53 protein-coding genes and 3 other annotated features are annotated in these 57,515 nt (G+C 37.1%); of the genes, 52 read left to right on the top strand and 1 reads right to left on the bottom strand.

The genetic code is table 11. The features are described from left to right. The first annotated feature begins 131 nt into the window (after positions 1 to 131). The 11 genes from FYJ79_RS06475 to FYJ79_RS06525 all read left to right on the top strand — a co-directional run bounded on the left by FYJ79_RS06475 (position 132) and on the right by FYJ79_RS06525 (position 14,483). Positions 132 to 878 (top strand): pirin family protein, encoded by a 747-nt coding sequence (locus FYJ79_RS06475; RefSeq protein ID WP_268233738.1) that lies wholly within the window; start codon positions 132 to 134, stop codon positions 876 to 878. A gap of 117 nt (positions 879 to 995) precedes the next feature. Then, complete coding sequence (locus tag FYJ79_RS12755) at positions 996 to 1,562, top strand: DapH/DapD/GlmU-related protein (RefSeq protein ID WP_154515671.1); 567 nt, start codon at positions 996 to 998, stop codon at positions 1,560 to 1,562. A gap of 44 nt (positions 1,563 to 1,606) precedes the next feature. Next, the gene (locus FYJ79_RS06485; protein ID WP_154515674.1) at positions 1,607 to 2,125 is read left to right on the top strand and encodes a nitroreductase family protein; all 519 of its coding nucleotides are present in this window, start codon (positions 1,607 to 1,609) and stop codon (positions 2,123 to 2,125) included. A 481-nt stretch (positions 2,126 to 2,606) separates the two neighbouring features. Next, positions 2,607 to 7,418, top strand: a complete 4,812-nt coding sequence (locus FYJ79_RS06490; protein ID WP_154515677.1) for a discoidin domain-containing protein — start codon at positions 2,607 to 2,609, stop codon at positions 7,416 to 7,418. Positions 7,419 to 7,499: 81 nt separating this feature from the next. Continuing rightward, a complete protein-coding gene (locus FYJ79_RS06495; RefSeq protein WP_154515680.1) occupies positions 7,500 to 9,119 on the top strand; it encodes a glycoside hydrolase family 13 protein in 1,620 nt (539 codons plus the stop codon). A 395-nt stretch (positions 9,120 to 9,514) separates the two neighbouring features. Then, positions 9,515 to 10,252, top strand: coding sequence for a nuclear transport factor 2 family protein (locus FYJ79_RS06500; RefSeq protein ID WP_154515683.1), 738 nt, complete (start codon positions 9,515 to 9,517; stop codon positions 10,250 to 10,252). 9 nt (positions 10,253 to 10,261) lie between these two features. Further along, positions 10,262 to 10,876: a pyridoxamine 5'-phosphate oxidase family protein gene (locus FYJ79_RS06505; protein WP_154515686.1), complete on the top strand. Its 615-nt coding sequence runs from the start codon at positions 10,262 to 10,264 to the stop codon at positions 10,874 to 10,876. After that, the gene (locus FYJ79_RS06510) at positions 10,873 to 12,408 is read left to right on the top strand and encodes an ABC transporter permease/substrate-binding protein (protein WP_154515689.1); all 1,536 of its coding nucleotides are present in this window, start codon (positions 10,873 to 10,875) and stop codon (positions 12,406 to 12,408) included. The genes FYJ79_RS06505 and FYJ79_RS06510 overlap by 4 nt, the downstream gene beginning before the upstream one ends. 8 nt (positions 12,409 to 12,416) lie before the next feature. Further along, complete coding sequence (locus FYJ79_RS06515; protein WP_154515692.1) at positions 12,417 to 13,193, top strand: ATP-binding cassette domain-containing protein; 777 nt, start codon at positions 12,417 to 12,419, stop codon at positions 13,191 to 13,193. A 14-nt stretch (positions 13,194 to 13,207) separates the two neighbouring features. Next, positions 13,208 to 13,669, top strand: a complete 462-nt coding sequence (locus FYJ79_RS06520; protein ID WP_154515695.1) for an Rrf2 family transcriptional regulator — start codon at positions 13,208 to 13,210, stop codon at positions 13,667 to 13,669. After that, positions 13,659 to 14,483 (top strand): protein-ADP-ribose hydrolase, encoded by an 825-nt coding sequence (locus FYJ79_RS06525; protein ID WP_154515698.1) that lies wholly within the window; start codon positions 13,659 to 13,661, stop codon positions 14,481 to 14,483. The genes FYJ79_RS06520 and FYJ79_RS06525 overlap by 11 nt, the downstream gene beginning before the upstream one ends. A gap of 10 nt (positions 14,484 to 14,493) precedes the next feature. Here FYJ79_RS06525 and FYJ79_RS06530 read toward each other — a convergent pair whose 3' ends face one another. Beyond that, entirely contained in the window at positions 14,494 to 15,813 is a 1,320-nt protein-coding gene (locus tag FYJ79_RS06530) for an MATE family efflux transporter (RefSeq protein ID WP_154515701.1), read from the bottom strand. Positions 15,814 to 15,899: 86 nt separating this feature from the next. Here FYJ79_RS06530 and FYJ79_RS06535 point away from each other — a divergent pair, with 86 nt between their 5' ends. From FYJ79_RS06535 to tyrS, 41 genes are all read left to right on the top strand, one after another. After that, complete coding sequence (locus FYJ79_RS06535) at positions 15,900 to 16,658, top strand: MerR family transcriptional regulator (protein WP_154515704.1); 759 nt, start codon at positions 15,900 to 15,902, stop codon at positions 16,656 to 16,658. A 1-nt stretch (position 16,659) separates the two neighbouring features. Beyond that, positions 16,660 to 17,061 (top strand): arsenate reductase ArsC, encoded by a 402-nt coding sequence (locus FYJ79_RS06540; RefSeq protein ID WP_154515707.1) that lies wholly within the window; start codon positions 16,660 to 16,662, stop codon positions 17,059 to 17,061. Between the two features lie 81 nt (positions 17,062 to 17,142). Continuing rightward, positions 17,143 to 17,814, top strand: coding sequence for a response regulator transcription factor (locus FYJ79_RS06545; RefSeq protein WP_154515710.1), 672 nt, complete (start codon positions 17,143 to 17,145; stop codon positions 17,812 to 17,814). Beyond that, complete coding sequence (locus tag FYJ79_RS06550; protein ID WP_154515713.1) at positions 17,807 to 18,718, top strand: sensor histidine kinase; 912 nt, start codon at positions 17,807 to 17,809, stop codon at positions 18,716 to 18,718. The genes FYJ79_RS06545 and FYJ79_RS06550 overlap by 8 nt, the downstream gene beginning before the upstream one ends. A gap of 87 nt (positions 18,719 to 18,805) precedes the next feature. After that, entirely contained in the window at positions 18,806 to 19,561 is a 756-nt protein-coding gene (locus FYJ79_RS06555) for an ABC transporter ATP-binding protein (protein WP_154515716.1), read from the top strand. Beyond that, positions 19,561 to 21,513 carry an FtsX-like permease family protein gene (locus FYJ79_RS06560; protein ID WP_154515719.1) on the top strand — a complete coding sequence of 651 codons (1,953 nt, stop codon included), beginning with the start codon at positions 19,561 to 19,563 and terminating at the stop codon, positions 21,511 to 21,513. The genes FYJ79_RS06555 and FYJ79_RS06560 overlap by 1 nt, the downstream gene beginning before the upstream one ends. Positions 21,514 to 21,611: 98 nt before the next feature. Next, positions 21,612 to 23,069, top strand: coding sequence for an alanine/glycine:cation symporter family protein (locus tag FYJ79_RS06565; protein WP_154515722.1), 1,458 nt, complete (start codon positions 21,612 to 21,614; stop codon positions 23,067 to 23,069). A 142-nt stretch (positions 23,070 to 23,211) separates the two neighbouring features. Then, positions 23,212 to 24,369: a GGDEF domain-containing protein gene (locus FYJ79_RS06570; RefSeq protein WP_154515725.1), complete on the top strand. Its 1,158-nt coding sequence runs from the start codon at positions 23,212 to 23,214 to the stop codon at positions 24,367 to 24,369. A 101-nt stretch (positions 24,370 to 24,470) separates the two neighbouring features. Next, a complete protein-coding gene (locus tag FYJ79_RS06575) occupies positions 24,471 to 26,999 on the top strand; it encodes a putative bifunctional diguanylate cyclase/phosphodiesterase (protein WP_154515728.1) in 2,529 nt (842 codons plus the stop codon). Further along, a complete protein-coding gene (locus FYJ79_RS06580) occupies positions 26,989 to 27,351 on the top strand; it encodes a DUF2200 domain-containing protein (protein ID WP_326803492.1) in 363 nt (120 codons plus the stop codon). Before FYJ79_RS06575 ends, FYJ79_RS06580 begins: the two co-directional genes overlap by 11 nt. 108 nt (positions 27,352 to 27,459) lie before the next feature. Further along, positions 27,460 to 28,419 carry a 3-hydroxyacyl-CoA dehydrogenase gene (locus FYJ79_RS06585; protein ID WP_154515731.1) on the top strand — a complete coding sequence of 320 codons (960 nt, stop codon included), beginning with the start codon at positions 27,460 to 27,462 and terminating at the stop codon, positions 28,417 to 28,419. 144 nt (positions 28,420 to 28,563) lie between these two features. Continuing rightward, on the top strand, positions 28,564 to 29,571 hold the full coding sequence (gene bsh / locus FYJ79_RS06590; protein ID WP_154515734.1) for a choloylglycine hydrolase: 1,008 nt from the start codon (positions 28,564 to 28,566) through the stop codon (positions 29,569 to 29,571). Positions 29,572 to 29,632: 61 nt separating this feature from the next. Further along, positions 29,633 to 31,063 carry a hypothetical protein gene (locus FYJ79_RS06595; RefSeq protein WP_154515737.1) on the top strand — a complete coding sequence of 477 codons (1,431 nt, stop codon included), beginning with the start codon at positions 29,633 to 29,635 and terminating at the stop codon, positions 31,061 to 31,063. Between the two features lie 74 nt (positions 31,064 to 31,137). After that, entirely contained in the window at positions 31,138 to 31,494 is a 357-nt protein-coding gene (locus tag FYJ79_RS06600) for a DUF1304 domain-containing protein (RefSeq protein ID WP_154515740.1), read from the top strand. Between the two features lie 80 nt (positions 31,495 to 31,574). Beyond that, entirely contained in the window at positions 31,575 to 31,826 is a 252-nt protein-coding gene (locus FYJ79_RS06605) for an RDAC family protein (RefSeq protein ID WP_154515743.1), read from the top strand. Positions 31,827 to 31,904: 78 nt separating this feature from the next. Further along, positions 31,905 to 32,582, top strand: a complete 678-nt coding sequence (gene trhA, locus FYJ79_RS06610) for a PAQR family membrane homeostasis protein TrhA (RefSeq protein ID WP_154515746.1) — start codon at positions 31,905 to 31,907, stop codon at positions 32,580 to 32,582. 65 nt (positions 32,583 to 32,647) lie between these two features. Beyond that, the gene (gene lspA, locus FYJ79_RS06615; protein WP_154515749.1) at positions 32,648 to 33,151 is read left to right on the top strand and encodes a signal peptidase II; all 504 of its coding nucleotides are present in this window, start codon (positions 32,648 to 32,650) and stop codon (positions 33,149 to 33,151) included. Next, the gene (locus FYJ79_RS06620; protein ID WP_154515752.1) at positions 33,121 to 34,044 is read left to right on the top strand and encodes an RluA family pseudouridine synthase; all 924 of its coding nucleotides are present in this window, start codon (positions 33,121 to 33,123) and stop codon (positions 34,042 to 34,044) included. Before lspA ends, FYJ79_RS06620 begins: the two co-directional genes overlap by 31 nt. After that, complete coding sequence (locus FYJ79_RS06625; protein ID WP_154515755.1) at positions 34,037 to 34,510, top strand: deoxycytidylate deaminase; 474 nt, start codon at positions 34,037 to 34,039, stop codon at positions 34,508 to 34,510. The genes FYJ79_RS06620 and FYJ79_RS06625 overlap by 8 nt, the downstream gene beginning before the upstream one ends. Before the next feature lies 1 nt (position 34,511). Then, a complete protein-coding gene (locus FYJ79_RS06630) occupies positions 34,512 to 35,354 on the top strand; it encodes a PHP domain-containing protein (RefSeq protein ID WP_154515758.1) in 843 nt (280 codons plus the stop codon). A 74-nt stretch (positions 35,355 to 35,428) separates the two neighbouring features. Further along, complete coding sequence (locus FYJ79_RS06635) at positions 35,429 to 35,674, top strand: hypothetical protein (RefSeq protein WP_154515760.1); 246 nt, start codon at positions 35,429 to 35,431, stop codon at positions 35,672 to 35,674. Between the two features lie 17 nt (positions 35,675 to 35,691). Continuing rightward, positions 35,692 to 35,946, top strand: a complete 255-nt coding sequence (locus tag FYJ79_RS06640; RefSeq protein ID WP_154515763.1) for a hypothetical protein — start codon at positions 35,692 to 35,694, stop codon at positions 35,944 to 35,946. Positions 35,947 to 35,990: 44 nt separating this feature from the next. Further along, positions 35,991 to 36,193: a binding site (T-box leader), on the top strand. A gap of 54 nt (positions 36,194 to 36,247) precedes the next feature. Then, entirely contained in the window at positions 36,248 to 37,027 is a 780-nt protein-coding gene (locus FYJ79_RS06645) for a substrate-binding periplasmic protein (RefSeq protein ID WP_154515766.1), read from the top strand. 19 nt (positions 37,028 to 37,046) lie between these two features. Then, positions 37,047 to 37,730: an amino acid ABC transporter permease gene (locus FYJ79_RS06650; RefSeq protein WP_154515769.1), complete on the top strand. Its 684-nt coding sequence runs from the start codon at positions 37,047 to 37,049 to the stop codon at positions 37,728 to 37,730. Positions 37,731 to 37,737: 7 nt separating this feature from the next. Beyond that, entirely contained in the window at positions 37,738 to 38,469 is a 732-nt protein-coding gene (locus tag FYJ79_RS06655) for an amino acid ABC transporter ATP-binding protein (RefSeq protein WP_154515819.1), read from the top strand. Then, positions 38,469 to 39,581 (top strand): aminotransferase class I/II-fold pyridoxal phosphate-dependent enzyme, encoded by a 1,113-nt coding sequence (locus FYJ79_RS06660; protein ID WP_154515771.1) that lies wholly within the window; start codon positions 38,469 to 38,471, stop codon positions 39,579 to 39,581. The genes FYJ79_RS06655 and FYJ79_RS06660 overlap by 1 nt, the downstream gene beginning before the upstream one ends. 80 nt (positions 39,582 to 39,661) lie before the next feature. Then, on the top strand, positions 39,662 to 39,946 hold the full coding sequence (locus FYJ79_RS06665; protein ID WP_074731892.1) for a post-transcriptional regulator: 285 nt from the start codon (positions 39,662 to 39,664) through the stop codon (positions 39,944 to 39,946). 36 nt (positions 39,947 to 39,982) lie between these two features. After that, positions 39,983 to 41,617, top strand: a complete 1,635-nt coding sequence (gene recJ, locus FYJ79_RS06670; protein WP_154515774.1) for a single-stranded-DNA-specific exonuclease RecJ — start codon at positions 39,983 to 39,985, stop codon at positions 41,615 to 41,617. An 84-nt stretch (positions 41,618 to 41,701) separates the two neighbouring features. Further along, the gene (locus FYJ79_RS06675; protein WP_154515777.1) at positions 41,702 to 42,220 is read left to right on the top strand and encodes an adenine phosphoribosyltransferase; all 519 of its coding nucleotides are present in this window, start codon (positions 41,702 to 41,704) and stop codon (positions 42,218 to 42,220) included. Between the two features lie 47 nt (positions 42,221 to 42,267). Then, positions 42,268 to 44,487 (top strand): RelA/SpoT family protein, encoded by a 2,220-nt coding sequence (locus FYJ79_RS06680; RefSeq protein ID WP_154515780.1) that lies wholly within the window; start codon positions 42,268 to 42,270, stop codon positions 44,485 to 44,487. Between the two features lie 41 nt (positions 44,488 to 44,528). Further along, positions 44,529 to 44,715, top strand: a binding site (T-box leader). A gap of 39 nt (positions 44,716 to 44,754) precedes the next feature. Further along, a complete protein-coding gene (gene hisS / locus FYJ79_RS06685) occupies positions 44,755 to 46,020 on the top strand; it encodes a histidine--tRNA ligase (protein WP_154515783.1) in 1,266 nt (421 codons plus the stop codon). Between the two features lie 2 nt (positions 46,021 to 46,022). Beyond that, entirely contained in the window at positions 46,023 to 47,792 is a 1,770-nt protein-coding gene (gene aspS, locus FYJ79_RS06690; RefSeq protein ID WP_154515786.1) for an aspartate--tRNA ligase, read from the top strand. Then, the gene (locus tag FYJ79_RS06695; RefSeq protein WP_154515789.1) at positions 47,776 to 48,870 is read left to right on the top strand and encodes a M24 family metallopeptidase; all 1,095 of its coding nucleotides are present in this window, start codon (positions 47,776 to 47,778) and stop codon (positions 48,868 to 48,870) included. The genes aspS and FYJ79_RS06695 overlap by 17 nt, the downstream gene beginning before the upstream one ends. A gap of 103 nt (positions 48,871 to 48,973) precedes the next feature. Further along, positions 48,974 to 50,605, top strand: coding sequence for a DUF2207 family protein (locus tag FYJ79_RS06700; RefSeq protein WP_154515792.1), 1,632 nt, complete (start codon positions 48,974 to 48,976; stop codon positions 50,603 to 50,605). Positions 50,606 to 50,789: 184 nt separating this feature from the next. After that, positions 50,790 to 52,112, top strand: a complete 1,323-nt coding sequence (locus tag FYJ79_RS06705; RefSeq protein WP_154515795.1) for a UDP-N-acetylmuramate--L-alanine ligase — start codon at positions 50,790 to 50,792, stop codon at positions 52,110 to 52,112. A gap of 11 nt (positions 52,113 to 52,123) precedes the next feature. Beyond that, positions 52,124 to 52,414 carry a DUF948 domain-containing protein gene (locus tag FYJ79_RS06710; RefSeq protein ID WP_154515798.1) on the top strand — a complete coding sequence of 97 codons (291 nt, stop codon included), beginning with the start codon at positions 52,124 to 52,126 and terminating at the stop codon, positions 52,412 to 52,414. An 11-nt stretch (positions 52,415 to 52,425) separates the two neighbouring features. Continuing rightward, a complete protein-coding gene (locus FYJ79_RS06715) occupies positions 52,426 to 52,905 on the top strand; it encodes a YtxH domain-containing protein (protein ID WP_154515801.1) in 480 nt (159 codons plus the stop codon). A 2-nt stretch (positions 52,906 to 52,907) separates the two neighbouring features. Next, positions 52,908 to 53,921 carry a LacI family DNA-binding transcriptional regulator gene (locus FYJ79_RS06720; RefSeq protein ID WP_154515804.1) on the top strand — a complete coding sequence of 338 codons (1,014 nt, stop codon included), beginning with the start codon at positions 52,908 to 52,910 and terminating at the stop codon, positions 53,919 to 53,921. A gap of 80 nt (positions 53,922 to 54,001) precedes the next feature. Continuing rightward, positions 54,002 to 55,291 carry a chloride channel protein gene (locus FYJ79_RS06725; protein WP_154515807.1) on the top strand — a complete coding sequence of 430 codons (1,290 nt, stop codon included), beginning with the start codon at positions 54,002 to 54,004 and terminating at the stop codon, positions 55,289 to 55,291. After that, positions 55,288 to 55,677: a hypothetical protein gene (locus tag FYJ79_RS06730; protein WP_154515810.1), complete on the top strand. Its 390-nt coding sequence runs from the start codon at positions 55,288 to 55,290 to the stop codon at positions 55,675 to 55,677. The genes FYJ79_RS06725 and FYJ79_RS06730 overlap by 4 nt, the downstream gene beginning before the upstream one ends. 54 nt (positions 55,678 to 55,731) lie before the next feature. Continuing rightward, positions 55,732 to 55,929 (top strand) — a binding site (T-box leader). A gap of 35 nt (positions 55,930 to 55,964) precedes the next feature. After that, positions 55,965 to 57,191 (top strand): tyrosine--tRNA ligase, encoded by a 1,227-nt coding sequence (gene tyrS / locus FYJ79_RS06735; RefSeq protein ID WP_154515813.1) that lies wholly within the window; start codon positions 55,965 to 55,967, stop codon positions 57,189 to 57,191. Positions 57,192 to 57,515 lie beyond the last annotated feature (324 nt).

Raw genomic sequence — 57,515 nt, forward strand, 5'->3', positions numbered from 1 at the left:
GTTCAGAACCGATTATCAGATCAATGGTGAGAAGAATATGAAAAAAATTATAAAGAATACAAAGAGATAGAGATATTACTACATTTTTAAAGCAAAAAGCCCTTCAAAAAACGTTGAATTTATCAGTATTTTTGAAGGGTTTTTATATGCACAACTGTCAAAGGCAGGATTATATAGCTGGCTTCCCCATGCATCCCCATCGTGGTATTGAAACATTTACATTCTTATCAAAGGGAACAATGATTCATGAAGATCACTTAGGAACGAAGGCTGTTATACATGATGGTGAAGCCCAATGGCTTACAGCTGGATCAGGAGCTTTCCATTCTGAAATGCCTCAGCCATCAAAGCGCATGCTTGGCTTACAGCTATGGCTCAATATTCCTGCCAAAGATAAAATGAAAGCTGAACCTTTTTATCATGGTGTGGTAAATAGTGAAATTCAGGAATTTGATTTAGAAAACGGGAAATTGCGCTTGCTTGCGGGCAACTACGAAGGTCATCAAGGCATTCAAGGAAAATATTTGCCACTTGATTATTATGATATCCATCTTAATCCCAACAGCAAGATTGAGCTTGATGTGCCAGGTGAAAACAAATCAATCATGGTCTTTACCCTTGAAGGTGATGCCATTGTAAGTGGGACACATGTCGATGAAAAGACAGCAGCTAAACTTGGTGATGGTGATCAACTGATCATAGAATCAGGTAATCAACCTATTGAAATCATTTATATGGCTTCTGATAAACTCAATGAACCGGTTGCCTGGTATGGACCAATCGTCATGAATACAAGAGAAGAATTAATTGAAGCTTATACAGAACTTGATAGCGGTGATTTTATTAAACAACAAGCTACATATGAAAATAAAGAATAATGAGAGAGACATGTCATGCATGTCTTTCTATGCTTTTTAAGCATAGTATGAATATGTAATAAGTATTAGCATTATGTAGAATGATATACTATGATGAATGGGAAAGTGAGGTAGGATATGACAACTGAAGCATTTATTGCAATACTCAATACAGGTAAGCCTGTTCTTGCCGAATCAAAAGTTCATCAAAAAATGCATGAACTTTCCCAGGAAGCCCTTAAAATCACAACCCAAATCAACCAAGGGTATCATAATGAAAATGAAATCAGAGCATTAATGAGTGAGCTTGTAGGTTATCACGTAGATGAAACATTTTCTCTTTTTCCACCATTCTATACGGATTGTGGGAAGAATATTCATATTGGCAAGCATGTTTTTATTAATTCTGGTTGCTCATTTCAAGATCAAGGCGGTATTTATATAGATGACGGGGCACTGATTGGCCATCAGGTTATTATGGCCACATTAAATCATGATCTTGACTCCAATCATCGTGGAGATTTGGTGCCTGCTTCTATCCATATAGGAAAGAATGTTTGGATTGGTGCACATACAACAATCTTACCAGGTGTAACAATTGGAGAAGGAGCTGTCGTAGCTGCTGGAGCTGTCGTGACAAAGGATGTTCCTGACCACACTATCGTTGGCGGTGTTCCTGCAAAGGTCATCAAATATTTACAATAGATTATTCTTTTTGTGTAGTATAATGATAGCGGAGGTAAGAGAATATGGCAGAAACTTTAGATGTATTAAAACAAAGACGTAGCTGTCGCGCCTTCACAAATCAGCCTGTTGAAAAAGAAAAAATGGCAGCTATTCTTCAAGCAGGGACCTATGCCCCAACTGGCAGAGGGAAACAATCCCCAATTATCATTGTCATAAAAGATCAAGAAGTAAAAGAAAAACTAAGAAAGATGAATGCTGAGATCATGGGAACAAAGAGTGATCCATTCTATGGAGCACCTGAATTGGTCGTTGTCCTTGCAAACAAGCAAAGACCAACTTATATCTATGATGGAACACTTGTTTTAGGCAATATGATGAATGCAGCTGCTGACTTAGGTATAGGCAGTTGTTGGATTCATCGTGCTAAAGAGGAATTCGAAACAGAATATGGCAAATCATTGTTGAAGCGTTTGGGCGTTGAAGGTGATTATGAAGGAATTGGTCATTTGGTGCTTGGGTATCCGGCCAAAGAACCTGTTCAGCCAGCCAAGAGAAAAGATAATTATATTTATGAATTATAAGTTAATTCTGAGCAACTTAGGTTGCTCTTTTTTATGTCAAAAACTCTAGCAAGTCACTAGAATTTATCAAGGCCTATTATGTTGAGGGGTGAAAATAATAATCCTATCCTGATATTCTAAGTGTTTCTGTTATCTCGATCATTAGATTTTAGTATGAATGAAAGGAAACAGACGGACATCTCGTTTGAGCTATTCTCATTGGAGTAGGTTGTGAATGTTATATGTAGAATACATTGTATGACTATTTATAAATAATATAAAACGAAGATTAATAAGTGCAAAGGAATCAGAAAAAGTTTACGTTAATATATATTGGTAAGCGCATACAATATATTGGGGATAATAAGAAAGGAGGATATAGTTTTCTATTACGCAAATAGTAGGCAAAGCCAAATTATAAAATAGGAGTTGGCTATGACAGGGAAGGGTAGAAAGGAGAAGCCAATTCCACCCTATATGGGAAGACCTTGTCTTAAATCATATGAAAAACAAATGGATATATAAAGGGACTGCTGTTTTAGTAACCTTATCATTAGGTTGGGGTGTATTATTACCCTATCATTACCATGAAGTTCATGGTGAAGAAGTAAAGGCAACAGCAGGTGTGACCTTGGAGAAAAAAGATACTGATTTGATCTTTGGAAACCATTTTCTTAAACGCACTTTTACAATTACTAATGGAAAACTACAAACAAAAGAACTTACAAATAATCGCACAGGTTCGCAAAAGAAGCTTAGACCTGCATCAAGTGAAGAATTTATTATTCGTACACTTGAGAACGGATTAACTCAAAATGCATTTCAACCACCACATGACAAGCTCGCTACAAATCAATGGAAGATAACATCTGACAGTGAAGCAAAGAATGAAGGTCAGAATGGACCAGCAAGTAAAATGTTTGATGGTGATATAAACACATATTATCATTCACGTTATGGTCAAGGTGTCAATGAGACTGAACATCAGTATCCACATAATATTTATATTGATTTCCAAGAAGAACAAGCTTTTCAATCACTTCACTATAAACAAAGAATTCATAATGGTAAACCAACTGTTTCTGGTCATGTGAAGAATTTTAAAATATATATCGCAAGTAGCATTGATGAATTAAAGGGGCAAACCAATCCAGTCTTTACAGGTACTTTTGATGACAAGGAAGATACTTATCTGAATTTAGGAAAAGAAATCAAAACACGCTATGTAAGAATAGAATTCACTGATAGCTATGATCCTCATGACAGTCGTGTTGATCGTCAGGTGGCATGTTGCTCAGAATTTGAATTCTTTAAAGATAAAGCAGTTTTTCCAAAAAATGAAGTCAATGATATTTATGCAAGTGGGCTAATGATCAAGGGGGAACCAATTTTGAACCCTATTGAAAATGGCAAGTCATTGACATTTATCTTCCAACCTGTTGTTGCAAGAGGAGTCACTTACAATATTCAAGAAGTCTTCACCATGAAGACAAATGATCCATTTATGCGAAAACATCTTGTTATTCAAGTGGATGCAAAAGATGCATCCAAGGCTAAGATTGATTCTATTGATCTGGAAAATATGGATTTTCTAGAAGAGGATGCTTCTGTCCATGGTGAACTCGGGAATAAAACACAGAATTATTGGACAATTCCTGAACTAAAAAATAATCCAGATATGGCTAATATGAAAGGTGATTATCTTGAACTTGGACAACCTTACTACGTAGGAGCCATGTATTGGGGATGCGAATTCCCACAAACGGAAAATAAGATTCGTGTTAATACCAAAACAATGAAACAAAATGGGTTTATTCGTTATCACTATGGTAAAAATTTGGAGATTGATCACGACTTCAACAGCTACAATAATTATAATGGTGCCAATAATCAGTCAGGTGTCATGGTGACTTGGGATGCTGTTTGTGGCAGTGCTCGCAGCAGTGACTATAGTGTTGTGCAATCAGATTTCTATGACTATATTGAAACCATTGCTACTCCGACAACATTCCGCCAGCAATTCAATTCCTGGTATGATAATATGAAGAATATTAACTCGGAAAATATCAAAAACAGTTTTAGTGAAATCGAAAAAGGCTTTACGCAACATGGCCTAGAGCCACTTGATTCGTATGTTGTTGATGATGGCTGGGTCAATTATCAATCGTTTTGGGATTTCGATCGCAGTCAAAATAAGTTCCCTAATGAGCTCTATGATTCAAGTTTACAAGTTAAACGCATGGGATCTTCTTTTGGCTTATGGCTTGGTCCTCGTGGAGGTTATGGTACTGAAAGAACTATCGCAAACTGGATTCAAAGAAATGGATTAGGGTCAGTAAATGAACAATCAGGTGGGGATATTAATATTTCTGATGCACGTTATCTTAATAAATTAAGACAGGATATCTTCTTAAACTACCAGAAGAAATTCGATATTAATTATTGGAAGCTCGATGGCATGTTGTTAAATCCTTCTACACAGGCCAATGAACATCATGTTGTAGGAAATCCTTATTATACTATCAGTGAAACCTATGAGCGCTGGACAGATATTTATGAGGATATGCGAGCACAACGTACGCAAGAAGGAAAAGACCTATGGATCAATATGACATCCTATACAAATCCTAGCCCATGGCATTTACAGTGGGTCAATAGTGTCTGGATGCAGAATACGGGTGATAGTGGCTTCAATTATAAATTTAATGCTACGGACGAAGAAGCAATGCTGACATATCGTGATGGTGATTACTATGATTTCTTTAATGAAAATCAATGGCAATTACCAAATAAATATTTCTATAATCATGATCCAGTCTATGCGAAAACAGCACATTCTGCTCCTGGTGGACGTCATCTTATTCATTATACGACAGAAGAATTACGTCATCATCTTTATATGTTAGGAACACGTGGAACAGCATTCTGGGAATATTATTATAGTCCATCAATGTTTGATGAAGAGAAGTGGCAAGTAAATGCAGAAGCATCGAAATGGATAAAGGATAACTTTGATATTCTTCAAAGATCAAAGATGTTTGGGGGAGATCCAGAATATGGTCATGTTTATGGCTATTCTTGTTGGAAAGGGCAAGAAGGTATTGTTTCTTTGCGTAATCCTAAAAATGTTGAACAGAGTTATACCTTAACTTATGATCGCTTGATTGGGGTAAGTGAGGATTTAAAGAATGTAAGTGGTAAAGTTGTGATTGGGGATATCAATAAGTATCAAAACAATCAGACATTGTCCTATGGGGATCAGATAACATTCACATTAAAGCCACAAGAAATACTCATTATGCAATATGGACCAAAGGACAATAAACCGGCTGCAATCCAAACAGTTCATGGCGATAAGAAGGAAGTTGATGTAGTCTTTGATGAAAGAATTCGTACACCAAGCATCAATCAATTTAAGGTAGAGGGTTATGATGTTGATGCAGTCAAACTGTTGGCGGATTTAAGAACTGTTCGACTTTCACTCAATAAGCCGCTTAAAGACTTGGATACGCTTCATGTCTATGTCAATGGGGTGGAAGATGTTGTTGGTAATATCAGCAAGACTGACAAAACAGATGATTATTATGAAAATGGTATTGTGACAAGTATTGTCAATCGTACATTAGACGGAATGCATATCAATAAAGGTAATCAGTATACGGTTCAAGGTAATGATGGAATGAGTATTGTGGGAAAAATACAAACATCATCTAAGTCAGCAACAATTGTTCAGCAGCAAGATGTTTATAGCCTTTCTATAGATGAAAATGGGTATCTTGTTTTTTCTATGAATGGTGTAAGTGTAAATTCACAATATAATAGCAAGACAAGAGAAAGTGATGGTAGTGTTACAACACATGTTAAGGGAATGCTTTCTGATGGAAAAGAACATACATTTGCAGCCGTTAGGGAAATCAATGGTTCATTGAAACTTTATATTGATGGTGAACTTGTAAATTCAGTTTACAGTCCAACATTAGCACATTTTAATATGCCAAAAGGTGAAATCCATTTTGCTCAAGATCTTGTAGGAAAAGCTTCCTATGTCACTGTTCTTGATCGACCTTTAGCTTATGATGAAGTGACACGTTTTGTGGATGAAAAGGATGTTACAGGGAATATTTCTTTAAGAAAGAACAATAAAGATGTTAAAGTGAGTGCTTTTGATGTGACAAAGAATAAGGCTGTAAGTGAAAAAAGTGATCGTCCGTTTTCTCATATTAATGATGGTATAAAACAGTATCAAGCGAATTATCTTGAACTTAATGATACTGATGATGGTAAGAGACATTCACGTTATATCGAGTTGGATTTAGGCAATTTAACAACAATTGAAAAAATGCATATGATACGATATGCGGATGGAAGAACATATGGACCAACTGTTATAAGCGTAAGCAAGGATAAAGATTTTCAATCACCAGTCATCGTCTATAACTCAGATCAAACAGGAAAAGTGCACCAGTTGGGTCAAGGCAAAGATGCACTTTATCAAGAAAGAGCAGAAGGCAAAACTATTACCCTTGATCAACCAGTACAGGCACGTTATATCAGAATTTATGTCAATGGCAATGAAAATGGCAGTACATCGGATCATATTGTAGAATTTGAAGTCTATGGTACGAAGCAGGGGAAAGAGGGGCAGTCGCTTTATCGTATGGATTATTCCATCTTAGAACCACTCGTTAATGAAGATATGGGCACAAATTATACAAAGACATCATTACTTGCTTACAGTAAACAGGCTCAACCAGCATTAGATAAGGCAAAGAAGCTTCTTGATGAAAGAAATGCACAGTCAGATCAGGAAATTGATCATCTTGTTTTAGCTATCAAAAAGGCAAGAGAACTCTTAGTTGAGCATGCTGATACAAAGAAGGCCAAACACTTGCTTCAAGAAGCTGAAAAACTACAACAAAAAGACTATACGACGGATTCATGGAAAGCGTTTATCCAAGCTCAAAAGCGTTTGGACAATGCTGTCAATGATCCATCGGATATAATGCAAACAGAAATGGATGATCTCATTAAAGCATTCAATACTGCAAAAGATGGATTGGTCAAACAAAGCTTGCAAGAATCTGATCATATCACTAATAATGATGCAATCAAAGATCAAACACAAGAAACATCTGATCATATTACTAACAATGATGTAATCAAAGATCAAACACATGAAGAAAATAACATCTCTCAAGAAGTAAAAAGTCAACATAGTATTGAGACATCCGATCGAACAAATATCAGCTTAAGTCTCATTCTATGCTTATTTGCCATTATTGGTTTAAGAGCTCTAATGAAACGAAAAAATTAAAAGTTTCATATATTTCTCAAAATGTCATTCTATGAAAGAGTGACATTTTTTGTTAGAGTAGAAGGGAATGGAGGTTTTATCATGAAAAATGAACAATGGTGGAAGGATGCAGTGATATACCAGATTTATCCGAAGAGCTTCAAAGACAGCAATGGTGATGGCATTGGTGATATCAATGGCATTATTTCAAAGCTTGATTATTTAGAAAAGCTAGGCATTGATGCGATCTGGCTCTCGCCTGTCTATAAGTCACCACAGGATGATAATGGCTATGATATTGCTGATTATCAAGCTATTGATGCAATGTTTGGTACACTGGATGATATGGATCTATTAATCAGTGAAGCAAAGAAACATCATATTCGTATTATCATGGATTTAGTTCTTAATCATACAAGTGATGAGCATTACTGGTTCCAAGAAGCAAAGAAAAGCAGGGATAATCCCTATCATGATTACTATGTCTGGAGGGATAATGAAGAGGGTGAATTACCCAATGATATGCAATCCGTCTTTGGTGGACCGGCTTGGGAATATGTTGAAGAAGTGGACCAGTATTATTTTCATCAGTTCTCTGTCAAACAGCCAGATCTTAACTGGGATAATGATGCCGTAAGACATGAACTGTATGACATGATTAACTGGTGGATTGATCGTGGAGTAGGCGGTTTTAGGCTTGATGTTATTGACCAGATTGCGAAAGTGCCTGATTTGAAAATCACAAATAATGGACCAAAGCTTCATGATTATATTCGTGAGCTTAATGAAAATACATTTGGTAAAGGCGCTTTCATTACAGTGGGAGAAGCCTGGGGTGCCAATGTTGATAATGCGAAACTTTACAGCAATCCTGATGGTAGTGAATTTTCAATGGTGTTCCAGTTTGAACATATTGGCTTAGACCAACAAGAGGGCAAGGAGAAATGGGATTTAGCACCATTGCCATTTATTAAACTCAAACAAGTTCTTACAAAATGGCAAGAAGCGTTAGATGGAAGTGGCTGGAATAGTTTATTCTGGGATAATCATGATCTTCCTCGTATCGTATCACGCTGGGGCAATGATCAGCTCTATCGCAAAGAATCTGCCAAGATGCTTGCCGTTGTCCTTCATGGTATGCAGGGAACACCTTATATCTATCAGGGGGAAGAGCTAGGCATGACAAATGTACAATATCCAATTGAAGATTATGAGGATCTCGAAACCCTCAATATGTACCATGAACGTAAAAAGCAAGGCTATCAAGAAGAAGATATTATGCGTTCCATCCATGCAAAGAGCAGGGATAATGCAAGAACACCAATGCAATGGGATGCAAGCGATAATGCTGGTTTTACAACGGGCACACCTTGGCTAAAGGTCAATCCAAATTATATCGAGATCAATGCCAAAGACAATCTTGAAGATCCAAACTCAGTATTTGCTTGTTATCAAAAGCTGATTGCGTTAAGAAAGAACTATCCTGTCTTTGTTGATGGACATTTTAAGCTATTGCTTGAAGAAGATGAAAATTTCTTTGCCTATAGAAGAGAAGATGAAGATAGCGAGATGCTTGTAATTGCGAACTTCTTTGATCAGCAGGTCAACTTACCACTTGAACTCAACTTACAAGACTACGATATTCTCTATCAAAACTACAAAGATACTTCAGGAAATCTCTATCGACCTTATGAAGCAAGAATCTACTATAAGCAAAAATGAGAAAGTGATATTGAACTAAGAATTGTGATATAGTTAAAAATGTGAGAAAGCGTTATCATATGCATGTACATGAGAGGGTCTCATGTGATTGATAGAAGAAAAAGGCATAAGAAACGCTTGTCTACATTTTCTTTGAATAAATCATTTTCTAAACACAAATTCTTTAACAACAATAATATCTCTCGATTCATCAAAGCGTTTCTTATTCGACTATTCAAGACTGCTTCCCTTCAAATTCCTGTTACATGTTTGAATAATCTGCCTTTTCTTTTTCTTCGAGTATTTCTAGGAGCATGCATTTGTATGCTCTTTTTCTTTATATAAAAATGTAATAAAAATATTGATATATTATTTGTAATAATATATATTACATGTGTAAAACGGAGGACAAAGCAATGAGCAAGAAACTACAAAACGCAACAAATCTCTATTTACGTGGCATCAGAGATGGTGCAGTTGATGAAGTGCTGAATAATTATATGGGCAAGACATATCGCCAGCATAGCACAGGTGTATCTGATGGTAAGGAAGGTTTCAAGGCATTCTTTACAGATTTCTTTAAACGCAATCCAGAAAGAGATATCCAGGTTGTACGTGCTTTTGAAGATGGCGAATATATTTTCATGCATGTTTATCAGAATTTAAATCATGGTGGGGCAAAGTGGATCACTACGGATATATTCCATGCTGATGAAGAAGGACGCATTATTGAACATTGGGATGTCATTGATGCTTTTTATCAGGATGATGAAATCTTTGGAACATTTGAAATAAAGGATAAGGAATTAACAGAATCTAATAAAAGCGTTGTAAGAACATATCTCACAGAAGTTATGCAGAACCATAAGCTAGAAACTTTTAACCAATATGCTGCTGATGAAATGAAAGAACATCATCACTCAATCTCAAACTATGTATCTTGGATCAAAGAACATTATGTTAACTATGATTTTGTCTTTAAGGTAATGGGTGCAGGTAATTATGTTGTTGCTTATTCAAAAGTTGCTATTGATCATAAAGATTATGCTTTATTTGATATCTTCCGTCTTGATCAAGGTAAAATTGTGGAACATTGGATGAATAAGGAAATCATGCCAGCATACGCAGAACTGACAAATTCAGGAAAGTTCTAGGAGAAAATTATGGAAACAAATAACTATTTACAAATATTAAGAGATGTTAAGGATGTTGCATTCGCAACTGTTGATGCAAATGGAATGCCACATGTAAGAATTATTGATATCATGATTGTAGAAAATGAAAAAATCTATTTTTGTACAAGTAGAGGTAAAGATTTTCATCAACAGCTTCTACATAATAACCATGTAGCCATTACTGGCATGAATAAGAACTATCAAATGGTCAGAGTAAGTGGTCAAGCACAACGTTTAGAAAATAATGCATACTGGATTGATCGTATTTTTGAAGAGAATTCATCCATGAATGATGTCTATCCAGGCAAGAGCCGTTATATTCTTGATGCTTTTGTCATTGAAGAGGGAGAAGGAGAATTCTTTGACTTATCAGTTTCCCCAATCAATCGTTATAGCTTTTCTTTAAACAAGAAGCCTATTACTCTCAAAGGCTTTGTGATTAGTGATGCTTGTATTGGCTGTGGCAAATGTATGCGTAACTGCCCACAACAATGTATAGTTGAAGGTAAACCTTATGAAATCATCCAGGAACATTGTTTGCATTGTGGCTTATGTTATGAAAACTGCCCAGTTAAAGCTATTCAAAGGAGAAAAACAATATGATAAAAGAAATGCTGAATTTACTGATGACAAAGAAAGCTTTCTTTCTAGGACTCTTATTAGAACATATACAGATATCATTAATCTCTATTATTATTGCCATTGTTTTAGGGGGCATAACTGGTATTCTTATTAGTGAATATAAGAAAAGTGCTAAGCCAACTCTAGGTGTTATTAATTTCCTCTATACAATTCCTTCCATCTCAATGCTTGGCTTCCTGCTTCCTTTTACAGGTATTGGCAATGTCACAGCTATTATTGCTTTGACAATTTATGCCTTGCTGCCGATGGTGCGCAATACTTATACGGGTATGATGAATGTCGATGATGCGATATTAGAAGCAGCTAAAGGAATGGGTGCGACAAAAAGACAACTTCTTGTTGGTGTTCAGATTCCTTTGGCGATGCCTGTTATTCTTGCTGGCATTCGTAATATGGCAACAATGACTATTGCCTTAGCTGGTATTGCTTCATTTATTGGGGCTGGTGGTTTAGGTGTGGCTATCTATCGTGGAATCACTACAAATAATATGGCAATGAGTGTGGATGGCAGTTTATTGATTGCCCTGTTAGCTTTGATTGTTGATTTTGTTTTTGGAAGAATTGAAAAACATATTACGAATAAATCTCACAGCAAAAAGATTTCACGAATCACAAAAGGTGTTGTAGCCGTTATTGCAGCAGGACTCGTTATTTCCGCTATCATGCCTTCTGCAAAGAAAGATGTTATTCAGATTGCGACAAAGCCAATGACTGAACAATATATTATTGGGGAAATGCTGAAGCAGGCGATTGAGAATCAAAGTGATCTGAAAGTCAAGCTGACTCAGGGTGTTGGTGGTGGTACAAGCAATATTGAACCAGGCATGGAGAGTGGTAAGTTTGATCTCTATCCAGAATATACAGGAACAGGCTGGAATATGGTCTTAAAGCGTAAGGATTTCTATCAGGAAGATAAATTCACGATGCTGCAAAAGGAATATGAAGATAAGCTGCATCTTACTTGGCATACAATGCTTGGCTTTAATGACACATTTGGGATTGCTTTAAGAAAAGATATTGCTGATCAATATCAGATTAAGACCTATTCTGATTTACAGAAACTAAATGGTCAGTTGATTCTTGGTGCAGAATATGATTTCTTTGAAAGACAGGATGGTTATGATCAGCTGATCAAGACTTACAATCTTTCTTTCAAATCCACTAGTGATATGGATATGGGACTGAAGTATCAGGCATTAAATAGTGGCAAGGTTGATATCATGCCAGTCAATACAACTGATGGACAGCTTGCTTCATCACGGGCTGTCTTGTTGAAAGATGATTTACATATGTATCCATCTTATCAATGCGGTCTGGTTGTTAGAGAAGATACATTAAAGAAATATCCTGAATTGGGTAAGGTTTTAAAGAAGTTTGATCATATTCTTAGTGAAGAAAGCATGCAGAGTATGAACTATCAGGTAGAAACAGAAAAGAAAGAAGCAAGTGCTGTCGCAAAAGCATTTCTTAAAGAAAAACAACTCTTGAAGTGAGGACTATTATGAATACAATAATTAAGTATGAACACATCACAAAAAGCTACGGCGAACATGAAATCATTCATGACTTAGAGCTTGATATTGAAGCAGGGGATTTTGTGACCATCATTGGTTCTTCGGGCTCAGGAAAGACAACCGTCCTCAAGATGGTCAATGGTCTTATCAAGCCTACTTCGGGTCATCTCTATGTTGAGGGCAAGGATATCAATGATGTCGATTTGATTGACTTAAGACGTCATATTGGTTATGCCATTCAGGGCAGTGTGCTTTTCCCACATATGACAGTTGAAGAGAATATTGCCTATGTGCCTAGTCTGATCAATGCGAATGACAAAGAGAAGACACGTGTTGCTGTTGATCGTTGGATGAAGATGATGAATCTCGATGCTTCATTAAAAGAACGTTATCCATCCGAACTTTCAGGCGGCCAGCAACAGCGGGTCGGCATTGCCCGTGCATTGGCTGCATCACCACATATTCTTTTGATGGATGAGCCTTTTGGGGCTGTTGATGCCATTAACCGCACACAGCTACAGGATGAGCTTAAAGCCTTGCATAAGAAAACAGGCATTACCATACTCTTTGTCACCCATGACATTGAAGAAGCAATTAAGCTAGGTACAAAGGTTCTTGTGATTGATCAAGGTCGTATTGAACAGTATGATACGCCTGAAAAAGTACTCACACAGCCAGCTACACCATTTGTTGAAAAACTGGTGAAAAGACAGGTAAGATGTACGAATGTCCAGGCATCTCACTGTCCCTATAGTACATATTAATTAAGGAGATATTTATGCAAATTACAAGTCGTTTTACAATTGCTATTCATATCTTAGGAGCGATTGATTATTTTCATGGCAAAGTGCCTGTTAATAGTACGCTTTTAGCACAAAGCATTGGCGCTAATCCAGTTATTGTCAGAGGTGTCATGGCCAAGCTTTCTAAAGCTGGTTATATTCTTGCGAGCAAAGGGAAGAATGATATTACGCTCAAGACATCGCTCAATAAAATTACTTTCTATGATATCTATCAGCTCGTTGACGACAGTGCTCAAAAAGGTCTTTTCCATTTCCACGAGAACCCTAGTCCGGATTGTCCTGTTGGTCATAATATTCATCAGGCATTGGATGGCAAGCTTGATCAAGTACAGGAAGCCATGGAAAATGAAATGAAGATGATTACAGTAGGGGATGTTATGGATGATCTGATAATAGCAATCAAACAGAACTGTCAGGAGACCGCTTATGGATCATGATGCACAAAGAGCAACACTCTTAAAGGCATTACTTGATGAGAATCCACAATATCGTCATCTTGAAATACCAACAGACATAACAGAACAAAAACAACTCATTCGTGCTTTAATGAATATCAGAATGCCTGAGCCGATTAGTCAGAATATTCTTGAAATTCAGGATGCTTACTTACAAGAAGAACAAAAAGATGACATCACTTATATTGATGCATTCCTACCAACAGATAAAGATAAACGCTTATATCTCTGGCAGGGGGATATGACAACACTCAAGGTTGATGCCATTGTCAATCCTGCCAATAGTGCTATGCTTGGCTGTTTTAGACCTTTGCATAATTGTGTTGATAATATCATTCACTCTAAAGCAGGCATCGAGCTTAGACTTGCCTGTCATGACTATATGACACAACAAGCAAAGAAGTATGGGGAAGACTATGAGGAGCCAACTGGCCAGGCCATGATCACGAAAGGCTATAATTTACCCGCCCATTATGTCATTCATACAGTTGGTCCAATCATCTCAGGTAGGCTTACGAAAGAGGATGAGGACTTGCTGGCAAACTGTTATAAATCATGTTTGACTCTCGCTTCTAACAATAACCTTACTACAATTGCCTTTCCATGTATTTCAACAGGTGTCTTTCATTTTCCTCAGGACATAGCAGCCAAGGTTGTAGTCAAGGCTGTACAGGAATGGCTGGATGTCTTTAAGGATACATCTCTTCAAAAAGTCATTTTTAATGTCTTTAAAGATGAAGATCATCATTATTATGATCAACTTCTAAACAAACGCATTCCTTATAAGAAAAGCTAACCCCGTTGGGCTAGCTTTTTTGTAATGATGTATATTTTGTCAAAAAGAGAGCAACAAACATTGTGAGAAATTCTGTTACACAGATGCCATTAATGCCAAAAAGACGAGGAAGCAGAATTAAGAAGAAAAGTAGTAATGCAAACAATCTAAGACATGTTAGCATGCCAGCTAAATGCCCTTTACCATAAGTTATCAAGCGAATAGCTGAAAAGATATTGATGCCACTAAATAGAAAAACTAGACCATAAATACGCATACCTTTAACGCCAAGAGTATAGACAGGTGTTGCTTGATTGACAAAGCATCTTACGCCAATAGGAGCAAGGCTAAAACAAAGTCCATAAATGACTATTGGAGCAATCAGGAAGAAGCAATGGGCATAATGTTCAAGATGCTCGCAGATCTTGAGCTTGTGGTCGCCATAAGCATAGCTTAAAGGTGTCGCAAGACCCATTGAAAATCCAAAATAGATACCAATAAAAATGAATTGTAAGTACATAATAATACTGAGTGCAGCAACACCATCTTCTTGTGCAAATGTCAAAATAGAGCGATTAAAGACAATTGTAGTGATTGCGATTGCTAATTGATCGACAAATTCAGATAAGCCATTTGTCATACAACGCACAATCGTATGCATTGAGATCTCTTCAAAATGGAGAGAAAGGTAATGATGGTATTTGATAAAGTAGATGATTCCCATCGTAAATGAAGTCATTAAGCCAAGGATGGTCGCAAGCGCAGCTCCAGTAATGCCTAAATGCATGTTCTTGATAAAAATATAATCAAGAATAATATTGATAATCCCACCGGTTAAGGCACTTATTAAGGAATAAGTTGGGGAACCATCGACACGAATAAAATATGTCAATAATTCTTTGCCTATCACAACAGGTGTACCTAGTAACCAGAATAAGGCATAAATTCTGCAATCATTCTGTGTTTGCGACGTTGCACCTAATAGCAACAAAAGCTTCTTAAGAAAAAGAATGATCATTAATGCAATACCTATTCCTAAAGTCATAGATGCTATTATACTAGCGATAAAAGTTTGATTGGCCTTCTTATAACGCTTGCCACCAATATGCATTGCTGTTAGTGAACTGCCACCGGTCGCAAAAAGCAAAGCAATTGCGGTAAGGATGTTGACGATGGGATAAACAATATTGATAGAAGCTAGCGCATTTGAAGAAACAAAACTAGCGACGAAGATGCCATCAATAATCGTATAGACGGTATTGAAAAGAGATGTGAGATAGGTTGGAATAATAAAATGAAGTATTTTAGAAAAACGTATTTCATGATCATTTTGAAAAATCAAATTCTGCATGTTCTTTTACCTCCTTGTAAGCATCATAAAGCTTCAAGTTACTTGAAGGTCAATAAAGAAAATGATAGTGTAGAGAAGGGACATTTATGAGTAAACACTTTCAAATAGGCGAGATTGCCCAATTCTTTCAAATTCCAGCTTCAACGCTTCGTTATTGGGAAGAAAAGGGAATTCTCAAGCCTAATCAAGATCAAAATAATCATTATCGTTCATATTGTATAGAAGATTTTATGACCATCTCAGATATTATTTTCTATAAGAATCTTGGATTACCTTTAAAACATATTAAAGAAATGGAAGAAACAAGTGTTGATGAACATGCACTTCTTTTTGAAGATTTAATGACTTCGCTTAAAAATGAGCAAGCTGTACTTGAACAGCGCATGCAGAAATTAAGGCATCATATGCAGGCGATAGATATGCTTCATGAGCTTCAACAACATCCCTATCAAATCACAAATATCGATACAGATTGCATTGTTTCCTTTGAATTTCTTGAAGCAGATAAATTATATCAGTATATTAATAATCCCTATCTTTATTCACGGGTGCAATATAGTCATCATCTCTCTCAAGAACAGCGTGGTCTTACCATTGATAAAAATGACGCAGATCAATATAGTGAAGAAGAGATTATTTGGAAAAAGCAGGGAAAAAGATATATGACATTTCTCATGCGAGAAGAAATATCTGAGGGATTTCCTAATGACTTAAAAGAACATCTCGCTGTCATAGAAAAACAATATCATACGGGAGCTGTCATTAGTCGCTTTCTCTTATGTGCAAAAGAAAATGGGAAGGTCTATGATTTTTATAAAACATTTGTGGAAATAAAGGAGAAATAAGATGAATAAACCTAAAATTGCATTTATTTGCGTTCATAATTCATGTCGTTCACAGATTGCTGAAGCATTGGGTAAATATTATGCCAGTGATGTCTTTGAAAGCTATTCAGCAGGCAGTGAAACAAAACCACAAATCAATCAAGATGCTGTCCGTCTTGTCAAAGAGCGTTATGGCATTGATATGAATAAGACACAGTATTCTAAACTGGTTCATGATATCCCTAATCCAGATATCGCCATATCCATGGGCTGTAACGTTGGCTGTCCTTATATTGGAAGAGGCTTTGATGAAAACTGGGGACTTGATGATCCAACGGGGAAAAGTGATGAAGAGTTTTTCAAAATCATTGATGAGATAGAAAAGCACATTCTTCAATTAAAAGAACAACTTAAACAAGACTAACCGGAAAAATTCCGGTTTTCTTTTTACTTTAGGTAGTAATCTTTGAAAAATTCGTATAGTCTTAGTCATAGAGGTGTTATCATGAAAATACTAATTGTTGAAGATGATCAAACATTATTTCAATTACTAGCCAATGAATTGAACCAATGGGGTTATGAGACAAAGGGCGTAGAGAACTTCAATGAAGTTTATGAAGAAGTGCTGCACTTTCAGCCAGAACTCATTCTGATGGATGTAACATTGCCTTATTATAATGGTTTCTATTGGACAGAGAAAATCAGACAACATTCGAAAGTCCCTATTATCTTTATTTCATCTCACAGTGAATCCATGAATATTGTCCAAGCGATGCAATATGGTGCAGATGATTATATTGTCAAGCCAATCGATATTGCTGTAACACGGGCGAAGATCCAGGCGGTCTTAAGACGTGCTTATGATTATGTGGTTGAAAGTGACAAACTCACTTATAAGAATCTGTCTTTGAATTTGGCTGCCTGTAAGCTTGAAGGACAGGATATCAGCTTAGATTTAACACGCACGGAGCTGTTAATTCTTGAAAGTCTATTTATCGCTAAGGGAGATATTGCGAAAAGAGAAAGCATCATTGAACATTGCTGGCAAAGTGACCAGTTCATTGATGACAATACTCTTGCTGTTAATATGACCCGTTTGCGCAAGAAGCTTATGAAAGTAGGTTTGTCTGATTTCATTATGACGAAGAAAGGTGTGGGTTATTATCTTCATGAATAGATTAATAGGTTATTTGAAAAGCCAGTATCAGCTTTTTCTTTGTTTTGTTTTTGTCGCAGTGACAAATCTCTTGGTCTTTCTTGTTGCCAGTCTTTCTTTAGAATATTATGGGCTATTTATGGAAATTCTCATTTTTGGACTTGTTGTCTATCTTGTTGCAAGATTTCCATCTTATCAAAAAGAACGCACGCTAGCTGAACAGGTTGAAGAACTCAAAGAAGAAATCAAGAAGAATGAGAATGACTATATTGATAAAAGAAAAGAGCTTGAAGAATATTTTTTGCTCTGGACCCATCAGATTAAGACACCAATCACTGTCTCTAAGTTGCTTTTTAGAACCTATGAGAATGAACAAACAAAAGCCTTAGAAGAACAAATGTTCTATATTGAAGAATATACAAATATGGCCATGAACTACATTAAGCTTATTGACCGTAATGCGGACATGGATATTACTTATGTGGATCTTGATGAAATCATTAAGCTTGTCTTGAAAAAATATGCCATGCTTTTTATTGACAAGAAGATTTCATTAAACTATGAACCTATTCATCAACAGGTTATTGCCGATAGTAAATGGCTCTCCATCATCATAGAACAGCTCATTGCGAATGCTGTTAAATATACAAATGAAGGCTCCATCACTATTTCCTACGACAAAGAAACAAGACAGCTGTCTATCATTGATACAGGTATTGGAATACGTGAAGAAGACATTCCTAAGATCTTTGATCGTGGCTATTCTGGATTTAATGGACGCCTGAATGAGAAGTCAAGTGGCTTAGGACTCTATCTTGTCAAGAAGATTGCGGTATTGTTGAATATTGAGATTGATGTTGACTCAAAACTCAATGTAGGATCAACCTTTTCTTTAAAGTTTCCTGCCAATCTTACAAATTTGTAAGATTGAGCATGACATTGTTATTTTAAATAAATGCAGTACATTTTTATATCCGATACAATAAGCGTGTAAGAAACGGAGGAAGGTCTTATGGCATTATTAGAACTCAAAAATGTAAGACGTATTTATAAGACAAAAAATGTTACAACAACAGCATTAAAAGAAATTAACTTTACGGCAGAAGCAGGTGAATTCATATCCATCATGGGCGAATCAGGAGCTGGCAAGACAACACTCTTGAATATCATTGCCACACTTGATAAGCCAACAGTTGGCTCAGTCATTCTTAATGGCAAAGATATCAGCAGTCTCAAAGATAATGAAATTTCCCAGTTTAGAAGAAATGAACTTGGCTTTGTCTTCCAGGATTTTAATCTTCTTGATCAGTTCTCTAACCGCGACAATATTTACTTACCACTTGTTTTATCTAATGAAAATGAAGCAGTGATGAAGACAAGACTGGATCAGTTGAAAGATCAACTAGGTATTGCAGAACTCCTTGATAAATATCCTTTTGAAATATCAGGAGGTCAGAAACAGCGTATTGCGATTGCTAGAGCAGTCATTACCAAGCCATCACTATTGTTGGCAGATGAACCAACAGGTGCATTGGATTCAGCTTCATCAGAAATGATTTTAAATCTCTTTACATCAATCAATGAGGCAGGCCAGACAGTCTTGATGGTCACACATTCCTTAAGAGCTGCAAGCTTCGCCAAAAGAGTACTCTTTATCAAGGATGGTATTGTCTATCATGAAATCTATCGTGGTGATCATGAAAGTCAGCAGGATTTCATGGAACGCATTAATCAGGCTCAAATTGTATTAAGCAGAGGTAAACATTAATGAACTTTGCGATTGCGAAGAAGTTTGCGAAAAAGAATCTCAAGGCAAACCGTTCATTACTCATTCCTTTTGTGATTTCTAGTGGTATTATGTTGATGCTTTTTAATATCATGGCGAGCCTGCTTGATAATCAATATGTACGTACTAGACATGAAATGTTATTAACGTTTATGATTCTAGGATTAGCAGTTATTGCGATATTAGCAGTGATCTTTGTGCTCTATTCAACAAATTTCTTAATCAAAAGAAGAAATAAGGAATTTGCTCTCTATGGCATTCTTGGTTTGGAGAAGAAGCATATTAGAAAGATCATTTCTCTTGAATATCTTGTTCTCTTTGCACTTATTGGTTTGATGGCTGTTATTGGCGGCTATGTCTTTGGACAGCTGACATTCTTAGGTGTCAATAAGCTGATGAAGGATGTCTCTGGTGGACTCATGGACTTCCCTTTCAGTCTCAAGGCTTTTGTTATGACGATGGTGGCACTTGTTGTGCTTTATATCATCACTGTGGCAAGAAGTACGGTTGGCATTTATCTTTCCACACCTGCTACTTTGCTTAGAAAAGGCCATAGTGGTGAAGGTGAACCAAAATCACGCTATCTGCTTATGATAATAGGATTCGCATCATTAGCTGCTGGCTATATCATGGCCCTGACAATTAAAGGTGTTCTTTCTGCATTATCTTATTTCTTTATTGCTGTCGGCTTGGTCATGCTTGGTACATATCTTCTCTCTATTTCTTTTTCAATTATTGTCCTCAAGGCACTTAAGAAAAGAAAAAGCTATTATCAGCCTGTTCATTTTCTCAATGTCAGTGGCTTACTTTATCGTATGAAAAGCAATGCTGTTGCTTTGGCTAGTATTACTATCTTATCAACAGCAGTCATTGTCACGGTTTCAACAACAGCTGCCATCTATGGCAATATTCAGACTATGGCGACTAATGCCTATCCACGTGCCTATCAGGCGCGATATTATGGTAAAGTAAACAAGGAAAACTACAAGACTGTTGAAAAAAATATGGCTCAATATGTCTATGATACAGCTAAAGATCCACAACATATCAAAAATGTATATAAAACCTTCAATATGTCCATCTATTGTCAGGAGAATGGCAACAAGTTCACTTCCTATAAAGAAGGAGCTAAACCATGTTATCTTGAAGTTACTGAACTTAACGGCTATAATCAGCTCTTTCATAAAAAGGTAACACTTCAAGACAACGAAGTCCTCATGAATACCAATGTCAAAAAACAATTACCACAGACAATTGTCTTAAAAGACAAGACTTATAAAGTAAAGCCTGTCAGTGATAATTTGCTTGGTCAATATGGTGTTGATGCCTATGGTATAGTTGTGAAGGATGTTGATACCATGCTTACAATCAGCGATGATATTAAAATAAGACAAGGTGCTGACAAGATGGTTAATGCTAGAGTGGTGCCTGAAATGAACTGGGATCTTGAGGGAGAGAGTAATGAAGCCTTCTATACGAAACTAAAGAAAAATAATCATAACTTTTCTGTTTATACACGCCAGGAATATCTAAAGAGTGTTTATGAACTTAATGGGGGATTCCTTTTCCTCGGTATTATCATTGGCATTGTCTTCTTAACAGGTACTATCCTGATTACTTACTATAAACAGATGAGTGAAGGCTATGAAGACCGTGATAAATATCAGGTCATGAAAAAAGTTGGCCTTTCTGATCGTTTGATCAAGAAAACAAGTGCCTCACAGGTTGTCTGGATGTTCTTTGCCCCACTCATTGTTGCAAGCATACATTGTCTTGTGGCCTCAAAGATTATCTTTGAATTATTACAAATGTTTGCGATTACACGCTATATGCAGTATGGTATTTATTTCATAGCTGTACTCTTGGTCTTTATGGCTGTCTATTTCATTATCTTCAAACTCACATCTAGAGCTTACTATCGTATTGTTCAGTAAGAAGCGTCTATTACAGGCGCTTTTTCTTTTGATTTTTTGTTGATTATTGAAGCATTCTTGCGTAAGATGGACACAGTATGTGAAGGGAAGTCGAATTCATGTTTCAAACAATCGAAAAATTATTGATTCAAATAGATCATTTTGTCTGGGGGATTCCTCTTATTGCCTTAATTCTTTGTGGTGGTATCATGCTGACTGTAAGAATGGGCTTCTTGCAAATTCGGAAATTGCCACTCGCACTGAAGTGGATGGTGGCAAGTGAAGAGGATGGCGAAGGGGAAGTCAGCAGCTTTCAGGCTTTATGTACTGCCTTAAGTGCGACAATCGGTACAGGGAATATTGTTGGCGTGGCTACAGCTGTAACGACAGGTGGACCAGGGGCCATCTTTTGGCTCAATGTTGCTGCATTGTTTGGTATGGCAACAAAGTATTCTGAAGGCCTCTTAGCTATTAAATATCGTACCGTTGACAAGGACGGACATGCCCTCGGTGGGCCTTTCTATTATATTGAAAGAGGGATGGGGGCAAGATGGAAACCTCTCGCTAAGCTCTTTGCCTTCTTTGGTGTCTGTGTTGGGACATTTGGAACAGGGACATTTACTCAGGTCAATGGTATCAGTAGTGCAGTCGCAAATTTCTTTGATCCAAAAAATAGTCATCTTGTCTCTATTCCTCATCTTGGCACATATAATCTTGTTGTCGTTATTTCTGCAATACTTCTTACAATATCAGCAGCGCTTGTGCTTTTGGGTGGACTTAAACGTATTGCTCAGGTAACCGAAGTCATAGTGCCTTTCATGGCCGTTGCCTATATTGCCAGTGTCGTTGTGCTCATGGTCACAAATGCTTCAGCCATTCCTCAAGCTATCAAGATTATCATTGAAGGTGCCTTTAACCCACGTGCTGTTACAGGTGGCGCGATTGGCTCAATGATGATTGTTATGCAGACAGGGATTGCAAGAGGCGTATTTTCTAATGAAGCAGGACTTGGCTCAGCACCCATTGCGGCGGCAGCTGCTAAAACGAAAGAACCTGTTCGTCAGGGCTTAGTTTCGATGACGGGAACATTTATTGATACTATCCTTATTTGTACGATGACAGGCTTGAGTATTGTGATTACTGGAGCTTGGAAAATGCCAGGCTTAAAAGGTGTAACTGTGACATCCTATGCTTTTAGTCATGGTCTCCCATTCTCAAGTAACGTAGCTGCATTTATCTTGATGATGTGTCTGGTCTTCTTTGCCTTTACGACAATTCTAGGCTGGAATTATTATAGCGAAAGATGTCTTGAATACTTAACACCATCAAAGCAAGCCAACAAGATTTTTAAATATGTTTATATCTTTAATGTCTTTATTGGGTCATTTATTTCGTTGAGCACAGTATGGACAATCTCCGATATCTTTAATGGCTTGATGGCTATTCCTAATATGATCGCGATATTTGCCTTAAGTGGTGTTATTGTGGAAGAAACAAAGCGTTTCTTTAAAGAATCCCAAGAGTCACTTGAAATATCAGCACAACTTGATTCCTATTCGGACACATTGGAAAACTAAGATGTTAAGGCAGAAAAATCTGCCTTTTTTAATGTCATGAAAAAGTAAAATATTCGTCTAAGATTCATGGATATTGTTTGACTTCAAGAAATGATATTGTTATTATGTGACGGGAAAAAGACATCGGGAAGTCAGGATTAATATGAAAAAGCAGAAAGAAACGCTAGGCGAGCGTTTATATCGTCTTAATCATTTTTATTGTACAAAAGAACAAATACATCATATCTCAGCCATGAATCAAGCTAATGACTTTGCCCATTGTAAGAATATTTCAGGGGCTTTTATGTTATTTATGGTCATTTTTGTATTTATTCATTTATTTCTAACACATGATCGTGCTGAAGTCACCAAATATGGAAGTTTTGTCGTGGCAAGTTTAGCCATTTTTGTGCCTTGCCTTTTATTTAAAAAGCCAAGTGGCCTGTTTATACGTATAAACTGTATGATTCTTGAATGTATTTTATATGCTTTTGGAATTGTCGAATCAGTGAGTGATCCACGTTTTGTCGCAACGTCTCTCTTAGTGATTTTTTTGCTTTGTGCGATTTTGTTTTCTGATAATATGGTTATGGAAATTATGATTTCTAGTGTTGTTTTAATGATTTTTTTGTCAACTTCATACATGTTGAAATCTCCATTACGTTTTCATGGTGATGTTGTTAATGGTATAACGTTTTATTTTGTTTCACTTGTCATTCATTATATCTATTTACGTGTTAATATGAAAAATATGTTGGTTCGTTATGATTTGGCAGAAATGAAAAATGAGCTTTATATGAAAGCAAATTTTGATACACTTTCTCATTTGTTGAGCCGTGGACCATTCTGGCTGCTTACAGAAAAACTGCTTAAACAAGAACATCAGCTCATGGCAGCATGTATTTTTGATATTGATAACTTTAAGAAGATCAATGATACATATGGACATGAAAAAGGTGACGATGTCATACGTTATCTTGGCGAAATAACGCAAAAACTTCTTCAGACAGAAAATCTTCCACGTATAGATTATCTCAATCTCTTACAAAAAGAATCATATGACTATGCCTGTCGCTTTGGTGGGGATGAATTCTTTATTATTTTCCGTCACCCAGTAACAACTTCAGATGTTGAAAAATGCGTGCAGAAATTACTTGATGCTACGCATCAGTATCCATTAGGCAATGATCATTTACATATCTCTATTGGTGTTACGATGATTAATCCTGAGGAAACTCATTTCCAGCAGATTTATCAACGTGCTGATCAGCATCTCTATCATGCTAAGCATCTAGGGAAAGACTGTTATGTGATTGAATAGGGGTATTATTTTATGATATATTTTTTAAAAGCCTTAAATTATTTGATTTCTTGTCTATAATATAAGAAGGTGAATGAAGATTTAAGAAGGGAGCTTTTCGTATGGATATCATACAGTTTGATCAAGAAACAAGACGTTTTCTTGAATCGTTGCCAATAGCTATAGGTATTTATCAGTTTATTGATCAAAAAGTTCATACTGTTCTTTTATCACAAGGTTTTCTTGATATCTTTTGTCTTGATGATTTACAAGGTGCATTGGATTTAATGAATAGTGATATGTATCGTGATGCCCATCCTGATGATGTCGCTCGTATTGCCGATATTGCCTATCAGTTTGCGATACATGGTGGAACTTATGAAGCTGTCTACCGTAACAAGAATCCTTATCAGGATCATTATCATATTATTCATTCAAGTGGTAAACATATTTATTATCGAGGTGTACGTTTAGCCATTATCTGGTATATGGATGAAAGTAGGGCTCAACAAGAAGACAATGAATCAAGTCGCCTGCTTAAACAAATGCTGTTTGACAATCTCCAGCAAGAGATGGATCAGCGTCGTCGTCAATATGATGACTTAACAGGTTTACCTCATATGAATTACTTCCTTACACTAGCTAGTAAAGGGGTGAAACACCTTATCGATCAAAGTTATCAGCCAGCTATTCTCTATATTGATTATAGTAATTTTAAAACCTTTAATCAGCATTATGGCTTTGCAGCCGGGGATTACATGATCAGGGAGCTAGGTAGAATTGTCCGTAGTTTCTTTGGGGCAGAAAATGGCTCTCGCTTTGAGAGTGATCATTTTGCGGTTTATACAACCCTTGAAGGCCTTGAGTCCAAGCTGAACTTATTGTATGAAGAAATTGCTAAGCTCAATAATCACAAGAGCTTACCTGTGCGTGTTGGTATTTATGCTGAATCTTTCGACCTTCTTGATCTCAATAAAGCATGCGATTATGCTAAACAGGCATGTGATTATTTGTCAGGAAAGAATTATTCAACATCGATTTTCTTCAATAAAGATATTCAACATGCAGCTGAAGTTAAAGAATATGTCATTACACATTTTCAAGAAGCCATGGAAAAACACTGGATTCAGGTCTATTATCAACCTGTCATTCATGCGATTTCTGGAACAATGTGTGGTAGTGAAGCCTTGGCACGTTGGAATGACCCACACTATGGCATGATTATGCCTAATTCTTTTATTGGAGCATTGGAAGAAACAGGACAAATCTATGATTTGGATCTTTATATCTTTGAAGAAGTTTGTCATGATTATGACGCTTATAGACGTTTTGAAGATGATGTTGTGCCTGTCTCATTTAATCTTTCTCGCCGAGACTTTGATCATAGTGATCTTATCGAACGTATTGAAAATATCATACAACACTATCATGTCCCTCATGAACTGATTAATATTGAGATAACAGAAAGTGCTTTTGTCGAAGATGTCAGTCATATTGGAAAAGTCGTTGACCATTTTCATGCGCTTGGTTATCAGGTATGGATGGATGACTTTGGAACAGGTTATTCTTCACTTGGAATATTGAAGGATTTTGCTTTTGATGAAATTAAGATTGATATGAGCTTTATCTCTAATTTTACGGCTAAAGGCAAGAAGATTATTGAATCAACAGTCTCAATGGCTAAGAAAATAGGTGTCCAGACACTTGCTGAAGGCGTAGAAACAAGGGAACAGTTTGAATTCTTAAGACAAATAGGATGTGAAAAGATACAAGGCTATTATTTTGGTAAACCTATCCCAGGATATAAAATGAGTGAGCATTGTAAAACACATGATATTCCAATCGTATCATTAAATTGGAAAGATTATTATGATGCCATTGGAGCTATTAATTATTTAACAGATAGTTCTTTAGCTGTTGTCGAGGATGATGGCGAAAACTTCAAGATTCTTTATATGAATTCAGCTTTTAAAGAAGAACTCACTAAAGATAATATTGTTGATTACAAAGATTGGGAGAAACAGCTCAATATTAAGAATAGTCCGATCCATGTCTTCCATCGCCGCTTTGCGAATGAACAGTTACGAAAATGTGAAGGTGTACAAACAACAACATACCCGACATCGCATGGTTATATGGAATTAAAGGCCAGTGTTGTGACATATCATGAGCAATACTATATTTATAAAGCCCAGATCAATCATGTTCAGCTTAGTAGCAATGATGAATTGGAATATCATGATAACCTGCTCAAGAATCTCTATTATCTTTATAGTGATGTGGCTCTTATTGATTTAGAGCATGATACAATAGAAGGGGTTATTTCTTCACTTTCATCCCAGCCCATTGCCCAAGAGACAATAACCAATCTTCATGAATGCGTTCAAACTTGGGAAGAAAACTATGTGGTACCAGAAGAAAGAGAACGTTTTAGAAATTTCTGTAATCCTGATCAGCTCTATGATCGCTTTATGAAAGAAGACCAACCGATGTTAATTGACTTCTTTCATTCGCGAAGATCGGATGGTCATTATGAATGTTTGATGCATGTGGTTTTGCCGGTTGTCAATACAAAATTTAAGAAGCTGCTTTATGTCACTATTCCGACTGGGCAAAATAATGACGAAAGGAAGCAAATGAGTGAATCATAAAATATATCAGATGGATTTTAAGAAAGTGTATGATCTTCTTGTCAAGAAAGCTATGCAAAAAGGCCGTAGTAAGAAAGAAGTTGATGAACTGATTGAATGGTTAACAGGATATGATGAGGAAATGCTGAAGGTATGTAGTGCACAGTCTTTGACATATGCTGAGTTCTTTCAACAAGCACCAGCTTTCAATCCTTATAGCAAGAATATTAAAGGGAAGATATGTGGTGTGAGGATTGAAGATATTGAAGATGAGATAATGTGGAAGATTCGCTGTCTGGATAAGTTAGTAGATGAACTGGCGAAGGGCAAGAGTGTTAACACTATTATTCAAAAATATCAAGAGGAAGTGTAAGCTTCCTCTTTTTTTCTTTGAAGCAAATGATTAGTAATGGCTTACAGGACGTGTTATGATAGGTATATAGAAAATTTCTTAAAATAAGTAATAAAGGAGATGTAAGAAATGAAAAAAGTAGTTGTAGTCGGTGGTGGCGTTTTAGGTACTCAGATTGGCTTAATTGCTGCATACTGGGGTAATGACGTGACATTCTGGCTAAGATCAGAAGGTTCTATTGGTAGAACTGAACCAAAAATCAAGAGATATTCAGCACTCATGCTTGAAGATTTAAAGAAGGCTAAGGCATTGATTGGCAATCCAATGGGTGCTTATCTCTATCCTCATGGAATGATTAAGGATTGGGCTAGTATCACACCTGAGAAGATTGATGAACTGATTGCCCAGGGTGAAGCTAATCTTACGAATAATGTTCATATCTCATTAGATATGGCAGCTGTGATTCCAGGTGCTGATATTATTGTAGAATCAATGTCTGAAAATGTTGAAGCTAAGAAAGCTGTTTATGAAAAGATGAGAGATCTTATTGATGAACATACGATTCTTGTCACAAATTCTTCAACATTATTACCAAGTATGTTTGAAAAATATACAGGCTGTCCAGAAAGATATCTTGCTATGCATTTTGCAAATACAATCTGGAAGAATAATACAGCAGAAATTATGGGCCATCCAGGCACTTCTGAAGAAGCATACAACAAGATTGTTGAATTTGCAGGAGAAATTGGTATGGTACCATTATGCTTACATAAAGAGCAGCCAGGTTATATTTTGAATTCAATGCTTGTACCATTCTTGAATGCTGCTCAGGCACTTTGGGCTAATGAAGTTGCTGACCCAAAAACCATTGATAAAACATGGGAAATTGGTACTAGTGCACCTGCAGGTCCATTCAAGATTCTTGATATCGTTGGCTTAGAAACAGCTTATAATATCAATCTAATGAATCCAAAGACTAAAGAAGAAGGATCAGTTAATTACAAGATTGATAAGCTTCTTAAAGAGAAGATTGACAAAGGTGAAACTGGTGTCAATGCTGGCAAAGGTTTCTACGATTATAAGAAATAATAGAAGGGGCATGATGATTCATGCCTTTTTATGTAGAGAAAAAATATTTGTGTACGCTATATATGTTGTAATGTGATTGTAATGTTATATAATATAAATAGCAAAACTCTTTTTCAAGAAGAGTGTACATAAGGAGGCTTAAAAATGTGTACAGCAGCAACTTATAAAACAAAAGACTTTTATTTCGGGAGAAATCTTGACTTGGAATTCTCTTATCATGAAACGGTAACAGTAACACCAAGAAATAAGGTGTTTGCACTTCGTCATGCCGGTCAGCTTGACCATCACTTTGCCTTGATTGGTATGGCTTTTGTGGTAGGGGATTATCCACTTTACTATGATGCTACAAATGAAAAGGGCTTGAGCATGGCAGGCTTAAACTTCCCAGGCAATGCACATTATAATAAACCAGTTGAAGGAAAGGACAATGTCGCTTCATTTGAACTTGTGCCTTGGTTACTTGGACAGTGTGCTACTGTTGAGGAAGCTAAAGCTTTATTAGAGCGTATCAATATTACTGATGATGCTTTCAGTAAAGAACTTCAGCCATCACCATTACATTGGATGATTGCGGATAAGAATCAAACAATTGTCTTTGAACAGACAGTTGATGGGGGTAAAATCTATGATAATCCAGTTGGTGTAATGACAAATAATCCAACATTTGATTACCATCTCTTACACTTAGCTGATTATATGAATGCTTCTGCAGATGTTCCTGAAAACAAACTGGCAAAGGGCGTTCAATTCAATGCCTATTCTAGGGGTATGGGTGGTTTTGGCATTCCTGGTGACTTGTCATCAGCATCACGTTTTGTCAAGGTGGCCTTCACAAAGATGAATTCCATCTCTGGCGATAGTGAAAGTGCTAGTATTTCACAGTTCTTTAAGATTCTTGGCTCTGTAGAACAACAAAAAGGATGTTGCCGTTTAAGCTATGAAGATGATGGAACACCTGTTTGTGAATATACAATCTATTCTAGTTGCTGTAATACTGATAAAGGTATTTACTACTATACGACATATGAGAACAGTCAGATCAGTGCCGTTGATATGCATAATGAAGATCTTGATGGCACTTCAACAATCTCTTATGAACTTGTCAAAGACCAACAAATTAATTACCAAAACAAACCAAATACTGCAGAATAATCATGAAGTGGTCGTATGAGACCACTTTTTTGTTATAATGGTATGGGAGGATTCTTATGTAATGAAAGGCAAAAAATTATTTATCATTTATCAAATAGGTAGAATTGCGACAGTGATAATTCTTATTCTTTTTGTGATTCTATTATTCTTCAAAACACAAATACTTCATGCTATGAATATGTTTGGTTTATGTATTGTGATTTTCTCCTGCCTTATACTTGAAGTCTTCTGTATTTTAGCTTTAAATGCTTATGTCAGAAATAAAAGTATGACTCTAACCAATGAAGAGCACTTATCCTATGTGTCATTGTTGACTCATAAGGTCTATAAGAGAAATAAGAATCTCAAGGCCTATGGACTGCTCTTGATGGCGCGGGATGCACTTCTTTTGCGAAAAGAGAAAAAGGCACAAGAAATCTTGGAATCTATTGAGTTGGATCATTTAAATCCAGCCCAACAAAAATTATATTATCTCATACAAGTTGTTCTCAATGTGCTTTTTAATCAGGAAACCCATGATGATCTTATTCGCTATAGTGTGATAAAATCAAAAAATAAACAATATCCAGATGAGGATAGGGTTAATAAGGCTGTCGAAGAAAAACATCATGATGAACTCATCAAGATGATCCAAGAAACAAGAAAAATGCAACATATCCCATCTTATCTTTTTCTTCTATTAGGACTGATGATCTTTCATATTATCTTCTACATAGGCTTATCATCGCAATTAAAGACAGGATGGATATTAAGGCCAAGATATGCTTTATATGCCTCTTTGATTTCCTATTTACTCTATATTATATTGTCAGGATTTGTGCTTTATAAAGTTTATCAGCTTCGCAAAAAGCATCATGAGCTTTCGGCTTTGAATAAAGCCATCCATGTCATAATCAGTGGGTTCTTAATGCTTGTTGTCGTTGTCCTTTGCGGTTATTTTGGGATTGTTTCACTCTTTTTAAATGATGTTGATGAAAAACAAGTTGCTCATCATGCACCAAATAGTTATGCATCATGGCAGTATTATGAAGTCATAAATAGCAATGGCTATACTTCTACCAAAGATTACTACTATAGTCAAGATGGTCTCTTTTTCTTGCACGCAAGTCGTCCTGTTAGAAAAAATACACAAGCCAATCAAACAACGCCATCACCTCAAACATCCGCACAACCTGTTCAAAACTCGCAAAGCGGAGCACTTGAAAGCAATCAGGCAATTCTTGCAGTTTATCATCTAATTGAAAAAGAAAGTCTACTTGATCATATGCAACTGGAATATTTATATGATGCCAAAGGCAATATCTATGCAAAAATTGGGCAAAAAGAAGAAAATGGCAAAACTTATTCTTATACGCTTAATGACAATGGTATAAAGAGTGGACAGCGTGAAATTGTCTTAGAAAGACAAAGTGGAAATGAAGATGTACAACTCGTTGACTTCTATTTATTTGATGGTCAAAAGGTAACGGATGAACATAAAACAAGTTGGTAATATTTATATAAATTAAATTGTTTGCAATATATATTCTTTATGCTATACTGAAGGCACATAGAAGGAGATTATTTATGAGTATTATTACAGAAGTATTAGCCGTATTGGTTGCTTTAGAATTTTTCTATATTATGTATTTGGAAACATTTGCGACAACAAGCGATAATACAAGTCAGGTCTTTCAGATGACAAAGGAAGAATTATCAAGAGATTCCGTCAAGACATTATTTAAGAATCAGGGGATTTATAATGGGTTGATTGGTGTCTTGATCTTATTGGCATTATTTGTCTTCACAAGTAAGATAGCTATTATGATCTTGATGGGTTATATTATTCTTGTGGCTCTTTATGGCGCTATCACAAGCAACCCAAAGATTTTATTGATGCAAGGTGGTCTTGCGATTCTCACATTAATAAGTACATTATTCTAAGATGGAATCAATCATTCCATCTTTTCTTATGGTCATATTCAGGACATATTTCTTCGATAGATTGATTGCGAGGTGAGCGTATGTTTACAAGCCAGGTTGATATGAAAATGGTTCTTGAAATCAACAAGAGCCTTAGAGACCACCACTTACAAAGTGAAGTCCATACCTATTCCGGCTGTGCCACATGTGGTTTAAGGCTAGAAAGAAAAAATGGTGAAGATATCAATTATATTCTTAATATCATCCAAGCCTATCTTGATAGAAAATGGATGAAAGTTACATTGAATGCCTATGATGAAGAGATGTTGTATATTAATTCTAAGTTTGAATAATCTATCATCTAGTATTGAATACAAGATGTATTGACATTAAATATCAAAAGTGTTATCCTACATCCAGGAGGCGATAGTATGGAACGAACAAAACTAAAAGACCGAGTCTTGCCAAGTTATACAAAAGGTGAAGAAATCTTCAATATGGTGACACATATTATCGGTGGGGCAATGGGCGTTGTTGCATTAGTGCTCTGTATTATCTTTTCAGCACTTCATCATGATGGCTATGCCTTAGCCGGCAGTATTGTCTATGGCTTAAGTATGATTATTCTTTTCACGATGTCATCGATTTATCATGGTATTAGTCCTAAACATCAAATTGCGAAGAAAGTCTTCCAGATTATGGATCATGATACAATCTTTGTCTTAATTGCAGGGACATATACACCTATTTTACTTGTGACGATTCGTGAAGCTGATCCGTTCTGGGCGTGGATGCTTTTAGCGATTGTCTGGGGTATATCTATTTTAGGTATTGTTTTAAATTCTATCGATATTGAACGCTTTAAAGTATTCTCTATGATTTGTTATTTGGGATTAGGATGGTGTATTGTCTTCAAATTTAATTTGCTGCTTTCCCATATGGCACTTAATGGTATTATTTTGCTTGTTGCTGGTGGGATTGCTTATACGGTTGGATGTATTTTCTATAAGCTTGGTGATACAAAGAAATATATGCATTCAATTTGGCATATTTGGATTCTTATTGGGGCATTATACCATTTCTTGACAATTTTACTCTATGTCATCTAACTCAATTCTATATTGAATTGAGTTTTTTTCATGAACCCTCTATAATAGTCACGAAGGAGCTTACTATGAAAATATCTAATCGTAATAAAATATTGTATTTATTAACTATTGTTGTTGTTCTTGGGGGTGACCTTCTTACCAAGACAATCATCAATCACCAAATGAAACTAGGAGCAAGTTATGAACTTATTCCCAACTTCTTCTATTTTACGAATATTCATAATACAGGTGCTGCCTGGGGTATATTTGCTGGACATATAGAATTCTTTTATGTCATTACAGCTATTGCGGCAATAGCAATTGTCTATTATTTTTTACATTCAAGTGAAGATCAGGTAATTTTTCGCTATGGGCTTGTTCTGGTCTTTGCTGGTTTATTAGGAAATCTTTATGATCGTATTGTTTTTCAATATGTTCGTGATTTTCTTGATTTTATTATTTTTGGTTATGATTTCCCAATCTTTAATGTAGCGGATATGGGCGTGGTGATTGGGATGTTTTTAATCATTATTGATTTATTAATAGGAGAGTATAAACAATGGAAATTCAATCAATCACACCCACAATAGAAGAGAAGGGAATGCGTATTGACAAACTTCTGCAAAAGCATTTTGTTGATGAAAGTCGTACAACCCTGCAGAACTGGATTAAAGAAGGGTGCGTTTCTATCAACAATCAACCAGTTAAGGCAAGTCGCAAGGTGGAAGTCAATGAAGTGATTGCTGTCACTATTCCTGAGCCAGTGGATACTACAATTGCTCCAGAAAATATTCCTCTTGATGTTGTCTATGAGGATCATGATGTGATTGTTGTTAATAAGCCATCAGGAATGATTGTTCATCCAAGTGCAGGAATCTATTCGGGGACCCTTGTCAATGCCTTGCTTTATCACTGTGATGATTTATCGAGTATTAATGGCGTTAATCGCCCTGGTATTGTTCATCGTATTGACAAGGAAACAAGTGGCTTGTTAATGGTTGCTAAAAACGATAAGGCGCACCGTTCATTGTCAGCACAGCTAGAAGAACATAGCGTGATTAGACGTTATGTGGCGCTTGTACATGGTGTTATTCCCCATAACAAGGGACGTATTGTTGCACCGATAGGCCGTGATCCAGAAGATCGCCAGAAAATGACGGTGACGGATAAGAATGCTAAAGAAGCCATTACAAACTTCACTGTGCTTGAGCGTTTTGATGATATGACATTGATTGAATGTCGTCTTGAGACAGGAAGAACACACCAGATTCGTGTTCATATGCAGTATATTGGCTATCCTGTTTATGGCGATCCTAAATATGGAAGACGTTCAGATGATACCAGTCATGGCCAGTATTTACATGCCAAGATTCTTGGTTTCAAGCATCCAACAACAGGCCAGCAAATGCTTTTTGAAGCAGACTTACCGGATTACTTTGAAGAAAAGATTGAAGAATTAAGACAGGTGAAGAAGAATGGCTAATACAGTATTATCGTGGGATGAGTACTTTATGGGAGTTGCCAAGCTCTCAGCTTTACGTTCGAAAGATCCTAATACACAAGTAGGCTGCTGCATTGTCAATGCCAATAACCGCATTGTCGGAGTGGGTTATAATGGCATGCCATGGGGTTCAGAAGATAGTCATATGCCATGGAATGTTCGTACTGGCTCATTAGAAGAGACAAAATATGCTTATGTTGTTCATGCGGAATTGAATGCTATTTTGAATTCAACGGCTGATTTACATGGCTGTCGCCTTTATGTCTCCTTATTTCCATGTAACGAATGTGCGAAGGCTATCGTTCAGGCTGGGATTAAGGAAATTATCTTTGAAGATGAAAAATATAAGAATACACCGGGGGATATTGCCTCAAAGCGCATTCTTAAAGCAGCAGGTGTGAAATGTCGCAAAGTCCCTCATCTTGATGTTCAGGTGACAAGAGGCTAATATGCAGTATTCACATATCGACTTACATATGCATTCATCATGCAGTGATGGCAGTGATGATCCATTATTGTTGCTGAAGAAGGTTGAAGAAGCTCATATCCATACATTTGCCTTGACAGATCATGATACAATCAAGGGGAATGCGCTGATCAGAAGCCATGTGCCTTCTTCGATGACCTTTATCAATGGCATAGAGTTTTCTACAATCACACCTATCCGTCAAGCCCATATTCTTGGCTATGGCTTTGATGAAACAAACCCACAACTTATCGAAGCTATACAAAAAGGTGAAGCTTTACGTAAACATAAGCTAGAAGTCCGTCTTGATTATTTAAAACAACAGGGTGTCATCCTGAAAGTGGAAGATATTGCTTATTTAAGAAATTTGGATGTAGCTGCTAAACCCCATATTGCTCGTGTTTTAATGAAGAATGGCTATGGAACAACAATCACTGAAGCTATCAATACTTACTTAACGGGCTGTCCTCAAGAAAATGATCGCTTGGATGCGAAAACAGCCATACAGGCAATAAAAGCGGCTAAAGGCACGGTCATCTGGGCGCATCCATTGGGTGGGGAAAATGTCAAGCGAATGAGCGAAGAGCGATTCTATAAACAGCTCAACTTTTTACTTGAGGCTGGCATTGAAGGACTGGAAGTCTATTATTCACGCTATAATCAGGAAGAGGTGCATTTTCTTGAGGGAGTTGCTAAGAAATACCATTTATTGATAAGTGGTGGAAGCGACTATCATGGCAAGAATAAGAATATTCATCTTGGCGAACTTAATGCTTTTGGACAGGAGATTGTCAAGGAAAAGTTAAGTTTGTTAGAAAAAATGTAATTTTTTAAAAAAGTATTGATTCTGTTTTCACTTCTTAGTGCTTTCGTTATACTGAGCTTAAAGAAGGTGAAGATATGAATAACAAGGCTTATGAAAGTGGCTATCTTGAAGGAAAGAGCGAAGGCTTTGAACAAGGGGTTAGCTATGGGGCAAACCGAATGTTTGAAACAATCTTCACGGCATGTCAGGAGAATGGGCTATCGCTAAAGAAACTCAAGAAGATCCAAAAAGAATTCTTTGATTCATTAGAGGCAAGTAATGGCGATGAGAATATTGCTGATTTTACAACAGCTGATGAAGTAGAAGAATTTAATGATTGAAGGTTGGAGGAATAGTTATGCATATTGTATTAAGCATTCTTGCTCTAGTTGGGGCAGCAATATGTCTTTATATCACGGTAAAATGCTTCATGTTGCATAGTCAAATTGAGGCATTTCATGCTTCAAGTCTAAGATATCTTGAAGAAATCCAGGAAGTGAATAAGGAGCTTGATGAGGCTGAGGAGAATTTGCAGGCATTAAATCATGCAATTGAACTCACCAATAAAATAGCCGTTAAGATCAAGACGTTCCTGGATAAATTTTCATTTTAATTGTTGACAAATACAAAATGCGTGTTTATTATAGTCGTAAATAAACAAACTTGGTGACGAAGAGAGTAGTCTTGCTTGAGACTTATAGCGACCTAGTGTTGGTGAAAGACTAGGAGAGAGAGCAGGATGAACCGCACTTCTGAAAGGTTTGCCTGAATGAGTAGGGCAAAAGGTATTCCGCCTTAAGGACAGAGAGGATTCGAAGGAATCAAGAAGAGTGGTACCGCGTACTTATTACGTCTCTTGCATATGCAAGAGACGTTTTTCGTTATTAAGTAAAGAGTGTAGGGGGATAAAGATTATGAAAACAAGAAAATTATTAACAATTGCTTTAACTGGTGTCGTTGCTGTTGGTTTAGTTGGTTGTGGTTCTTCAGGAGATAAAGCATCAAATGGTAAGAAAGTTGTGACTGTTGAAATTGCAACTTCTCCAGACTATCCACCATATGAATCATTGGATAAAAAGGGAAATATTATTGGCTTTGATGCTGATATGGTGAAATATCTTGATAAGGCCATGGATACAAAGGATACTGATTATAAATTCCATTGGAATCAGATGAGCTTTGATAATATCATCAGTCAGATTCAGGCTGATCAGGTAGATTTAGGTATATCAGGTTTCACTTATGATAAGAAGAGAAAAGTAGAATGGTCTAATCCATATACAGCAACAGCGCAGGTTGCTGTTGTGGCAAAGAATTCTGCTATTAACTCACCTAAGGATCTTGAAGGTAAGAAACTTGCTGCTCAGGCTGGTTCAACTGGCGAAGAAGCTGCTAAATCAGTTAAAGGTGCGCAAGTCTCTACTGTCAAGAATGCCCAGCAGATTTTCCCTGCTTTAACAGCTGGTCAGTATGATGCCATTATTGTTGACTTAGCCGTTGCTAATGAGTATGCGAAAAATGGTGCTTATAAAGTACTTGATCAGTCATTGTTGGATGAAAAAAATTACATTATCGCTAAACAGGGCAATAAGGATTTAATCAAGGCTGTCAATGCTGGCTTAAAGAAATTCATGGCTAGTGATGATTATAAGACATTAACTGATAAATATGGATTAAAAGCTTACAAGGCTTAATCCTTGAAGGAGGAATTCAATGTTTCCAGCATTCAGTAAAGTTGTAACATTAGATAATTTATTCATTTTACTTAAGGGAGCACTGCTGTCATTAGGCCTGGCAGCAGGTTCTCTTTTAATCGGTTTAGCTATTGCTATTCTGATTGCCTTATTACGTTTTTCAACAAAGAAGATCTGTCATATTATTGCCAATATCTATGTTGAATTCTTTAGAGGCACACCAATGCTTGTTCAGATCATGTATCTTTTCACGGTTGTGCCTATCGTTATTTCCATGATTGTAGGACATCGTGTCAGAATCAATCCAGTGATTGTTGGTCTTATTGCCTTAAGTCTCAACTCTGGGGCTTATCAGGCAGAATATATCCGTGGAGGCATCAATGGGGTTGACAAAGGGCAGAAAGAAGCTTGTGAAACACTTGGCTTATCACGTACAGATATGATGCGTTTTGTTATTTTGCCACAGGCATTCAGACTAGCTATTCCTTCTATGGTGGGAGAATTCGTAACATTGATTAAAGATTCATCATTGCTAATGACAATTGGTGCTCTTGAACTTTTTGGTCAAGCGAATAAGATTGGTAATATCTACTATGATTATATGACACCAGAAACGATTTCTATTTTCTATTATCTCATTATGACATTAACAATTTCTTATTTTGCAAGAAAACTAGAAAAGAGGTTAGCAAGAAGTGTCTAATACAACAATGATTAAAGTAGAACATATCTCCAAGCAATTTGGCTCTTTAAAAGCACTTGATGATGTCTCTTTAGAAGTCTCTAAAGGTGAAATTGTCTGCTTGCTTGGTCCTTCAGGCTCAGGCAAGTCAACACTCATCCGTGCCATCAATGGTCTAGAAACACCAGAAAGTGGAAAGATTTATTTTGAAGGCGAAGAATATGACAAGAATAATGCTGCAAAATATCATCAGCAGCGCTTGAAGATGGGCTTCGTCTTCCAACATTTCAATCTTTTCCCTAACATGACTGTTTTAGAAAACCTGACATTAGCCCAAATCAGAGTCAAGAAGGTTGATGAAAAACAGGCAAAAGATACAGCTATGCGTTATTTAACACGTGTCGGATTAAGTGATAAGCGTGATGAATATCCTAATAAATTATCAGGTGGACAAAAGCAGCGTGTAGCGATAGCAAGAAGTCTTTGTATGAATCCTGATATTATGCTTTTTGATGAACCAACAAGTGCGCTTGATCCGGAAATGGTTGAAGAAGTACTTGAGGTTATGCAGTCGCTTGGCAAGGAAGGCATGACAATGATTATTGTCACACACGAAATGGGCTTCGCACGTACCGTAGCTGATCGTGTTGTTTTCCTTGAAGATGGCCATATTGTAGAAGAGAATGAAGCAGAGGCATTCTTCAGCCATCCACAAAGTGAACGCGCCCAGCTATTCTTAAGTAAGGTTATGCATCAGTAATGAAATTATCAAAATTTGATACAGAAATCTGGATGACTGATCATGAAGGGGATTGTCTTTATAATCTTGCGGATACATGTGTTAAGCCAATGACCATCAAAGATCTCGAAGAACTTATTCATCAGGATCTGTCTGAAGATATCAGACAGATTCTCTTTGATTATGGTCCTATTACTGGCAGTGATGCATTGAAAGATGAAATTCTTAAAATGTATGAAACAGGGACAAGGGATAATATTACAATCACAAATGGAGCTGTAGCCGCAAATCATCATGTGATGATGACGCTGTTAGAACCAGGTGATCATATTGTTGCTTTGACCCCAGGTTATCAGCAATTCTATAGTTATCCTGCATCAATTGGGTGTACGTATGACCTGATTGAGCTTAAAGAAGAAAATCATTGGCAGCCTTCTCTTGAAGACTTCAAAGCTGTCATGAACGAAAATACCAAAATGTTCTGTCTGAATTCACCAAACAATCCTACAGGAACTGTCCTTAAGAAGGATTTCCTAGAAAAGCTTATAGCATTAGCGAGAGAATATGATTGTTATATCTTGATTGATGAAATCTATCGTGGACTCAAGAAGAATCCCGAACCAGCCATTTCAGATATTTATGAAAAAGGTATTTCAACGAATTCTTTAGCCAAACTCTATTCTTTTGCAGGACTGAGACTTGGCTGGGTCAAGGGCCCTCAAGAAGTTGTTGACGCCATAAACTATCGTCGTGATTATACAATGATTTCAACAGGTGCATTTTCTGACTATATGACAAAGGTCATCTTAGAAAATAAAGAAGCTGTTCTAGAAAAGAATAGAATGATCATCGATAAAAACAAAGCAATACTTCGTAAATGGCTAAAAAATGAAAAGAGAGTAACTTGTGTGATTCCTGATGATGGAACAGTATGCTTCTTGCATTATCATCTTGATTATCCTTCAGATCAACTATGTATTGAACTGCAAGACAAATATGGTGTCTTCTTTGTGCCAGGTTGCTGTTTCAATAAGGAATATCATTTACGTTTTGGCTTTACGAGTTCGCCTGAAAAAGTCGAAAAAGGCCTTGCGTTATTCTCTCAATATCTTGATCAATTAGCGGCTGAGTAATTCAGACGCTTTTTTAAAATAATGCTTTATTGTCATGCCTGAGTTATGTATAATTGAATGTTGTAGAAGGAAGTGTAACTATGGAATTGAATCCCAGACATTTGCCCAATGAGATCAATTTCCTCATTCATTCCAAAGCATATGAATTTGGAAGGGAAGGCATACAAAAAATAGATGCCAACGATATCAAAGATTATTTATATCACGTTTCATGGCGCAATAAAGAAGAAATAGAGTTATGTGATATGGTGGATGACATCATGTCTTTATCATTCTCTACGCTTTTTGATTACATGAAAGCTAAAGTCATTAAGGAAGCTCAAAGTAAGGATATTTCTGACTTTAATGACTTAATTTTCAAATAACTGTTTGTGCAGTTATTTTTTCTTTTTGGAGGCAAGATGAAATATATCAAAGATACATTACAACATACTGATCAAGTCATGCAGACTTATCATGTCAACTCTTTATTAGCAAAAGTTATTGAGAGTAAGAATATGGGATTAAGTGAATATGAGAAGTTTGTCTCACCCCATCTTATTTATCATGACTTTTCTTTATTTTCTGAAGCTGATCTCGCCTTAGAGCGTATTCAACATGCGATTGAACAACATGAAAAGATTGCCATTTATGGGGATTATGACTGTGATGGCATTCTTTCAACAGCGATTCTTGTTCAGGCTTTTAAGGAATTGGGTGTTGAGGTTGGTTTTCATATCCCAAATCGTTTTACGGATGGCTATGGCTTAAATGTCAAAAGAGTGAAACAGATGGCAGAAAAGGGCTATTCATTGATTATTACAGTGGATAATGGCATTAAGGCGAATGAGGCTGTTGCAGAAGCTAGTCGCTTAGGAGTCGATGTTATTATTACTGATCACCATGCTTTTAGTGAAAGTGATGAATTACCTGATGCTCAAGCAATCATTCATACAAAGATGTCCGTTGATTATCCGTTTAAGGAAATATGTGGGGGCTTTATTGCTTATAAGCTCGCAAGTGCTTTATTACATCATCATGACAAATATCTCTATAGCCTTGCTGCTATAACGACTGTTTCCGACATGATGCCATTAGTTGACGAGAATCGCAGTGTCGTAAAAAGAGGCTTGCAATTTATGAATGAAGAGCATTATGAAGCACTTGAGCTTCTTAAAGGTCAGGGTGACTATTCGACGACTATGATTGGCTTTACGATTGCACCAAAGATCAATAGCTTTGGCAGACTGCCAGAACAAATCAATCCTAACAATCTTGTCAAATATTTCTTAAAAGAAGCAGATCCAAGACTAAGAAAGGCAGTAGGAATGAAGGCTGTTGAAATTAATGGCTTGCGTCAGGTTATGACAACAAAGGCGTATCAGGAAGCTTTAAAAGAAGCCCATGATAAATGCATGTTCTATGCTTCAAGTGATATACATGAAGGCATTGTTGGACTGGTTGCTGGCAAATATGCCCGTGAATTTGAACGCCCAGCTTTCGTCATGCATTATGATGAAAAAAAGCATCTTTATAAAGGATCAGCAAGAGGTGTGAACGGCTTTAATCTTTATGATTTCCTGACTCAGAATGCGAATCTTTTAGAAGCATTTGGCGGACATGCCATGGCTGGCGGGTTTAGTGTCTCAGAAGAACATTTTAACGATCTTCGTCTTGCGCTCTTAGAATATATTGGCGACAAGACATTTAGAAATGAAGAGCTTGTCATCCCAGTAGATAAAGAGGAATTAAGTGTTCCTGCTGTTGCTTCTTTAAGCCTGCTTGAGCCTTTTGGCCAGCTAAATGAAGCACCTGTCTTTCTTTTGGAAGATGTTCATATTGATGAATATCGACTGCTTTCTGAAGGCAAACATTTACGTATGAATATGCATACGTCAAATGGTGAAGTTGCTGCTTTATATTTTAACCAAGGCAAACAAAAAGAGAGTCTAGAGAGTCAGGATTCACTTAATCTAGTAGGATCGTTGTCCATTAATGAATTTCGAGGTCATCAAACGGTTAATTTGATTGTTAAAGATGTGGTTAAAGACTTATAGGAATTACGTTGTTCTTATTCATCGTTCTTTCCTTTAAGAATAAAGGATGTTATAATACACAGTGTGTATAGGAGGAGAAGTTTTATGGATTTAGAAAAATATGTTGCCAGCATTCCTGGTTTTCCAAAAGAAGGAATTATCTTCAGAGATGTAACACCAATGTTACAGGATGCTGAGGCATTTAAAGAATCAGTGAAACAGCTTGCTGGTTTTGTTAAGAGTGAAGATGTTGATGTTGTTGTTGGTCCAGAATCAAGAGGATTTATTTTTGGTTGTCCAGTAGCCTTAGAACTCAATGCTGGATTTGTACCAGTAAGAAAGCCAGGCAAGCTTCCACGAGAAGTTGTTAGCTGTAAATATGATCTTGAATATGGATCAAATGAAATTCAGATGCATAAGGATTCTATTAAGAAGGGCCAGAAAGTCTTTATTGTAGATGACTTACTTGCAACTGGTGGTACAGTTGAAGCGGCTATTAAGCTTGTGGAAGAAATGGGCGGCGAGGTTGTCGGCTTGGCGTTCGTTATTGAATTAGTTGACCTGAAAGCAAAAGAAAAATTAGAATCTCAAGGCTATAAGGTTTATTCAATTCTACAGTATTAATTCAGGAAGAGACGGCATGTCTCTTTTTTGATAAGGGGGTGTGACATATGGAATATAAGCATGCAGGAGACAATGTAACATATGAAGACGTCTTAGGGTTGGTAAAGACATATATTACTGATCCTGACTCATTAGCAATCATCCAGAAAGCTTATGACTTCATCATGGTGAAACATGCCACACAGAAAAGAAGAAGCGGGGAACCCTATACAGTGCATTTGATATGGGTTGCCTATATCTTAGCAACATTGCAGACAGGTCCAAAGACGATTGCGGCTGGCCTGCTCCATGATGTCATGGAAGATTGTGATGTGCCACGAGAGGAAATGGTGGAACGTTTTGGCGAAGAAATCACAACGCTTGTTGAAGGGGTAACCAAGATCAACAAGATGCCTTATATGGAAGAAAGTGAAGTCTATGCCGAAAATCATCGTAAAATCTATATTGCGATGGCTAAGGATATCCGTGTCATCTTGATCAAGCTTGCTGACCGTCTGCATAATATGCGTACATTGCAATATATGCCACCAGCCAAGCAACAACGTATTTCACGTGAGACTCTGGAAGTTTATGCGCCCATTGCTCATCGTCTAGGTATCAATGATATTCGTATTGAGCTTGAAGATCTTTGTCTTTATTATCTTGATCCTAAGGCTTATAAAGAAATTGCTGATTTGTTGGATGAAAAGCGTAGTGAACGTGATGCGGCTATTGAGAAAATGAAAAAGTCTGTTGAAGCATTGCTTGATGAGCATCATATTTCCTACCACATTAAAGGAAGAGCAAAACATATCTATTCCATCTATAAGAAGATGGTCATTAAGCATAAACGATTCAATGAACTCTATGACTTAAATGCTTTGCGTATCATTGTCAAAGAGAAAGTCACCTGTTATGAAGTATTAGGCTTAATTCATGAGAAGTATCGTCCCTTACCAGGACGTTTTAAGGACTATATTGCGATGCCTAAGCCTAATATGTATCAGTCCTTACATACGGCTGTTATTGGTGATGATGGCTTGATTTTTGAAATCCAGATTCGTACTGAAGAGATGGATGAACTTGCTGAACGTGGTGTGGCTTCTCATTGGCGCTATAAAGAAGGTGTCAATTACTCGGCTAAGGAAGAACAGAAGGAAATTGGTGAAAAATTACAATGGCTTTCTGACTTTATTACCATCAGTGATGAAGTCAAGGACGAAAAGGCACAGGAATATTACAACACACTTAAACGTGATATTTTTGAAGCGAATGTCTATGTCCTCACGCCTAATGGAAAAATCGTTGAACTGCCTAATGGCTCTACACCAATTGATTTTGCCTATCGAATACATACCGAAGTAGGCAATCATACAACAGGGGCAATTGTCAACAATGTCATGGTGCCTATTGATACAACCTTGAAGACAGGCGACGTTGTTAAAATCATGACCAGCAATCAAGCCCATCCAAGTGAAGACTGGTTAAAGATTGTTCGCACAGGCAGTGCAAGAAATAAGATCAAACAGTATATTGTCAAACAGGAAGCAGAAGATAAAAAAGAAATCATTGATGAAGGACGCAGAATCTTACGTGAAGAAATCCGTAATCGTGAACTTGATGAAAAGACCTATCTTGATCCTGAGACATACCGTTCGAAATTCAGTGAAATTGGCTGTCGTAACTTTGATGAAGTGCTGGTTGCTATTGGCAAGAAACAAGCCACAGCAGGCAGTTTGCTTGACCATGTTGTACCGGAGAAAAAAGGCTTTATTGAAAACCTTTCACAGATTATTCGTAAGAATAATAATCGTGAACAGGCTGAAGCCAAACGCAAGAAATCCATTGGTGTTGCTGTTGGCAATTTGACAGGTGGTGTTATGATGAGCTTGTCAAAGTGTTGTAATCCAATTCCTGGTGATGAAATTGTTGGCTTTGTTTCTAAGGGCCAGGGAATAAAGATTCACCGTGCTGATTGTCCTAATGTAAAAAATGTTGATCCATCACGTCTTGTCGATGTTTATTGGGATTATGCAAGTATTGAATCAAAACGTTATAATGTTGATTTAGAGATCATTGGTTTGGATCGTCCTAATTTATTAAGTGATATTGTAACGGTTCTTGGAACTTGTAATGTTAATATTATGAATATTAATGCGGGAATTGCTGACTTGGATGCAGATATGAATATTACCATTTCTGTTGACTCGGCAGAAAAGCTTCAGAATACAATCGATAATTTGAATAAAATTCATGGTGTTGCTGAAGTTAAGCGTGTCATCCATTAAGTGTGATATTGCTTTTTAAACAACTTTATATTATACTGAGTGCATATTCGAGGAAGAAGATTAAATAGTGGATTTTTTCTAGAGACGTTATGGCTGGTGAAAATAACGAAAAAGAAGCTATGGGACACTTTGGAGAATGCTTTAAAAAAGCACGTGACTCGCGTTAAGAGTTAAAGGGCATACCGAGAGGTATGAACTAAGGTGGTACCGCGTTGAAACGTCCTTAGATAAGGACGTTTTTTATTTTGATGAAAGAGAGGAATGCAAATGAATTATAAGGCACCTAGAGGTACAGTCGATATTCTACCAACTGATTCTGGTAAATGGCTGAAACTTGAAAGAATTCTACGTACAATTGCTGATAACTACAATGTCAAAGAAATGAGAACGCCAATCTTTGAGCATACAGAATTATTCAATCGTGCAGTTGGTGATACAACTGATGTCGTTACGAAAGAAATGTATAGCTTTAATGACAAGAAGGGACGTTCAATCACATTAAGACCAGAAGGTACAGCAGGCATTGCCCGTGCCTATGTCGAAAACAAGATGTATGCCTGGCCAGAGAAACTGACTAAGGTCTACTATATGGGACCAATGTTCCGTTATGAAAGACCACAGTCTGGTCGACAGCGTCAGTTCCATCAGTTTGGTGTGGAAATGCTGGGTGTGGAATCCCCTTATGTTGATGTGGAGTGCATGCTGATGGCATTAACTGTTGTGAAGGCTTTGGATATCAAGGATGTTACATTGCATATTAACTCTTTAGGTGATGATGCATCACGTGAAGCTTATCGTACAGCATTAAAAGATCATTTCAGACCACATCTTCATGAATTATGTGAAGATTGTAATGACCGTTTTGAGAAGAATCCATTAAGAATTCTTGATTGTAAGGTGGATCATGACCATCCTAGTATGGCAACTGCGCCAAAAACAATTGATTATCTATCAGAAGGGGCAAAAGCACACTTTGATAAAGTATGTCAGCTCTTAGATGAATTAGATGTCGATTATGTCATTGATACGAATTTAGTAAGAGGGCTTGACTACTATTCACATACAGTCTTTGAACTCATTAGTGATGATCCTAAATTAGGTGCTGGTTCAACAGTAGGTGGCGGGGGACGCTACAACGGACTTGTTGAAGAAGTTGGTGGACCAGCAACACCTGGTGTTGGTTTTGCTTTTGGTATGGAAAGACTGATGCTGGCAATGGATGATGAGATGAATGAAGATGCTGGTATTGATGCCTATATCATGCCTCTTGGAGATGATGCTAAGGATTATGCTATGCAGCTTATCACAATCCTTCGTGCTCATGGCTTCTGCTGTGACATGGACTTTGTTGGCAGAGGGCTCAAAGGCCAGTTTAAGTCATCAGATCGTTTCCATGCAAAATATGCCTTAATTATTGGTGATGATGAAGTTAAGAATGAAATTGTCCAGGTAAGAGATAATGAAACAAAAGAGCAGGAAGCTGTCAAGGTTGAAGAATTAATTGCCTACTTAGATCAGAAGATGGGAGTATAGTTATGAAAAGAACACATAATAATGGCGAACTGAGAATCAATCATGTTGGTGAAAAAGTAACATTGATTGGCTGGGTTGCAAAGAAGAGAAATATGGGAGCTATTGTCTTTATCGACTTAAGAGACAGATATGGCTTGACACAGATTGTATTTAATGAAGAATTTGCTTCAAAGACAAAAGATATCAAGAACGAATATATTTTACAGGTTACAGGTACTGTTGTTGAACGTTCAAGTAAGAATCCACACATGCCTACTGGTGACATTGAAGTTGATGTAGAAGATTTCACTGTTGTCAATACAGCTAAGCAGCCACCTATTATTGTTGCGGATGAAACAGATGCAAGTGAAGAAACACGTATGAAATATCGTTATCTAGATTTAAGAAGACCTGTGCTTCAAAACAAGATTATGACACGTGCTAAAATCGTGAAATCCATTCATGAATTCTTAGATGGTGAAGACTTTATTGAAATTGAAACACCATATCTTAACCGTTCAACACCAGAAGGAGCAAGAGACTTCCTTGTCCCTTCACGTGTACATAAAGGATCATTCTATGCCTTACCACAATCACCACAGCTCTTTAAGCAGTTATTGATGGTATCAGGATTTGAAAAATATTATCAGATTGCAAGATGCTTTAGAGACGAGGATTTAAGAGCAGACCGTCAGCCTGAATTTACACAGGTCGATGTGGAAATGAGTTTCATGGATACAGATCAGATTCTTGATTTAGGTGAACGTCTTGTCGCTAAAATCATGAAGGATGTTAAAAATATTGATATCCAGTTGCCATTACGCCGTATGACATGGCATGATGCTATGGAAAAGTATGGTATCGATAAGCCTGATACACGTTTTGGCTTAGAACTTGTGAACTTAAATGAAACAGTGAAAGATGTTGATTTTGCTGTCTTCAAGAGTGCTTTAGAAGCAAATGGCCATGTCAAAGGTATCAATGTCAAGGGTGAAGCAAGTCACTTTAGCCGTAAGAAGATTGATGCCTTAGGTGAAATTGCCAAGAAGTATAAAGCTAAAGGCTTAGCTTGGTTGAAGGTCACTGATGAAGGCGTCAGTGGTCCAATTGCGAAATTCTTCAATGAAGAACAATTGGATCGTCTGCTTAAGGCAATGGATGCTAAGGCTGATGACTTATTGCTTTTTGTGGCTGATTCACATTATATGGTTGTATGTGATGCTTTAGCAGCTATTCGTAATCATTTAGGTAAGGAACTTAAGCTTTATGATCCACATACATTTGATTTCTTATGGATTGTTGATTTCCCAATGTTTGAATATTCTGAAGAAGATGGTCGTTATTATGCAATGCATCATCCATTCACACGCCCAAAGGAATCAGATCTTGATAAGATTCTTACTGATCCCGCACACTGTCTTGCAGATGCTTATGATATTGTCTTGAATGGCTTTGAACTTGGTGGTGGTTCACAGCGTATCTATGATGAAGAATTACAGGATAAGGCTTTTGAGGCTTTAGGATTTACTGAAGAACGTATTAGAAGTCAGTTTGGCTGGTTTGTTGATGCCTTCCAGTATGGTGCTCCACCTCATGGCGGTTTTGCCTTAGGTCTAGACCGTGTGGCAATGCTTCTGACTGAATCTGATTCATTAAGAGACGTTATTGCCTTCCCTAAGAATACAAGTTCAAAAGACCCAGTAACGGATGCACCAGGCACAGTTGATGATGCTCAGCTTGATGAATTAGGCATTGCAGTAAAGGAAGGTGTTCTTGATGGTGAATCAGAATAGATTGGAACGTGTTATAAAACGTATGCAGGCAAGACATATTGATCATATGCTTGTCACTGATCCAACTTCTATTGATTATTTGTTGGATTATCTCAATTATCCACACGAAAGAACCTATGTGATGGCGATTAGTGTGAATGGCCATCACCAGCTCTTCTTCAACAATCTCTTCTTTGTGGATCATGATTTAGGTATACCTATTACATGGTTCAGTGACGCAGAAGATTCGCTTGGTATGATTGCCAACTACTTAAGAGAAGATGGGGCAAAGGCTATTGGTGTAGATAAGAATATGGAAGCAAGATGGCTTTTACCGCTGATGAATGCATTGAGTGATGCCACTTTTACTGTTGCTAGTGAAGTTGTTGATTTAGTAAGAGGTGTCAAGGATGAAAAAGAAATCGCCTTGATGAAGGAAGCTTCAAAAATCAATGATGCAGCAATGGGTTACATGGCTCGTACACTAGCAAGTGGCCAATATACTGAAGCGGAAATGGATCCACTTCTTCTTGCTTTCTATAAAAGCCAAGGAGCAAGTGATCATTCATTTGAACCTATTATAGGCTATGGGGAAAATGGTGCTAACCCTCATCATATGAATGATGATACTAAGCTTAAGCCAGGGGATTCTATTATTGTCGATCAGGGATGTTTATATCAGGGCTATTGTTCTGATATGACACGTACATTCTTCTATAAAGAAGTCTCTCCAAAACAGGAATATGTTTATAATCTTGTCTTGAAAGCACAATTAGCTGCTGAAGCGGCCATCAAGCCAGGTGTAGCTTTAGCGAAGATTGATAAGATTGCTCGTGATATTATCACCGAAGGTGGCTATGGCAAGGAGTTCAACCATCGTTTAGGACATTTTATTGGACGTCTTTGTCATGAAGCGGGGGAAGTGAATGCAACCTCTCCAATCATAGCGGAGGAGGGTATGATCTTCTCGATTGAACCAGGTGTCTATATTGAAGGTGAATTTGGTGTGCGTATTGAGGACTTAGTCCTCGTGACAAGTGACGGCTGTCAGCCTCTTAATAGCTATCCAAAGGAATTAACTGTTATCGGCAACAAATAAATAAGAAAAAAGGGATTGCATTTGACAAAGTCATAGCGTAGGCAATCCTTTTTCTTTTGTTGAGATATATGTCTATGATAGAATAGAAACAGGAGGAAAACACATGAAAAGAATTTTCAAACTCTTCATCTTCATACTAATACTGATCTTCCAGATTCATCCTGCATATGCAAGTGGAGATGCTATCAATCAGCTGAATATTGATGTTGTGATTGATCAAAGCGGAGATGCTACAATTACAGAAACCATTGACCTCATGGCTTCACAGGGCTCAGAATTCTATCAGGTCATGAATCGCATGAATCAAAAAGAGCTTAAGATGATCTCGGTTGTTCGTGATCAAACAGTGCAATATGCCCCATTGGAAGACTGGGATCCTGATGCTCTTACACCTGAACAAAAATACAATCATTTTGGTATTCATGATAAGGGTAATACCAACTATGAATTATGCTTTGGCATTGATCATCAACAACATACCTATACGATGGTTTATCATGTCACGCATTTCGTCAATCAATATAAAGATGCAACAGGCATCAATTATAATTTCTTTGAACTCAGCATACCTGTCAAGAAAGCCAGCATTGTCATCAGTGCACCACAGGAATTCCACAAGAATAATACAGAAATCTATGGTTTTGGTTATGATGGACAGGCGAATTTTGAAGCAGGTAAGATTAAGATGGTTTCTTCAGGCGACATTAAGCGTATGCAGCTATTCTCAAAGACAAGTATTCCTTTTGCAAGCTATGATACAACATATGATCAAAAAACATATCAATCGCTTTTAAAAGACGCTAAAGAGGGCAGTGATTATGATGATGGTGTGAGTGTTCTTGCCATCTTTATGGGCATCTTTGTCTTTATTCTCGCTGTTGTTGGTGTGCTGCTTTATGCACTTGGAGAACAAGGAAATGAGCATATCAAAAAATATATAAAGCTATCTAAGAAAGATAAAGAGAATCTGCCTAGCTTCCATGACATCCCTACCCATTATCTTCTTTATGCTGATTTCTTAGTCAATCAGACAGGGCTTAATAAGAAATACCACAATCCTAAGCTTATTGCTGCTTATATGCTAAAGATGATCAGGGATCATCATGTTGTATTTGAAGGTGAGAAGAAACAGTATACTGTTGTTTTTGTTGAGCCACCAGAAGATGAAAATGCAAAAGAACTCTATGAAATCATGCATGAAGCAGCTAACGATGAAAATAAAGCTACTAGAAAAGCATTAGAAAAGCATATGAATAGTCGCTATAAGTTGCTTTATAACTGGTTTGATCATCTGTATTTACATCAGAAAACATATCTCCATGATCATGGTCTTCTTCATAAGAACAAGATTGATGCAAAAACTGTTGAAGATATCCATCATACTTATGGCCTCTATAAATTCTTAAAAGATCAGGATAATATGGATGAAAAGAAAGTGCTTGATGTTATGCTTTGGGATGATTATCTTATCTATGCAACACTCTTTGATATTGCTGATGAAGTTAAGAAACAGCTTGGTGAAGTCCATCCAGATTACTATCAACAAAGTGTCTATCAGTCTGACTATGATACCATTTACTGGTCTATGCTCTGGGCAAACAGTGTTATGCGTGCTTCCAATAGCGGTTATTCGCTCCATGAACAACAAGTTCGCAGCAGTGGTGGCGGGGGCTGGTCTTCCATGTCTGGTGGAGGCGGTTTCTCCTCAGGAGGCGGAGGCGGTGGCATTCGCTAATTGATTTGAATGATATGGTCCACATATCATTCTTTTTTATTGTTTAAAAGCACTAATTATGACCATAAAGACGTCTATTTCTAAGATGATTTTGATAAATGAAAGAAAATGAAAGAAACTTTCATAAAAGATTTCAATGCGTTTACATTTATGGTAAAATCTTTAACGAGGTGAATAAAACATTATGTATTATTTTATTGGAATTAAGGGCTCAGGAATGTCCTCATTAGCACGTATTCTTTATGATTTAGGCTATGAAGTAGCTGGCAGTGATATTAGTAAATATATTTTTGTCGAAGATGGTTTAAGAGAACGCGGGATTCCTATTTATACATTTGATAAAAATAATATTAAGGATGGCATGGATGTTATTATTGGTAATGATTTCCATCGTGAGACAAATGAAGAAGTGGCTGCGGCTTTAGATAATCCAAATGTGAAGACACATACATATTTTGGATTCTTAGGACAGTTTATGAATCAGTTTGTTTCAATCGGTATTGCAGGTACGCATGGTAAGACAACTACAACAGGTATGGCTTATCATTTGTTCAAAGATTATGCTCCTACATCTGTCTTGATTGGTGATGGTACGGGATATGCAGAAAAGGATGCAAAATATTTCATCTTTGAATCTGATGAATATATGGATCATTTCTTAAGTTATTATCCAGATTATTCTTATATTAATAACATTGAATTAGATCATGTTGATTATTTTAAAGATCAGGATGACTATGATGAATCATTTGAAGAATATGCGAATCATGCGAAAAAGGCATGTGTTGTATGGGGCGATGATCCACATCTACCACATTTACATTATACAAAGCCAGTCTATAAGTTTGGCTTAAAAGATGGCAATGATGTTCAGGCTAAGAATGTCATCAATAATGAAAAAGGTTTATCATTTGATGTCTATATTCATGGTGAGCTCTTTGGTCACTTTGCGTTACCTTTATATGGTATGCATACACTTTATAATTTGTTAGGTGTTATCACTCTTGGATATCTTGAAGGCATGGATGCTGCTTATATTGAAGAAAGAATGTCAACATTCAAAGGTGTTAAGCGTAGATATACTGTTCAGGAAATTGGCAATAATGTTTATGTTGATGACTATGCACATCATCCAACAGCTATCAAATATGTTATTGAAGAGACAAGAACACGTTATCCAGGAAAGAAGATTGTCGCTGTTTACCAGCCTGACCGTTTCTCCCGTGGTAAATATTTTGCCAAGGGATTTGCCCAAAGCATGGATTTAGCTGATTATCCATATTTCGTAGATTTCCCAGCTAATGCGCATAAGGAACCAGGCATTGATATCGACGTCACATATATTACACAGTATATTCCTCGCGCTAATGTTGTGAAAGAAGATCGTGAAGGTGCAGAGCTTCTAGCTGAATATGATAATGTAGTCTATATCTTTATGTCACCAAAAGACATCTACAAGCTTAAGGATCTCGTTATTGAAGTCAAGGCTGAAAAGGAAGGCAAATAGGAGGAAAAGACATGAGTACATTGGACGTATGCGTAGCCATCCTAGTTGTAGCTGGTGCCTTTGCCCTTGTCTCACTTGGCATACTCCTTTTAAAGGCTGCCAAGACATTACAGGATGTATCTATTATTGCCCATAATTTAGATATCACAGTCACAAAAGTGAATAAGACTGTTGATGATATCAATTACAAATTAGACTTGCTGAACGCCCCAGTTGAGCTTGTCAACAGAACTTTCACAAAGAAAAGAAACTTTGGAAGTAATCTGTTAGGATTTGTAATGAATTTATTTAGAAAGAAATAGGAGGAAATGCGATGAAATTAGGAAAATTCTTATTCGGAGCTGCTGTTGGTGCAATTGCCGGGCTACTATTAGCACCAAAAAAAGGCAGTGAATTACGTGAAGATCTTGTTGAAAAGTCTAAAGAGACTTATGTTAAAGTCAAGAATTTGACACGTGAAGATGTCGAAGCTATTTTAGGCGAAACAATTGAGAATGTAAAAAAGACTGTTGATGAATTTGATTCTGATGCCTTTAAAGATTCTACTAAAGTAAAGCTTAATGATCTTCAGACAAAACTTGAAACACTCGCTTCACAGGTTAAAGAAAGTGAGCAGTATGCGAAAGTAGCAGAAGGTGTTTCTCAGGTTGCTGAGCGCTTGAATACAAAAATTGCAGAAGCTAAAAATCAGCTAAATGAAACAGGCATTTTACCTGATAGTGATGCTATTGAAAATGAAATTGATGATGTTGAAAATGAACTTGATGAAATGATTGATGAAATTAAAGATTAACTATGAAGAAGAAAACAACGATTTATGATGTTGCTGAGGAAGCTGATGTTTCCCTTGCAACTGTATCAAGAGTAATTAATGGTTCCAATGTTGTTAAAAAGGCAACAAGGGACCGTGTTCTAGAAGCCATCAAGCGTCTAGACTTTAAACCTAACCAGGTTGCCCGTGGACTTGCCACAAGCAAATCAACAACGATTGCTGTTGTTTTTCCTCAGTCCATCTTTGCCCGTGTGAAAGACATGATTGGTGGTATTGGTGATACAGGTAGAACTTTGGATTATTCATTAACGATGTATACAACGGATGAACTTGGTGACAGCAATCCTCTAGAAGATGTCATCGAGAGAGTTGTCAAGTCAAGAGCTGATGGTGTTATTCTTTTCAACAGTCAGGATATCGAAAAAGGCTTACAGCTGACAAAGCAATATAATTTGCCTACGGCTGTTATCGGTCAGAAGACAAGTGATGATAATGTATGTTCCGTTTATGTTGATGCTAAAGCCATCGGCTATGAGCTTACAAAAAAGTATCTTGATCAAGGCATTGATGATATTCTCTTTGTCAAAGCACGTCAGAATTTAATTGATCTCAACAGTTTACATGAAGGAATTAAAGCAGCTTTTGTGGAAGCTGGAAAGACTTTTGAAGATGACCGTGTCATTACAACATCTAATGAATTTGAACAAGCTCATAATGATTTTGCCAAATACCTTGATAGCCATAAGACACCACGTGTTGTCATTGCTGGCTATGACAAGGAAGCAGTTGCCTTTGTACAGGCGTGTGATGAGAAAGGCGTTAAAATACCTGATGACTTAGAAATCATTGGTATGGTTGACTCTACTTATGCAATTATCTCAAGACCTAAATTGACATCTGTTCATTTGCCAATCTATGATATGGGGGCAGTGGCTGTTCGCATGATTACAAAGATGCTTAATGAAGAAGAAATTGATGAACGTGCTGTCTGTATGAAACATACGGTTGTAAAACGTGACTCCACAAAACTATTATAAGCATGAAGACGAGAAGGTAACCTCTCGTCTTTTTGTTTGTCCTAACGTGTGGTACAATGGTACTTGCGAGGGGGAATTTTATGGACGAATATAAAAAGCTTTTTGATCATGATCTCAAGGCTACATGGCTTTATATAAAGGTTGGAGTGAAATGGCTGGTGATGGCATTGCTGGTAGCGGCAGTGTGTGGACCTGTAGGAGCTCTTTTCTCACAAAGTATTGTCTATGTCACTAAGCTTAGACATCTCCATCCCTGGCTGCTTTATTTTCTACCATTAGCTGGTCTTGTGATTGTTTTTATGTATGAACGTTTTCATGTCGCAGGAATGGGGACAAATAATATTATCAAGGCAGCTCGACATGGTACCGTTCTTAATGCCTTGCTTATACCTGCAATCTTTATAAGCACAGTGATTACTCATTTATTTGGTGGATCAGCAGGCAGGGAAGGTGCGGCCTTACAGATTGGAGGAGGCATTGCTAATTATATAGGTCGTATCCTCCATATGAAAAAAGAAGATTTTAAAATCATGACCCGTGTCGGTATGGCAAGCTTTTTCTCGGCATTGTTTGGAACACCGCTAGCAGCAGCCGCATTTGGGACCATGGTTGTCAATGTTGGGGATGTTCCTTATTCGGCTATATTGCCGGGACTGATATCTTCTATTGCATCTGCCTATATTGCACGCAATCTAGGAGGGGAAGTTGTCCATTTTAAGGTTGTCGCACCACACTATGATCCTCTCATGTATATGAAAATCATGATTCTTGCTATTTTATGTGCGATTGTATCTGTATTCTTTGTGAAGACATTGATTCATGTCCATGAGCTTATGACAAAGTATATCAAAAATAGTTATATCAGAATTATTGTGGGTGGATGTTTGGTTGTTGTTTTGACATTACTAATAGGCAGTACGGATTATAATGGGGCAGGCATGGATATTATTGAAAAAGCAATCGTTCATGGTGAAGTCAAGCCGACTGCCTTCTTGATGAAAATCATCTTTACAGCCATAACCCTTGAATCAGGTTATAAAGGTGGGGAGGTTGTGCCATCATTCTTCATAGGGGCAACTTTTGGCTGCTTTGCGGCTAAAGTTCTTGGTATTCCAACAGGCTTTGGTGCAGCAATCGGCATGATTGGTGTGTTTGGGGCAGCTACTAACAGCTTCCTCTCACCACTTTTCTTAGCAATGGAAGTCTTTTCTGGTGTTGGCTTGCTTTATTTTGCCTTGGCAGCCATTATTTGTTTTATCTTCTCAGGTTATTCAGGCCTCTACACATCCCAACGTATTATTTTCTCAAAGGTAGGAACAATGCGTGTTGATGCCAATCCTAATCTCTATCATACTGGAGATAAGAAATGATTCTTATTGGCCTTTCCCTAGCTATTGTTGGCATTGTGGTCGCAATGAGTTATCAGCGCATACGTTATAAGATTTTGGGGAAGCGTGTTCCAGCAAGTATTGTTGGCTATAGGCTATTAGAGGAGAACAGGCATGGGGATGTCTATTGTTTTAAAGTGCTCTATCGTGATCAAGGCATTATTCATAAAGCCGATAGTCTTGAGACATTTACTTTGCCCCATGGGCATTATCCCTATGGTCATCGTAATGAGTATGTCCAGGCCTACTATCAGAAAAACAAGCCTAATCAGGTTATTATTGCTGATATTAGTTATCAGGAGACATATTGTTTAATCCTTCTTTTGTTAGCCTTTGTACTTTTGGTGTTAGGATTGAATGGCTTGTGATAGGATTATTGCTTGTTGAGTGTTGACAAGAAGCTTTAACTTGTCTAAACTATTGATATCGCTATGAAGAAGACAAGTAGTTATTGAATTTGTTGAAGAGAGCTTATGGGTGGTGGAAATAAGTACAAATGAGATAATGAATACACTTTGGAGCTTCTAAGTGCAAAGCTTAGACGGTGTGTGCATCGTTAACAAAGATAAGAGCCTGTTTATACAGGAATAAAGGTGGTAACGCGAGAATTCGTCCTTTGATGGGGGGATTCTCTTTTTTATTTAAGGAGGATAAAATGGGTATTTATGAAGAATTAGAATGGCGTGGGCTGATTAAGGATGTCTCTTCGCCAGAGTTAAGAGAAAAGCTTAATAAGGGTGGTATGACTTTCTATATTGGTACTGATCCTACTGGTGATTCCTTACATATTGGTCACTTCTCAAGCTTTCTTATTTCCAAGAGATTAAAAGAAGCAGGACATAATCCTATTCTTTTAGTGGGTGGGGGAACTGGTTTAATTGGTGACCCAAAGCCTACTGCTGAAAGACCTATGATCACATATGAACAAGTTCAGCATAACTTTGAATGCTTGAAGAAACAGGCAAGTGAAATCTTTGGCTTTGAAGTTGTCAACAACTATGACTGGTATAAAGATATGAACTTCATTGATTTCTTACGTGATTATGGCAAATACTTCAATGTCAATTACATGCTTTCTAAAGAAATCATAAAGAGCCGACTTGATGAAGGTATTACTTTTGCAGAATTCTCATATATGATTATGCAAGCCATGGATTTCTATGTCTTACATCAGACAAGAGGTGTGAATATGCAGGTTGCTGGTCAGGATCAGTGGGGCAATATTACAGCAGGTATTGAACTTACACGTAAGAAGACTGGGGAAGAACTCTATGGTATGACTATGCCATTATTGACAAAGAGTGATGGAACGAAGTTTGGTAAGTCTGAAGGTAAGGCAATCTGGCTTGATCGTGAAAAGACTTCACCATATGAAATGTATCAGTTCTTCTTGAATTCAGAAGATGAAAAGGTTATTGATTATCTCAAGTTCCTTACATTCCTAGATAAAGACGAGATTATGCGCCTAGAGCAATCTAATAAGGAAGAACCACACAAGAGAGAAGCACATAAAGCTCTTGCAAGAGAAGTTATTACCTTCCTTCACGGGGCTGATGCTTATGATGAAGCTGTTCATATTTCCCAGATGCTCTTCTCTGGTGAAATTGCCAACCTTACTTATGAACAGGTTAAGTCATGCTTTGCTTCAGTGCCATCAGTTGAAGTGGATGAAGATATGCAGATTCTTACAGCCTTAGTAAAATGTGGTGCAGCCTCTTCAAATCGTGAAGCACGTCAGTTTGTTAAAGGGGGATCAGTTCTTGTCAACGGACAGAAAGTTACTGATGAAAAATTCGTTGTCAGCAAGGCTAATGCCTATGGCAACAAAGCTACTGTTATTCGTCGTGGCAAGAAGAAATATTTTGTTATTAATCATAAATAAGGAAAAGCTCTCAAGTCTATCTTGGGAGCTTTTTTATATATTAAGAAATTGGTTTCGTCATTCAAAAAGTTATATACCCACTTACATATGAAGTAAATGGGTATATAACTTAGCCTTCCTCAGTGTCATATTGAGATGTTTTTTCGATATTAGGATTTTATTTTCATGTGTCCATGACATCTTGGACACTCAAAGCTTGCATCATCAGCACTGCCGCCAGATTCCACCAGTGCATCTGTCACCTCTGCCACCAGCCATCTTGGAACGTTCTCCTCGTGGCCGCATCTTGTGCATTTCACTCTTACTGGGACATCATCATCGCTA

The sequence above is a fragment of the Sharpea porci genome, assembly GCF_009695655.1.
GTDB classification, from domain to species: Bacteria; Bacillota_I; Bacilli_A; order Erysipelotrichales; family Coprobacillaceae; genus Sharpea; species Sharpea porci.

What these genes read in the sequence shown, in the direction of transcription:
- FYJ79_RS12755 (WP_154515671.1), top strand. Translation starts at nt 996, where the DNA reads ATGACAACTGAAGCATTTATTGCAATACTCAATACAGGTAAGCCTGTT.
- FYJ79_RS06485 (WP_154515674.1), top strand. Translation starts at nt 1,607, where the DNA reads ATGGCAGAAACTTTAGATGTATTAAAACAAAGACGTAGCTGTCGCGCC.
- FYJ79_RS06490 (WP_154515677.1), top strand. Translation starts at nt 2,607, where the DNA reads ATGAAAAACAAATGGATATATAAAGGGACTGCTGTTTTAGTAACCTTA.
- FYJ79_RS06495 (WP_154515680.1), top strand. Translation starts at nt 7,500, where the DNA reads ATGAAAAATGAACAATGGTGGAAGGATGCAGTGATATACCAGATTTAT.
- FYJ79_RS06500 (WP_154515683.1), top strand. Translation starts at nt 9,515, where the DNA reads ATGAGCAAGAAACTACAAAACGCAACAAATCTCTATTTACGTGGCATC.
- FYJ79_RS06505 (WP_154515686.1), top strand. Translation starts at nt 10,262, where the DNA reads ATGGAAACAAATAACTATTTACAAATATTAAGAGATGTTAAGGATGTT.
- FYJ79_RS06510 (WP_154515689.1), top strand. Translation starts at nt 10,873, where the DNA reads ATGATAAAAGAAATGCTGAATTTACTGATGACAAAGAAAGCTTTCTTT.
- FYJ79_RS06515 (WP_154515692.1), top strand. Translation starts at nt 12,417, where the DNA reads ATGAATACAATAATTAAGTATGAACACATCACAAAAAGCTACGGCGAA.
- FYJ79_RS06520 (WP_154515695.1), top strand. Translation starts at nt 13,208, where the DNA reads ATGCAAATTACAAGTCGTTTTACAATTGCTATTCATATCTTAGGAGCG.
- FYJ79_RS06525 (WP_154515698.1), top strand. Translation starts at nt 13,659, where the DNA reads ATGGATCATGATGCACAAAGAGCAACACTCTTAAAGGCATTACTTGAT.
- FYJ79_RS06530 (WP_154515701.1), bottom strand. Translation starts at nt 15,813, where the DNA reads ATGCAGAATTTGATTTTTCAAAATGATCATGAAATACGTTTTTCTAAA.
- FYJ79_RS06535 (WP_154515704.1), top strand. Translation starts at nt 15,900, where the DNA reads ATGAGTAAACACTTTCAAATAGGCGAGATTGCCCAATTCTTTCAAATT.
- FYJ79_RS06540 (WP_154515707.1), top strand. Translation starts at nt 16,660, where the DNA reads ATGAATAAACCTAAAATTGCATTTATTTGCGTTCATAATTCATGTCGT.
- FYJ79_RS06545 (WP_154515710.1), top strand. Translation starts at nt 17,143, where the DNA reads ATGAAAATACTAATTGTTGAAGATGATCAAACATTATTTCAATTACTA.
- FYJ79_RS06550 (WP_154515713.1), top strand. Translation starts at nt 17,807, where the DNA reads ATGAATAGATTAATAGGTTATTTGAAAAGCCAGTATCAGCTTTTTCTT.
- FYJ79_RS06555 (WP_154515716.1), top strand. Translation starts at nt 18,806, where the DNA reads ATGGCATTATTAGAACTCAAAAATGTAAGACGTATTTATAAGACAAAA.
- FYJ79_RS06560 (WP_154515719.1), top strand. Translation starts at nt 19,561, where the DNA reads ATGAACTTTGCGATTGCGAAGAAGTTTGCGAAAAAGAATCTCAAGGCA.
- FYJ79_RS06565 (WP_154515722.1), top strand. Translation starts at nt 21,612, where the DNA reads ATGTTTCAAACAATCGAAAAATTATTGATTCAAATAGATCATTTTGTC.
- FYJ79_RS06570 (WP_154515725.1), top strand. Translation starts at nt 23,212, where the DNA reads ATGAAAAAGCAGAAAGAAACGCTAGGCGAGCGTTTATATCGTCTTAAT.
- FYJ79_RS06575 (WP_154515728.1), top strand. Translation starts at nt 24,471, where the DNA reads ATGGATATCATACAGTTTGATCAAGAAACAAGACGTTTTCTTGAATCG.
- FYJ79_RS06585 (WP_154515731.1), top strand. Translation starts at nt 27,460, where the DNA reads ATGAAAAAAGTAGTTGTAGTCGGTGGTGGCGTTTTAGGTACTCAGATT.
- bsh (WP_154515734.1), top strand. Translation starts at nt 28,564, where the DNA reads ATGTGTACAGCAGCAACTTATAAAACAAAAGACTTTTATTTCGGGAGA.
- FYJ79_RS06595 (WP_154515737.1), top strand. Translation starts at nt 29,633, where the DNA reads ATGAAAGGCAAAAAATTATTTATCATTTATCAAATAGGTAGAATTGCG.
- FYJ79_RS06600 (WP_154515740.1), top strand. Translation starts at nt 31,138, where the DNA reads ATGAGTATTATTACAGAAGTATTAGCCGTATTGGTTGCTTTAGAATTT.
- FYJ79_RS06605 (WP_154515743.1), top strand. Translation starts at nt 31,575, where the DNA reads ATGTTTACAAGCCAGGTTGATATGAAAATGGTTCTTGAAATCAACAAG.
- trhA (WP_154515746.1), top strand. Translation starts at nt 31,905, where the DNA reads ATGGAACGAACAAAACTAAAAGACCGAGTCTTGCCAAGTTATACAAAA.
- lspA (WP_154515749.1), top strand. Translation starts at nt 32,648, where the DNA reads ATGAAAATATCTAATCGTAATAAAATATTGTATTTATTAACTATTGTT.
- FYJ79_RS06620 (WP_154515752.1), top strand. Translation starts at nt 33,121, where the DNA reads ATGGAAATTCAATCAATCACACCCACAATAGAAGAGAAGGGAATGCGT.
- FYJ79_RS06625 (WP_154515755.1), top strand. Translation starts at nt 34,037, where the DNA reads ATGGCTAATACAGTATTATCGTGGGATGAGTACTTTATGGGAGTTGCC.
- FYJ79_RS06630 (WP_154515758.1), top strand. Translation starts at nt 34,512, where the DNA reads ATGCAGTATTCACATATCGACTTACATATGCATTCATCATGCAGTGAT.
- FYJ79_RS06635 (WP_154515760.1), top strand. Translation starts at nt 35,429, where the DNA reads ATGAATAACAAGGCTTATGAAAGTGGCTATCTTGAAGGAAAGAGCGAA.
- FYJ79_RS06640 (WP_154515763.1), top strand. Translation starts at nt 35,692, where the DNA reads ATGCATATTGTATTAAGCATTCTTGCTCTAGTTGGGGCAGCAATATGT.
- FYJ79_RS06645 (WP_154515766.1), top strand. Translation starts at nt 36,248, where the DNA reads ATGAAAACAAGAAAATTATTAACAATTGCTTTAACTGGTGTCGTTGCT.
- FYJ79_RS06650 (WP_154515769.1), top strand. Translation starts at nt 37,047, where the DNA reads ATGTTTCCAGCATTCAGTAAAGTTGTAACATTAGATAATTTATTCATT.
- FYJ79_RS06655 (WP_154515819.1), top strand. Translation starts at nt 37,738, where the DNA reads ATGATTAAAGTAGAACATATCTCCAAGCAATTTGGCTCTTTAAAAGCA.
- FYJ79_RS06660 (WP_154515771.1), top strand. Translation starts at nt 38,469, where the DNA reads ATGAAATTATCAAAATTTGATACAGAAATCTGGATGACTGATCATGAA.
- FYJ79_RS06665 (WP_074731892.1), top strand. Translation starts at nt 39,662, where the DNA reads ATGGAATTGAATCCCAGACATTTGCCCAATGAGATCAATTTCCTCATT.
- recJ (WP_154515774.1), top strand. Translation starts at nt 39,983, where the DNA reads ATGAAATATATCAAAGATACATTACAACATACTGATCAAGTCATGCAG.
- FYJ79_RS06675 (WP_154515777.1), top strand. Translation starts at nt 41,702, where the DNA reads ATGGATTTAGAAAAATATGTTGCCAGCATTCCTGGTTTTCCAAAAGAA.
- FYJ79_RS06680 (WP_154515780.1), top strand. Translation starts at nt 42,268, where the DNA reads ATGGAATATAAGCATGCAGGAGACAATGTAACATATGAAGACGTCTTA.
- hisS (WP_154515783.1), top strand. Translation starts at nt 44,755, where the DNA reads ATGAATTATAAGGCACCTAGAGGTACAGTCGATATTCTACCAACTGAT.
- aspS (WP_154515786.1), top strand. Translation starts at nt 46,023, where the DNA reads ATGAAAAGAACACATAATAATGGCGAACTGAGAATCAATCATGTTGGT.
- FYJ79_RS06695 (WP_154515789.1), top strand. Translation starts at nt 47,776, where the DNA reads ATGGTGAATCAGAATAGATTGGAACGTGTTATAAAACGTATGCAGGCA.
- FYJ79_RS06700 (WP_154515792.1), top strand. Translation starts at nt 48,974, where the DNA reads ATGAAAAGAATTTTCAAACTCTTCATCTTCATACTAATACTGATCTTC.
- FYJ79_RS06705 (WP_154515795.1), top strand. Translation starts at nt 50,790, where the DNA reads ATGTATTATTTTATTGGAATTAAGGGCTCAGGAATGTCCTCATTAGCA.
- FYJ79_RS06710 (WP_154515798.1), top strand. Translation starts at nt 52,124, where the DNA reads ATGAGTACATTGGACGTATGCGTAGCCATCCTAGTTGTAGCTGGTGCC.
- FYJ79_RS06715 (WP_154515801.1), top strand. Translation starts at nt 52,426, where the DNA reads ATGAAATTAGGAAAATTCTTATTCGGAGCTGCTGTTGGTGCAATTGCC.
- FYJ79_RS06720 (WP_154515804.1), top strand. Translation starts at nt 52,908, where the DNA reads ATGAAGAAGAAAACAACGATTTATGATGTTGCTGAGGAAGCTGATGTT.
- FYJ79_RS06725 (WP_154515807.1), top strand. Translation starts at nt 54,002, where the DNA reads ATGGACGAATATAAAAAGCTTTTTGATCATGATCTCAAGGCTACATGG.
- FYJ79_RS06730 (WP_154515810.1), top strand. Translation starts at nt 55,288, where the DNA reads ATGATTCTTATTGGCCTTTCCCTAGCTATTGTTGGCATTGTGGTCGCA.
- tyrS (WP_154515813.1), top strand. Translation starts at nt 55,965, where the DNA reads ATGGGTATTTATGAAGAATTAGAATGGCGTGGGCTGATTAAGGATGTC.